This window comes from Bacillus sp. DB-2 (assembly GCF_003315125.1).
Lineage (GTDB): Bacteria > Bacillota > Bacilli > Bacillales > Bacillaceae_G > Bacillus_A > Bacillus_A mycoides.
In genome coordinates this window covers 1-57,671 of sequence record NZ_QNRN01000018.1, presented here as the reverse complement: position 1 = coordinate 57,671, position 57,671 = coordinate 1, and the positions used below count along the sequence as shown (strand labels likewise).

Here is a 57,671-nt window from a genome sequence, read left to right as displayed (position 1 = left end):
GAATGTAATAATAAATACCACCAATACGTTTATCTGTTCCTTCTATTTGCATCTTTTCCATTTGCAAATCAGAGCCTGCCATATTTTTCGTAATAGCAAGCATATCATCAAACGTTAAGTTTGTTTTCATATTTTTATCAACTGCATCAAGTAAAGAGCCCATTTTACTAATAGATTGAACAGACATTGCTTTTTTCGCAATTGCTTCAATTACAAGTTGTTGTCTTTGACCACGCATTGTATCACTGTCAATTTTACGCGTTCTCGCAAGTGCAAGTGCTTGTTCACCATTTAAATGTTGGTAACCTTTTTCTAAATGAATCATACCTGCTTGGTCTTTACTATCTTGTTCAGTGAAAGTAACAGGTACATCAATATCAATACCACCAATTGAATCTACAATTTGTACAAATGACTCAAAGTTAAACTTCACATAATAATCAACTGGTACATTTAAAAATCTTTCCACTGTATCTCGTGTACTTTCAACACCACCAAATACGTGTGCGTGTGTAATTTTATCTAATTTTTTTCTAGATGGAATATAAACGCGTGAATCACGCGGAATACTTACTAATTTAACTGACTTATCATCTTTATTAATTGTCGCTAATAAAAGTGCATCTGTTCGAACCGCTTCACCATATTGGCTTTTTCTCATTTCGCTTCCATCGACACCCATGATTAAAATCGAGATATTATCCTTTAAAGGTTCCACTTCTTTGTCCCTTTTTGATGACTTATCAATTTTTGCATATGCATCACTTACAACAGCTTTTGCTTTGTTATATATAAACGATCCATATCCTACTCCTCCAAAAATAAGTAGGAAAAATGGAATTAAAATGAACCATTTTATTGATTTTCTTTTAGAACGTTTTTTACTGCTTCTCGTATCTTGTTCTAATTCAGAGCTCATGTTCATTCTCCTCTCTTTCTCTTTTCCTAGTATAATGTATGTCTAGTAATCTTCATATTGAATTTCCTTTCAATCACCTTACATTTTTGTAAGGTTACATCATGAATCCAATATGTATTCCATTTCACATTATACTCTCGTGCTTATTTTTGGCAAGTCACTATTTATCAACTTCAAAAATTTAACACTTCAAAACGTTCGAATTTACAGATTTATCATTCTGTTATTTGCAGGTAGTAAGACTTTCACCTCATAATTTAGCAGGAATAAAAGAGTCAAGTTTGTGCCGTGAAATTTTGATTGGTGATGACTAATAATCAGTGAGGGATAAATCCCCCACTGATTAAAATTCCACTTTATTATTTCTCATTTGGTGTGTATATCATTTGCTTTCCATTATTATAAATTAAAGCTGATTTTGCTTTTATTTTCGTTTTTTCTATTTCCACATCATCATTAGAGAAATTCACAATAATTTTAATCTCTTTTCCATAAGAAGCAGATTGTACTAACTTATCTTCTGACAAATATGCAAAGTTCGTCATTTCTTCTTTTACTGCCTTTTCATGAACATCATTCCAAACTTTCAGATGCTCTGTAATTTCTTTTTTATGCTTATTCCACTCTACTTCATCTAAATGGTACAACGGAGGAACATTATACAATAACTCATATAACATACGATTTCCAACCTCGTCCTTTACCTTCAAACTTCCCCATTCCCAGTGGTGCGTTGTAATAACCGAATCATTGTATACTAGTTTATATAATGGCACCGAATATACTGAATTTAAATATACTTGCTTATATTCTTCTTTTAACGGTACTTGTTTTGCATATTTTTCTGGAACATTTTGATTTGGTGACCAATATCCACCGACATAATACGGGCTTGTTTTATTTTTTCTCATATCTTCATCGTCCCACTTAATAACTGGTGTTTCAATTCCATGAGCAAATGCAATCGTACTACTTGCAAAATCATTTCCGCCCTCAGAGCCAACTACCATACCTTTTTCTTGTGCAATATAATCCATTCGTTTTAATCGTGCTTGTAAATCTTGTTCTTGTGTCGTTACATGTTTTGCCGAATAGTCATCATAAATTTCGCCCGTCGCGTCACAATCAATAAACCATGAATTATATTTAGGGCCATTTTGTAATATATCGTTCATTCGTTCTTTTACACTAGGAAGTGATAATGTCGGATTTAATTTTCGGCCTCTCCCTAAAAACCCTTGCACTTTCTCACCATTTTTCTTCGTTACAGTGGCTTCTTCATATAACGATGGGTCATTAAAGGAAGCTGTGTTCCAATTTTTATCACCTTTTTCATGAATAGAATGGTAAGAATCATACGGACCAACTAAATATCCCATTTCCTTAGCTTCTGTAACGAAATTAGGCTGCATAAATCCTTGTTCCCAGTTCGGTAGACCAATCCACGCTTTGTCTATCCCTACTTTTTTCATTTCCTTTATTATATCCGTTCCATCTGCTTTACCCCATTTACTTACTTCTTCAACTGCATCACCGAGTACTGACTTTAATAAATGTTTATTTAAGCTATACAGCTCTGTCTTCGATAAGTGATCTACACCTTTCTTTAATAACACACTAGCTTCCTGATTAACTTTCGGGAAAACATCCTCTTTATACAATTCCTTCATAGATAATACTTCGTTTGTATAGCGTAAAATAACATTTTTTTGGTACTTATCGATAAAGTCTTGTTTACTCACCTGCTCAAATACATTCAATTCCCCAGGCTCTGAACTATTCTTTTGAATAAGCTCTTTTATATGGCTAAACACCGGGCTATTTATTTGCTCTCTTAGCTTCGGCCAATTCACGTTACTTTCTGATAAACCATTTTGATTCCAAAAGTAAAAATGAGCTGCCCCGTAAAGTTTTTCGATTTCTTTATTTTTTCTTGCCTTTTCTTGTAATGTTTTAAATTCACCTTTTCGAGCAATATTATCCTTATACAGTTTAGCAATACTTACTGCATCATTATTTGTCACATATAATTGAAATCCGTACGTTTTATTTTTATTTATACTCGGGAATTCATGTGTAAAATCAAACCCTATTTTCGGATCTGAATGAAATTTCAATTCATTATTAAACATATTGTTCGCAATATATACGATTGAATATTTAGAACCATTTAATGCAAAAAACTTCATAGAAAATGATTCAGCAAATGAATATGCATCATCCTTTAAAAACTTCTTCCAATTCTCATCATTACTCGGAATTTGCTTACCTTCCCATAACGGAAGTGTATAATTTTCAGCTTGCACTTTTGGCCATGTGAAACTTTCTGCACCAGTCGATTCCACTTCAATATTTAAGTGGTCTTTTTTCTTTTCTAAATTCACTTTTACTTTTTGATCCGGATATTCCCATGATGTATGATCCTTTTCTTTTTTCAAATTCGACACCTTCATTTTTGGTAACGGTTGTGATGCCTGTTCTTTTACACCATCATGTTCTACAGTTAACGTAAAAGTCTCAGGATTTACATCGTAAGTAAAATCTTTATACGTCGCTTTCTTTATTTTAGACTCTTGTAAAGCATCATTACCTTTTACATCACACCCGACTAAAGTCGAAAATGACAATGTTGTAAGAAGACATATCGCTATCATTTTTTTCATCTTCTGCACCTCCACCAATGAATATACAGGAGGTTTGTTACAGGAATATGGCAAAAAATAATAGAGCTAGCATTATGCTAGCTCTATTATGAGCAAAAAAAATTTACGTATAACTATAATCTGTTTAAAGAAAATATGTAATACAGTGGGACTTTAATCCTTATTTTTTTATTCTCACTAATAATTAGATCAAGCAAATCTAAATTCCATCAAGCTTTCCTTAACTGAAAAAGTAAGTGTATATAATATATCCTACAACTAGCACTAAAATTAATATCCCTGTACCTTTCCAATTCATACCACCTGTCATATCAGCAGGGCTACCTGATTCCGCCCTGTTGAGTCCATCATTCAAAGAACCGGTAGGATTATGTTTCAATTCACTTTGTCTCATGCGTTCTCTTTTTTCTTCTGGTGACTCTTTTGAACTCATATAATCACCTCTAAAATTAATGTTCATTCCGAAAAATCCCCTTTAAAATAGATTCTCCATAACGTAAAGAAAGCTAGCGATGCTAGCTTTCTTTATAATCCAATATGTTCTTCCTTATTTACAGTAGTCCCTTTATGATCAATTTCAAGCTCACATACTTTCATAGCTGCAAATACTCTCGCTAATTGGTCAGCTATTTCTTTACGCTTCTCGTACGGAGTTAAAATAAAAATGGATGGTCCCGCACCACTAAGCGCTGTGCCATATGCTCCAAATTCCTTTGCACATTTACGAATTGATGGTAATAACGGTACAAGTTCTAAACGATATGGCTCGTGGAAATGATCTCGTTCCATCATTTCACCTACAACTTCCCACTTCTTTTGACATAACGCAGCTACTAATACGTTGCTTATCGCACTAGCTTTAACTGCTTCATGAAACGGAAACATCTCTGGTAATACAGATCGGCTTTCATCTGTATTTAGCTCTTCATTTGGAATAAGAGAAATTACGCCTAATTCCTTACTTTCAATCCTTACAACCGAAACATTCTTTCCATCCAGCGCTCCGATTACAGTTCCACCTAAAATAGAAGCAGCAACATTATCTGGATGTCCCTCAAAATTTGTAGCAATTTGAACCTTTTGATCAGTTGTTAAATATAAATTTCCAAGTTGATTCGCAAGCTCTATTCCTGCTACAATCGCTGATGCGCTACTTCCTAGCCCTCTTGTCAGCGGAATATTACTAGTAACTTCTATTATATGGGGTGATAAAGAAGGACATACTTTACATGCCGTGCTAACAATTAAATTTTTATCGTCTTTTGGAATTGAATCGTCAAAAGAATGTATCACTTGCCACTTATCAGCTTCTCCCTTTACACTCACTTCTAAATATAATGACAAAGCTATTCCAACAGAATCAAATCCAGGCCCGACATTCGCTGTACTAGCAGGGACACGTACTCTCAATGGTATCACGACATAATCACCCCTTTAATATGATCTTTAATTTGCTCTATATCATTTGAAACACTTGTAATATCTAATTTATTAGAAGAAATAGCAATATCAGGATCTTTCAAACCGTTTCCAGTTAATACTGCAACAACTGTTTCTCCCTTTTTGATTTTTCCAGATTGAACATGTTTAATTACGCCCGCTAATGAAGCATTTGATCCTGGCTCAGCGAAAACCCCTTCCGTTTTTGCTAATAATCTATACGCATGTAATATTTCCTCATCTGACACCATATCTATTTCACCATGAGACTGTTCGGCTGCCTCTACTGCATACGACCAACTTGCTGGATTACCGATGCGAATCGCTGTTGCAATTGTTTCAGGTTCTTCAATTACATGTCCTTTTACAATTGCCGCCGCTCCTTCCGCTTCAAAGCCGTGAATTCTTGGTTTCTTATAACCTTTTTCTTTCTCGTATTCACAGAAGCCCTTCCAATATGCTGTAATATTCCCTGCATTCCCAACAGGGATAGCTAGAACATCTGGTGCACTTTGCAACTGGTCACAAATTTCAAATGCTGCTGTTTTTTGCCCTTCAATTCGGTACGGATTCACTGAGTTTACTAATGTAATCGGCTCTTCTGCAGCAATATGTCTTACAGCTTTAAGTGCATCATCAAAATTCCCTTCTATTGAAATGATTTCAGCTCCATAGGCGACCGCTTGCGCTAATTTCCCATGCGCAATCTTTCCTTCTGGGATTACGATAATACATTTCATTCCGAGGCGTGCCGCATATGCGGCAGCTGATGCTGATGTATTACCTGTTGATGCACAAATGATTGCCTCCGCCCCTTCTTCCTTCGCCTTTGCAACTGCCATTACCATACCACGGTCTTTAAAAGAACCTGTTGGATTCGCTCCTTCATATTTACCGTATAACTGAATCCCTAATTGTTTTGATATATTTAATAATGGAATAAGAGGTGTGTTCCCTTCCATTAAGCTAACATCAGGTGTGTTTTCATTCACTGGTAAATAAGAAGCATACTGGTTTAATAATCCTTTATACATATTGTTTTTCCTCCTCAATAATGTAGTGGCTGTTTATTTCACTTGCGACAGCTTCTATCGCTCCTAAAACTCGTTCGAATTGATATTTTGAAGTGTGATGTGTCACAACAACGACTTCTGCAAGTTCACGATTCAAAGGTAATTGGATAACTTCTTTTAAACTTACAGAATAACTAACGAAACATTCTGTTATTTTTCGCAACATCCCAGGCTCATCTCGTAATGAAATACGTAAGAAATATTTCGAAACTACTTCTTCATCTCCTTGTAATTCGTACGGTTCTGGTTCTTTTAACACACTTTTATTTTTCGGAACTTGATTCATATTTTTAACGATTGAAATAATATCACTTACTACAGCAGAACCAGTCGGCAACTTCCCAGCTCCAGGTCCGTAAAACATCACTTCTCCTACTGCTTGACCGTGAACATACACCGCATTAAATTCATTATTAACATTTGATAACGGATGATGGTTTGGTAATAAAGTCGGTTCTACACTTAAGTGAATGGATGATCCTTGTTTCTCTGCTTTACCAATTAACTTCATAGTAAATCCTAACTTTTCAGCCATTTGTAAATCTTCTTTTTCGACCTTTCGAATCCCTCTTACTTGCACATCATCTAATGCAACATTCATCGAAAATCCTAAATTTGCAAGAATTGCTACCTTTCTCGCCGCATCTAGCCCATCTACATCCGCTGTCGGATCTGATTCTGCGAAACCCAATTTTTGTGCTTCCTGTAAAGCCTCTTCATACGACCATCCATTTTGACTCATCTTTGTTAACATGTAATTTGTTGTTCCATTTACGATTCCCATTATTTTTTCAATTTGATCTGACGCTAGCCCGTCTGATAATCCTCGTAATATCGGAATCCCACCAGCTACACTCGCTTCGTAACATAAGTCACATTCATTTTTATTTGCTAATTGCAAAAGCTCCGCACCGTATACGGCCATTAAATCTTTATTTGCTGTTACGACATGTTTCTTACTTTGTAAAGCCTTCACAATATGTTCTTTCGCTTCTTCAATTCCGCCCATTACCTCTACTACAATATCAATATTTGAATCATTTAGAACTTCATCAACATTACTTGTTACTACGATTCCATCAATGCAAACATCACGTTCTTTTTCCAAATCACGTACAACGACTGTCTTTACCTTTACTTTACATCCTGTATCAAGAGTAATTTTTTGATAATGTTCTTTCAAAATATGGACAACACCACTTCCGACAGTACCTAATCCTAATAGCCCAACATTAATAACATTATTCATCTTCTAATCTCCTCCTAAAATTTTATTTTTTATCTCTATCAATCACCTTGCTCTGCCATTTTTTCATGCAGGTGGTGGTTATTTCCGTACGTACTAATCGTTTCATGTTACCGCACCTCCTTTCAAAGTAATAAAGTGAAACTTTAATCAGTGGGGATTTTGTCCATTCCTCACTGAGTATTAGTTGAACCAATCGGGCTTTTACGGACAGTTGATCTCCCATCTTACTACCTCGTATCCGCCAAATTTTGAGATGGGAGTCTTACTGACCGTTAATGCGGGATAAAAAAACACACTCATCCCTAGGAAAGGGACGAATGTGTTTTCGTGGTTCCACCCTTGTTCCAACCCAGATTTATTTCCTTCTAGGTTGCTCAAGTTCAGATAACGGCTGATACCGTCAATAATTACTAGATTACTCGTTCACTATTGAAGTTCAAAGGTGGTAAGATCATTTCTCGTGTTAGGAAGCTCACAGCCTTTGGCTTCCCTCTCTGTAAACCGTAAAAATGTTCTCATGTCCTTATCGTTACTTTTTCGTTCATGTTTATTTGTTAACTCATTATACTCGCATAAAAAACAAAATCAATACTATTTTTAAATTATTTTTAATTTTCAATCTAATAACTATAAAAAAACACACTCATCCCTAGGAAAGGGACGAATGTGTTTTCGTGGTTCCACCCTTGTTCCAACCTAGACTTACTTTCTTCTAGATTGCTCAAGTTCAGATAACGGCTGATACCGTCAATAATTACTAGATTACTCGTTCACTATTGAAGTTCAAAGGTGGTAAAATCATTTTTCGTGTTAGGAAACTCACAGCCTTGGCTTCCCTCTCTGTAAACCGTAAAAATCATCTCATGTCCTTATCGTTACTTTTTCGTTCATGTCTATTTGTTAACTTATTATAGTTATGAAAATTTTAAAAAGCAAGCCTATTTTCACTCACTATTTTAAAGATACTTTTTTATTATATTTCACAATAACATTTTACAAAGACTTCTCTTATTACCTATATTTTAAATTTCTAACTTATAAATCAGCAGTTCATATATAAATAATTCATTCTAAAACGAGAAGCCTCCCACTTCCTAAAACTATATTTATAAAATATTTTTAATACAATCTTTTCGTATAACTTTCTTCTAAAGAACGCGCAACATCCTCTTCTGAAGCATTCACTTTCGCATGCTCCATTAACATTTTCGGTGCTGAAGGTAGCTCTGTTTTATTTAACCATGACTCTGGATCCCACACTTTTGAACGAATAAAAGCTTTTGCACAATGAATATAGCATTCTTCTATTTCAACAACAATTCCAAGTAACGGATTACGTCCATTCGCCTGCATTTCTTTCAAAATTTCTTCATCGTTCGTAATATATGCTTTACCGTTTATTCGGAGTGTTTCCCCAAGACCCGGAATAAAAAAGATTAACCCTACGTGCGAATTTGAAATTATATTTAAAATAGAGTCTATACGACGATTACCCGGTCTTTCTGGGATGATAATTTTATTTTCATTTAATACATATACAAATCCAGGTGCGTCTCCCCTCGGCGAAGCATCACACTCTCCGAATTTATTTGCAGTAGATAATACTAGAAAAGGCGATTTAGACAGGAAATCTACACAATGGTGATCAAGTGATGAAATAACTTTTTTCAAAGCCCGTTCACTTGGTTGCCCCAATATTTGTCGTAATTCTTCCTCAGTTGAAATTATTGATTTTATTTCCTTATTCTCTATCTTCACTAATAATCACTCCTTTTTCTTTATTTTCCCAAAATTCAATACAAATATTGTATAATAAAATTTGCAGAAAGGGGAATTAAAATGACAGAGTGGTTAACAATATTTGATCCTGAAAGAAATACACTTGGAAAGAAATTACGTGATGACGTGCATCGTGACGGTGATTGGCACGAAACATTTCATTGCTGGTTTGTAGAAAAAGATGCTGAGGATATGTTCTTATATTTCCAATTACGCTCTAATAATAAAAAAGAAGCTCCGGGTATATGGGATATTACATCCGCCGGACATATTATGCATGATGAAGATGTACTAATTGGCGGTCTACGTGAAATTGAGGAAGAACTGGGTCTTTCCTTCCAAACGAATGATTTAACATACAAAGGAATCTATAAAATAGATTATGAAATTTCAAGCCTTACTGATCGTGAGTTTTGTCATATGTATTTCCACAATGTAATAAAACCACTTCCATTTGCACCAGGTGAAGAAGTAGACGATGTGATGAAAGTACATGCGACTTCTTTTCTACAACTATTAAGAAGAGAGATTTCATCTTTAACGACTAATTCTGTTTTAAACAATAATCCGATAACGATAACATTTGAAGATATTTATCCTTATGATCTTGAATACTATGAATTTGTTATAGTGCAAGGACAAGAATCGCTAAACAAAAATAGTTTATAAAAAAATAGGACTCCCAGCTTACTTTATTCGGGAGTCTTATTTTTTTATTGCTCAAGTATCTTTAATTTTTTCTCTACTCGTATAAATAATCGTATAATTAACAACAGCATAACAATCATAATCGCTATCATTGTATGGGGATATCTAAACAATATACTAATAACACTTCCAATTAACATCATAATAAATCCATTTTGATTCATCACTTCTGCACTATACTTGTTACCCGCATCCCATAATTCCTTATTTTTCATTGATCGTTTCGTACGGTAACCGTATGCTGCGTTAATATCCGTTGGTGGATTTTTTTGAAGAATAAGTGCGGCAAGTATAAATATAATACCAATCAATATGCTTATTCCTATGTTTACTAGTGCATACATCAATCATATCCACCTCCTAACTTACACTTTCATTATACTATACAACTTTACATGTTCCAATTATTAACATTTTCACTTTCTCTCTTTAGATGTCTGGAACATACTTGGAAGTGTTACAAAACGCGCTCCTTTCGTTTTTAACTGTGGAATGATTTTGTCTAGCGCCTCTACTGATCCTTGTAAATGTCCACCTGGAGTTGAATGTTGAAGTATAACACTACCTGGAAATGAATTCCCTAATACATTATTTGTAATTGTATCAGCACTTACACCTTTCCAATCAACCGTATCAACACTCCACTGTACAATCATAAAATTTTGTTCTGTCGCCCACTTCAATTGATTTTCAAGTATTTCACCGTACGGCGGACGTATAAACTTCGGTGCATAACCAGCTAAACGATTTAATATTTCTTCCGTTTTTATAATTTGATTATGGTACTCAGCCTCATTTACTTTCGCTAAATTCGGATGACTATACGTATGATTACCAATTACATGCCCTTCATTAGCGATACGCTTTACTACATTTGGATACCTTTCTGCATTTTCACCAAGCAGGAAAAAAGTAGCTTTTACATTATGTTGTTTTAACTTATCTAAAATTTTTGGCGTAAATACTAAATCTGGTCCATCATCAAATGTAAGAGCCACTTCTGCTTTATTGTATGGTCCTGAAAATGCATACGCATATTTTTCGGCCCACGAAAATGGTGTCCATGACCCTCGATCCTCTTCTTTCATTTCGGCTTCATAATTTTGAGGAACATGTAATGCGTATGGCATCGCATTTACATAGTCTCCATAATAAAATGAATGATATGGCATATAAGCATACGAAATATTGCGTTCTAGCCCCAAAGGAAATGGAACGAACATTTCTGGTGAATAAAAATAATACATGATAAAAACCTCCCTAAAATTTCATATGTGATTCAGCTGCACTTTGTTAGAGAAATTCTTATTCATGAACAAAAATAAGACTGTCCGTAATTAGGACAGTCTTATTGATTTATATACTTAATAAATTACTTTACTATCTTTCGGTAATTTTCTTACATGCTTTAAATAACTCGACACTTTGTCATCGGCATCTTGCGGATATTGATATTCATAAGTGTTAGCAATTTCGTTCGCAACTTTCCTAAATAAATCACCCATTACGAAAAATGAATCCCAAATGTTTTCATATTCTGCATTTGAAAATGTCCTTTTAAACTGCTCCCAGACATCTTTTTCAACATATTGTTCGAAATGCTTTCCAAACTTCCCAGCATTAACTGTAAACTCTGTTTTCATACCGATATGCCACTCTAGCATTACAACCAACATATCTCGTACAGGGCCTTCAAGCATCCCTTTCGCATAAGAAAGTTCCTCGCGCCACAATCCTTTTCCTACATTTGTACTGCACCACCAAAATTCATTACAGCAATCCAAAAACTCTTTTTCTGTAGGCTTTTTTATCGTGTAATCATTATCGTTTGCTGGTGCAAACTCGCCAATACAATTATCTTTATCAAGTAGCAATTTACTTAAACTATCCTGTCCAATAAATTTATTTATTAAATCCCCTGGAACTAGCATTAAATCAATCCGGTTTCCATCCATAAACTGCATTAAATACGGAAATTTCCCGTCTTCATCCGCTGGAACTAACGACATTTCTTCCGGCATTTGCACAATCATTATTTCTCCAAATCTATTAATCCAACTATGATTACACGTAAAAGATTGTATATCTTTTACAACATAAATAATATCATAGTCTTGAAAACAATCTTTTTTCACATTTGGATTCACACGTGACCCATTCATGATGACAGCTCGAATTCTTTCATCCTCTTTTGCTGTATTTATAATTAAGTCTAGCATTTCTTTTTCCGTTCTCATCTACTCACAACCTCCAATTTTTTAATATAACATATAGCGTTATGTATATCGGAGGGCCTCGAGCTAACTGCGTTGTACACGATACACGTTATAATTGTTCAAACATCTTTTTCATTCCACTTATCTCCTTACATCATTCTTTAACGACTGCCATTACAAATCCATCGTATCCTTTACTTCCGACAGTTTGAAGCGCTGTAGCACTTACACGTGGCTCAGCAGCTATTAGCTCATAGAAATGGCGTATCCCTTGTACACGAGGATCGCTACTAGTATTATCAATAACTTCACCTTCACGTACTACGTTATCCCCAATAATTACAGTACCAGGGCGTGATAGTTTCAGTGCCCATTCAAAATAAGCAGGGTTATTTTGTTTATCCGCATCTATGAAAATAAAATCAAATGGTTCATACTTCTCATTTTCTATTTGTTTTAAAGAATCTAACGCTAATCCTAATCGTATTTCAATTCTATCATTCAAATTGGCACGCTCAATATTGCTCCGTGCAATTTCAGCATGCTTTTCACTTGCTTCTAATGTAACAATTCGCCCTCCAGATGGCAATGCTCTTGCAAGCCATATTGTACTATATCCGCCTAGAGTGCCAATTTCTAAAATGTTACGAGCTCCTTGAATTTGTACTAATAGTTGTAAAAACTTCCCTTGAGTTGGCGATACATCATGTGCCGGCAAATTAGCTGAAGCATTTGCTTGAAGAACTTCTTCTAATATAGAATCTTTCGGTATTAATACATCACTCATATATTGATCAACAGCGGTCCATTTCTCAATCGTACTCATGGAAATACCATCCCCTTCAAGTTTTTCATGCTTTTCTACCATTCACTTCTCATTATACCGACAATTCTGCTTTACATACAAAAAAATAAAAAAGGACACCCACTCCATTACAGAATAGATATCCCTTCTTTTGTTTATAAATTTATCCCTTACGGATTAGTAGACCAAAGTCCTGCTGATTTAATAAATGTACGTTTATTTAATTTCAGCTGCGCTACGATAAACTCTGCAATATCTTCCGCTTGCATTACTTTATCAGGGTTTCCATCAGTTAATCCTAAGTCTACAGCCATGTCAGTTGCTACTGTACTTGGAGTTAAAGCTGTTACACGGATATTATGTTTACGAACTTCCATTGCTAACGATTCTGTTAAACCAAGAACACCAAATTTAGAAGCACTATATGCACTTGTTACAGGTGCACCTTTTTGTCCTGCTGTAGATGAAATATTAATAATATCACCAGATTGTTGTTCAATCATACTTGGTAAAGCTGCACGAGTTGCATAGTATACACCCATTAAGTTTACTTGAATGATTTTTTCCCAATCAGCAACGTCTAATTCTAAAAACTTACCGAATTTAGAAATACCAGCGTTATTAATTAAAATATCGATAGATCCTAAACCGTTTTTTAATGTTTCAATTGCAGTAGTTACCTCTTCATATGAAGATACGTCAGCAGTCGCAATAACAGCTTTTACGCCTTCTGCTTCTACTTCTTTCGCAACTGCTTTTAAGTTTTCTTCTGAACGAGCTAAAAGACCAACATTTACGCCTTCTTTCGCTAATGCGATCGCTACAGCGCGACCAATCCCTCTACCTGCTCCTGTAATTAAAGCATTTTTCCCTTGTAATAATTCTGCCAAGTGTAACACTCCTTAATCTTCTCAGTTGTTTATTATATTAAAAGTGTATCTATGTTTATGTAAAAAGGCAATGATGCACTTTTATGTGCGTAGGTTACTTATAGGTAACTATAGTAATGGTAAATGCATTTTTAAAGAAAAATAGTGTTAGAAGGCCTCCTTCTAACACTATTTTTCTTCATGATTTGGAATACGCACAATAAATTCTGTACCATTTCCTTCTACACTCTCAACTTTTATTTTTCCTTGATGAAGGTCGAGTACTTTTTTTACAATTGCTAGACCTAATCCACTTCCTCCATAAGCACGGTTTCGTGAAGAATCCGCTTTATAAAAACGTTCAAAAATATGTTGTTTCTGTTCTTCGGATATACCAATTCCCGTATCATGAATACTTACTTCCAAGAATTCCTTATGTTCTTTTAAATGAATTGTAATCGTGCCACCATTTGGTGTGAATTTAATACTGTTATGAATTAAATTAATCCATACTTGGCTCATACTTTCTTTGTCTGCAGTAACACACACTTTATCCATATCGAGATCTAACTCAAGTCCTTTTTCATCCCAAAGAGGCTCACTATTTAACACAATTTGTTTCAACTGTTGATCTAATCGATAAGTGGCTCTTTCTGGTGAATACTCCTCTGACTCTAAAAGTGTTAGCTTCAATAAATTTTGACTCAATTTAGATAATCGCGTTGTTTCAGTTTCAATAATAGTAAGATAATGTTTTCTTTTTTCAACTGGTAGATTATCATCTTGTAGCGCTCGAGCAAATCCCTTAATAGATGTTAATGGCGACTGTATTTCATGAGAAACATTCGATACAAATTCTTGTCTCATTTTCTCCATTGCATTAAGTTCATCCGTCATATCGTTAATACTTTTTACAAGCACACCAATTTCGCCATCATACTTTTCTTCATTCCGTATTTTTACAGAGAAGTCCCCTTTTGCAATTTTTTGTATCGGTTCAATGATCGTCCAAATCATCGCCTCTCGCTTCGGTCTCATTAAAATCCCGATTAATGTCCAAATAAGAACGATAAAAACAAAGCCGACCATATCACTAATTAGAAAACTAATAAAAGGCGATACGTTTATTTCAAAAGCTTTCATTAGACTAGACGATACAAAAAAGGCTATCGACCAAATTATAGTAAGAAAAGCAAAGAGCGCTACTATCGCCCCTATTACTTTTAACATCTTCATCTTACTCATTCTTTCTCTTTTTCTCATTTACTTACCTCTAAGCGATACCCTAAGCCCCTTATCGTCCTTATACTAAACTTCGATAGCTCTTCTTGAAACTTTTCACGCAACCGATTAATATGAACGTCTAGCGTGCGTTCATTCCCTTCAAAATCATATCCCCATACGTCTTCTATTAATTGCTCTCTTGAACAAGTTCTTCCCGCTTTAGATCCTAATGTAAAGAGCAACTCAAATTCTTTTAGCGGCAGCGTCACCGTTTGTTCTCCGGCGTTAACTTCAAATGTTTTACGATTTAACAGTACATTCCCAACTTGAATAGATTGCGATACTGTAATTTGGTAACGCTTCAATAATGCCTTCACTCTCACAACTAATTCTAAAGGATCAAATGGTTTTACAAGATAATCATCTGTTCCGAGGTGAAATCCTTTTACTTTTTGAGATGTTTCACCTTTAGCAGTCAGCATAAGAATTGGGATATCATAGTATTTTCTTAATTCATAACATAAATCAAACCCATCCATATTTGGCATCATAATATCAAGAATCGCCATATCGACTTTCACTTCTTCTATTTTTCGAAGAGCATCTAATCCATCAACGGCCTCATATGTTTGAAAACCTTCTCGTTCCAAAAATACAGAGACAAGTTCTCTAATGTGCGGATCATCATCTACAATTAAAATTTTGGGTATCAAGGAATCATATCCTTTCTGCTTAACATACTTTTTGGCACTCTAAAATCAACAATCAGTGAAGTGCCCCTTCACTGATTGTTTTCATTCTATAATGCTCCTTCTTTAATTTTCAATTGTTGCATTGCAAATTCACGGTACATGTCATGTGTCCGTAATAACTCATCATGTGAGCCACTTCCTGTAAGATTCCCTTTTTCAATAAAGATAATTTTATCTGCATCTACAACAGTAGAAAGTCTATGCGCAATAACTAAAGTTGTTCTACCTTTCATTAAGTTATTTAACGCCTTCTGAACAACCGATTCCGATTTACTATCAAGACTTGAAGTCGCTTCATCTAACATAAGGATTTGCGGATTTCGTAGTAACGCTCGAGCAATCGCAATTCGTTGTCTTTGCCCTCCAGAAAGCTTCACACCACGCTCTCCAACTTCTGTTGCGTATCCACTTGGTAAATCATGAATAAACGCATCAACATACGCCATCGCTGCTACTTTTTCAATTTCTTCATCCGTCACTTCACCCTCAACACCGTAACAAATATTATCACGAATCGTTCCATCAATTAACGGACTATCTTGTGAAACGTAACCAATTTGACGTCGCCATGATTGTAATGAATATGCTGTAATTGGTTCTTTCCCTAATTTTATGAAACCACTAGTTGGCTCATAAAAACGTTCTAACAGCGAGAATAAAGTTGTTTTTCCGCTACCACTTGGTCCTACAATCGCCGTTACTTTTCCAGATTCAATCGTGAAATCGATATTTTCCAACACTTTCTCTTCTTCGTTATACTCAAAATGTACATTTTCAATAACGATCGACTGCTTCGCATTTGTAACATTCATACCTGTTTCATGATCTTCTACTTCATATTCTAAAATCGTATTAATTCTTTCGGTTGCACCAATTGCTTTTTGGAACTGAGTAAAGAACATAGATAACTGACTCATCGGCATAATAATTTGAACTAAATACAAAATAAATGCTACAAGTTCACCTGTTGTTAATGCACCACTAGAAACTCGCATTCCACCATACCCTACGATAATAACAAGCAATGCCATTAAAACAAACGACATAACAGGTGAAATTAATGCTTGCACTTTTCCTTCTTTCAAACCAAATTGCAATAATTTTTGGATACCTGTATTACCTGTTTCATATTCTTTTTTTTCCGTATTTGAAGATTTTACTAAACGAATTTCTGATAGTACTTGTGTTAATACACTAGTAAAAGAAGCCGTTTCATCTTGAAGTGCTTTTGAAATCTTATACATTTTCCGTCCAAGTGGAACTAAAATTAATACCGATAATGGAATAACCGTTAAAAGTAAAATTGTCATTTTCCAGTCTAAAACAAATAATACAATTAATGACCCAATAATTGAGATACCGCCTGTTAATAAGTTTGACAAATGCTCAGAAATTAATGTTTTAACAACACCTGTATCATTTGTCATACGACTAATTGTATCTCCCGTTCTGTTTTGATCATAATAAGACACTGGTAAAATAAGTACCTTTTTCCACAATCGTTCTCTAAGTCCAGCTACAATTTTTTGTCCAATATAATTCAGTAAATAAATTGACAATCCTGCAGCAATTGTTTGAATAATAAAGAATGCAATTAATCCAACAATTTGTCCCGTACTAATTGAAGAAAGTGAAAAATTATCAACTAAACCTTTTGTCAGCATTGGAATAAACAAACTCGCTCCAGTAGAAAGTAAGCTCATTATTAATGCAAAAATAAGAATGCCTTTCGGTGGATTTGTATCTTGAATGAGACGTAAAAACTGCCTCCAATTCCCTTTTTTCTTTTCTGTATTCCTAACTTCCATTGTCGTTCATCTCCTCGTTATAAACAAAACTATTCTTTCTAAAACTAGAATACGATATAAATGTAAACTGAATGTAAACACACTTTTTTCTAATTTTACAAAATATACATATAAACTCATCTTTACAACAAGTATAAATATCTGATATTATTACCTGGTACTTATTATTATTCTATGTAAATTATAGACTACGCATAGAAAATATATAACTAATTTTATCAATTAGCTAATTTAAAACACTATATAAATCTCCAGCATTGAAAGGAGTATCCTTTTTGCAAACAAATAAACATTCCGAAAAGGAAACAATCATTTTTATTCATGGATTAGTTGGAAATCGCCGCGCCTTCAAAAAAGAGCATAAACGATTTTCTGCCTCCTACAACATTATAACTTATGATTTATTAGGTCACGGCGACGATAAAGGAGAAGCTATCGACTTTTCAATACAGCGCCTCGTAGATCAATTATTGAACTTGTATGAAAAAGAGGGAATTAAAAAGGCTCATATTTGTGCTCTAAGCTATGGCTGTTATATCTCTACGACATTTGCACAAATGCATCCAGAAAAAGTATTGAGTATTTGTCATATTGGTGGACATTATAATAACCCTTCCCGTTTATATAATGTTTTTCAGAATTTTTGGGAAAAACGTGGTGATGAATATTCATCTTGGCTTTCTCAGTATGCTAGTACTATTTTTCCAAGTGGAATACTAAGGGCAAATCCATTCGCTGTTATTTCACGAAATATTTATTACCGTTTCGGATTACAATTACACTCGTCCATTATTGCTGAGTCATTACGACACCGCTTAGAATTCGACTTAAAATCTAAATTAAAAGCACTTCCCCATCCTATATTATGGGTGATGGGAGAACATGATCATCTCTATAAATCTTGTCTCTTTGATTTGAAGTCCATTCTTCCGAACGTTTTATATAAAGAAATTCCATTAGCAGGTCATGCAGCAAACTTATTCCGTCCAAACTATTTTCATGATTTATATGCTAAGTTTTTGCATGGAAAATTGACATAAAGTGAAAATTTAATCAGCGGGGATTTGTCCATCCCCCGCTGATTATTATCCCGCAAATAGCAGGATAAATACTACTATACTGTTAGTTTATCCAACTATGAAAAAGGCTTCCCAAGTTTCCCTGGAAAGCCTTTTCTCTATACGAAAAGTATATAAAATACTTTTTCTTAGTATGCTTTTGTGTAACCTAATAGGTGCTTACTCCAGTAAGAGTTGCTTACAGAGCTAATGCGTACGCCAGTTGCGTCAGTTTCTGCACTGATGAACTGTCCATTACCTAAGTAAACGCCCATGTGAGAAGGACCTGATTTATAAGTATTTTGGAAGTATACTAAATCACCTGGTTGTGGACTGTTAGTCTTTGTTTTAGAGCTCCAGTATCCAGCAACTGTTTGACGAGCGCCTTTATGACCAGTTTGATTTAATACGTAGTGAATGAATCCACTGCAGTCAAAACCAGCAGGTGTTGTACCAGCAGTTCTGTATGGTGAACCATTTAAAGATCTAGCGAATCCAGCGATTGAAGATGTATCTCCACCTGTTGGTGCTGTTGGTTTTTGTACTTGGTTCGTACCTTGGTTCGTACCTTGGTTACCACCAGTAACTACATTGTTCACTCCGCCTTTTACAAACTTAACAAAGTCTGCACTTACGTAACCAGTGCGGCCATTATGGTTAATTTTATACCAACCATTTTCAGCGCCAGTAACGTTTAATACTGTACCGTTTGTTACCCCACCAATTACAGGGTTATATGTAGCTGGACCTGTACGTACTTTTAAAGCACCTGTGTTAACAACATATGATCCACCAGTTTGAACTGTAGTAGTATTGTTGTTGTTGTTTGTAGTTGGTTGCTGAGTTTCGTTAGACACAGCTGAACCACCTTTTGTTACGAAGTCTTTACTTACGTATCCAGTTCCACCATTGAAGTTAATTTTAAACCAATCTTGAACTTCACCTACAACTTGAACTGTTTTTCCTTTATTTACAGAACCTAAAACAGTATGAGATGCACTTGGGCCTGTACGTACGTTTAATGAAGAAACGTTTACTGTGTAAGTGCCTGTTCCTTGCTGAACAGTAGTAGTAGTTCCTTTATTGCCACCAGTTGTTACGAAGTCCCCACTTACATAACCTGTTTGACCGTTTACACTAACTTTGAACCAACCGTTTTCTTGTCCAATTACTTGAAGTACTTGACCTGATTTCACTTTAGAAATAACGTCATGTCCTGTACCAGCACCTGAACGTACATTTAATACATCAGCTGTTACTGTGTATTTTAATTCAGAAGTTGTTTCTACCGTTTTTGTTTCAGTTACAGTCGTTTGAGTTTGAGTTTGTCCATTAATTTCTTTTAGCGCATCATTTGAAACTTGTGCATGAGCAGAATCCATTCCAGGAACTGCTACACCTACTACAGATGCTGCTGCTAAACCTGCGATTACTTTTTTCATAAGTTGTCTTTACTTCCTTTCCCTACTATCCTCTTGAGAAAACTATAAACTTAGTACTTTACAATATTATCAAAGTAAAATATTCATCCAGTTCCATTTTTTAGCAAGAGTTTTATTTTTCACACATCATTTATTTTAAACGATTGAAGTGAATTTAGTGTGAACTTCATGTGAACTTTATCATTAAACAGTGTGTTTTTGCAATGCTTTTTTCAAATTTCTTATGTATTTCATTGAAAATTCGACATTCCATTCATTATCTTAATATATATTTTCCTTTTGCTATCCACTTTAAAAAACTCTATTAATCTAATACAATGCAAAGAATGTATTTTCTAGTAAAGTCCCTTCCATGAAGCATACTCTTATCATGACAAAAAATGCTTTTTTATCAATAGTATAATATTTTCAAAAAACTTTTTTTGATATATCCATCGTTTTTAAAAGATTTGACGATTTGTAAGATTTAACCCCAAAAATTCTGTTCTAATTTGACGAAAATACACATTCCACTATCTATTTTTCACTATCCATGGAATTTTCAGGATATTTATATTATCATATATAAAGTAGGATTTTAATCCATACAAATTTTATTCACCCCACACTGAAACCAATCGAACTTTTACAGGTCGGTATTCTATACGTATCATTGAATTTTGATATGGAAGCCTTACTGCCCGCAAATAGTGAGATAAAAAAAGGAGATATATTTATGAAAAACATAATAGATGATCCTATAAATAAAAATATAGAACTGTACTATGCTTTTTTTCAATTCGTTTCAATTATAACATTACAAAAAGTATCAACTATTGAAACACGTAAAAACAAATTAAAAAATCAGATGAAAAATTCCTACAAAAAAAATCCTTACTACTTATAAAAGGTGAACAGATTATATCTCTGTTCACCTTTTATTTTTTATTTTATTTGTAAATTTTCACACGAGTTTCTAATGGCTGATATTCTTTATCTCCTGCCGAAACTACCGGTTTACCAAATGGCATTTGCGCAGTTAACTTCCAGTTTTCAGGTACATCCCATTCTTTCCTTACTTCTTCATCAATCAACGGATTATAATGCTGCAATGTAGCACCAAAACCTTCAATCTCTAATGCTGTCCAAATCGCAAATTGCAACATTCCAGAAGATTGCTGAGACCATGTAGGAAAATTATCTTTATATAGTGCAAAGTTCTCTTGCAAACTTTCTACTACTTTACTATCTTCGAAATACAAAACTGTTCCATAGCCACTTTTAAATGCATTCATTTTCTCTTCAGTAGGTGCAAAATTATTTTCAGGTACAATTTTTCGTAACGTTTCTTTCGTAACATTCCATAATTTGTCGTGTTGTTCACCTAGTAATACAACAACTCTTGCACTTTGAGAATTAAAAGCCGAAGGTGTATGTTTCACAGCATGATAAATCACTTCTTGAATTCTTTCATCAGAAACTACTTGCTCTTTACTAATCGCGTAAATAGATCTTCTGTCTTCAATTGCTGAGTAAAAATCTTTTGCCATTACAATTCCCTCCAATTTTTCATTTGAGGCAGTATCATATGTACGAAGCATATAATGCCCCTTGAACTTATTATTAAGTTAAGAACTTATTATTAATAAGTTCTTAACTTAATAATATCAACAAACAAAAACAAACTCAAATGATATCACTTAAGTTTTTACTTCCTATACGTCAAAGAAAAAAACAGTTTATCGTCACCAAAATCAAGGTTCAATAAACTGTCTGTCTTATTTTTATAACAATCTCATTTACTTCTTTCTTCACCTAATTAAGTAATTGAAATGCATAGGACATTAATTTATTTGTTTCTGTAAAACGTTTTGTTTTACTTTTTGTCCCCATAACAACTGTAATAATACGATTATCGCCTTGTTTTGCAGTACCTGTAAAACAATACCCTGCGCTATCTGTAAATCCTGTTTTTAATCCGTCTATTCCTTCTATATATAAAGCTTTATTATTTTTGTTTAACATCTCATTTGTGTTTGTAACATTAATATTATTAAATGCTAACTGACTTTGACGTAAGTGAGTCACTTCTAATATCTCTGGATAGTCTTTTATAAGATGATACGCTAATTTCGCTACGTCAGCTGCTGTCATTTTTGTTTCACTTCCGTCGGGCTCCTGCAATCCGGAAGCATTCGCGAATTTAGCTTTATCTGACATTTCTAACTGCTGGGCTTTTTCATTCATAAGTTGAACAAAGTTTTTTTCTGTCTTAGCTACATGTTCTGCTAAAGCGACAGCCGAATTATTAGCCGATTCAATCATTAACGCATGATACAAGTCCTTAACAGTTAATGTATCATTTGCTTGCATCGGGATTTTTGCACCCTCTGTTTGTGCCGACTTTTCACTTATTTTCACTGGATCTTCCCAGTGGACTTTCCCATTATGTATACTCTCTAAAACGAGATATGCTGTCATCATTTTTGACATACTAGCAGGGGCAACAGCTTCATTTTCATTATTTTGATAAATAACTTCTCCATTACTCGCATCGATAATAATAGCTGCTTTTGCATCAATTTCTGGTGGTATATATTTTGGTGGAACTACTTTTTCAGATAGCCCTGTTTTAGGTAGCTCTGCCACTTGTAAAGGCTGAGTATCTACTTTTGTTTCACTCTTTTGAACCCCTTGGAAAAAGAACCAACATATACCCAGAATTACTACTAATAGGATTGTTAATCTTCCCCATTTTAACCGCTTCATTCTAAAACTCCTTTAGCAACCTTTTATACACTCATGTTTAACCATAACAACAATTACTTTATATCGTCAAGGTAAAAAGTATATTTATTCATCTACAGCAATTATAATTTCAACCTCGTTCTCTTTTTCATATGTGTTACACTAAAAACAACAAAATATAAGAATATTCAATAACATCGAACCACAAAAACACTATATAATAGAAAGGATTTATACAAATGATACTTCCAAAAGCATTGAAATATGGCGATACAATTGGCATCTACTCTCCCTCTTCACCAGTAACCTATACTTCTCCAAAGAGATTTGAGCGAGCAAAATTATACTTAGAACAGAAAGGTTTTCATATATTAGAAGGTTCACTAACAGGTCAATATGATTATTATCGCTCCGGGAGCATTAAAGAACGTGCTGATGAATTAAATGACTTGATTAGAAACCCTAACGTCTCTTGTATCATGTCGACAATTGGGGGACTGAATTCAAATTCATTACTACCTTACATTGATTATGAGACTTTTCAAAAGAATCCTAAATTAATGATTGGCTATTCAGACACAACAGCATTATTACTAGGAATTTATGCAAAAACAGGAATTCCTACATTTTATGGTCCAGCACTTGTTCCTTCTTTTGGTGAATTTGAGCCTTTCGTAGATTGCACGTACAAATATTTTGCGGATACTTTATTAACTGATCAACACCTTCCTTACAACATAAGCCAGCCATTATTTTGGTCAGATGAATTTATTAATTGGGAAGAAAAAACGAAAGAAAAAGCTCTTCGACCGAACAATTGGATTTCAGTAATTGGTGGGAAAGCTACTGGACGTATTATTGGTGGGAATTTAAATACTATACAAGGTATTTGGGGTAGCCCCTATATGCCACTTATTCAAGATGGTGACATTCTCTTTATTGAAGATAGCTCAAAAGATGCAGCTACTATCGAAAGAAGTTTTTCATTACTTAAAATTAATGGCGTTTTTGATAAAGTTTCAGGTATCATCCTTGGAAAACATGAGCAATTTGATGATTGTGGTACAAATAGAAAACCTTACGAAATATTATTAGAAGTATTACAAAATCAAAAACTTCCTTTTCTAGCCGATTTTGACTGTTGTCATACTCATCCAATGATTACTTTGCCAATAGGTATTCAAATAGAGATGGATGCAACAAATAAAACGATACAAATTATAGAACAGTGGAAAATCTAACTCTACTAGCTCTATTATTTTCAGCTCTAAAGCTACGCATTGCCTCCTATTGTTTTACATTAGAAGACATGATACTATATATTTTGGAATGTGAAGGAATAAACAAAAATCATTTCAATATGCCTTCTATATAATAAGAATCTATTGATTATATACAGCGAGTTTACACGCGTGTATATAAATGTAAAAGAGAGTGAATATATGAAACCAACTATTAAAAACTATGTATTTTTACATGTGGCCTTCTTGATATATTCTATCATTATGGTTTACATGAAATGGGCATCTCAATTCCCTATTGCATCAATTTCATTTTTTATTGCTTACTTCGGACTTGTTGTACTTTTATTCGGATATGCAATTCTATGGCAACAAGTCATTAAGAACTTTGAAATTTCTAGAGCATATTCACACCGTGGAATTATAATACTGTGGTCAATGCTTTGGTCAGTATTCCTATTTGGAGATACGATACAGTGGAATCACATACTTGGCGCAGCTATTATTATCGTCGGAATTGTGGTGGTGACAAAAGATGAATAGTTATATGTTATTATTGATATTTGGGATAATTTTAGCCAATTACTCACAAATATTATTAAAAAAGGCTACTTTACAACAATACGATTCTAGAATAAAAGAATATGTGAATCCTTATGTTATCATCGGCTACTTTTTATTTGTAATTAATGCCGGATTAAATGTGATCGCCTTAAAGGGCTTGGCATTAAAGCAAGCATCTGCATTAGAATCATTAAGTTATATCATCATTTTAATTTTCAGTTGGTACTTCCTAGGGGAGAAAATCACGAAACGAAAAATCATTGGCAACATTATTATTGTCATTGGTGTAATCATCTATTGTATTCAATAACAAAAAGATCCGTTTATGATAAACGGATCTTTTTGTTATTGCCCTAAATTTTGAACCTTATCTTTCAAATCACCAACTTGTTCTATCGTCTGCATAAGCTCAGAGTTTTTAAACTGCTCTACATTCATTTTTCCTTCCTCTATCTTTGTCATAGATGTATCAATTAATGTATTTAACTTTTCATTATAACCGACGATTTGCTGGTGAAGATCCTTCGCTACATCTGGTGGTGTTAATTCATTAAAAGCTGGTATATCTTGTTTGATTTCAGTAAGTTTCGTTTCTAGTTCTTTCCGGGCTTCCCCATCCTTAACAGCCTTTTCAGCTAATGCTGGCGCTTCATTTGCAAATGCACTTATTTCATTTACATAGTCTGTCGCTTTTTGAGCGTAATCTATGGAGTTCTTCCCTTCCTCTACTAGCGAACATCCCATCAAACCAATTGAAACTACAATTGAAAGTAACATTGTTTTTGTAAACTTCATTTTTACCTCCTAAATAATTTCCATACTTTTATTCATTTATAAACACTTTATTTTCTTCTTATACACTTTATCACATCATATCTTATTTTTTAATCTTCCTCTTATACATTCTAGAAAAATCATTATTATCCTGTTCAACATGTACCTCGAAACTATCTTCATTTAAATATAAAAACAGACATACTTATTTTTCAGTACGTCTGTTTTCCAGGTACGTATAACTCTCACTAATTAAAGTTTCTCTTTATCCTCTCACATGCCCTATTACTGTTATAATATCTATGTCTATATGTACACTAATAATATCTTCTATAATGTCTGTATATCCTTGGCCTAAAGGTGTTCCGTAATGTAATAAAATTTCTTTTTTTTCATAAACTGACTTCGGTACTGTAAAAATAAATTTCCTCAGATTCCGCTCATCAGCAGGCTCCAAAATTAAAACAATGCCATCCTCTTCAAACATATAATCACGCCTTCCAACAATCCATTCACTATGGCTCAAGTATTGCCTTGAAAGGATAGATTTTAAACACCCTTTCTAACAATATATAACCATTTCATGATCAAATAGCTTATACGGCTTATATGATTTCACCACAAATACAAAAAAACACGAACCTTGAACTACCAAGAATTTGTGTTTTTTTGCATTTCATTCCTATATGCCTTTATCAAGCTCATATAACCTACGATATTTCTCATTTTCTTTCAGTAGCTGTTCGTGACTACCTTGCATAGCGATTTGGCCACTATCAAGGAAAATAACTTCATCTACATGTTCAATTCCTACAAGATGATGTGTAATCCAAATAACAGTCTTTTCTTCTGTTGCAGAAAACATTGTTTCTATTAAGGCTAATTCCGTTTTAGGGTCTAAACCGATAGTCGGTTCATCAAGTACAATGATTGGTGTTTCTTGCATAAGAGTTCTTGCAAATGCTACCCTTTGCCTTTCTCCGCCAGAAAACCTCTTTCCCATTTCATGCATTTTTGTTTGTAATCCATCAGGAAGAGAAGCAATGTGTGGTGCTAGCTGTGCTTTCTCTAAAGCTTTCCATATCTCTTCATCATTAGCCTCTGGTTTACCGATCCGCACATTATTTCCAATTGTCGTATCGAATAAATGTGGTTTTTGGTTTAATACAGAAATATATTTTGACAAAAAATCCGTACGAGCTTGTTCACCATTCAATATAACTTGGCCATTCACCGGACGTAGTGCCCCAGTTAACAATTTTAGTAAAGTAGATTTCCCTGTTCCACTTCTACCTAAAATAGCAATTTTCTTTCCTGCCTTTATTTGCAATGATACATCTTTTAATACAGGTTCATTACTATCCGGATAATTATACGACACATTACTCAGTTCGATATCTACATGTTTTGATACAACGTATTCTTTATTTACAGGTAACTCCTTACCCTCATCCAAAGCGCTCTCACTTTCTACGCCATTAAGCCGATGAGCAGATTCTACATAAGATGGAATTCGATCGATAGCATCTGATATAGGGATAAGCGCATTTGTCACAGATAATGTCATTAATACGAAAGCTGCGATAACTGTAGGTGCAATCTGTTCACTTGCCGCTGCATTTCCAGTCCATATAATCATTGAAATGACTACAATACCTACTGTTAAGTGAATGAGACTGTCTCGAATATGGTACCAGCGTTTCACGCTCTTTTCTGTCTTTAACAACTGGACATTTTGCGCTACATACTCATTAATAAATTCATCTTTTCTACCACTCGCCTGCCAATCAGATAACCCAAATACAGCATCTGTCAATTGTTGATACAAACGATTTCTTCCTCGCTTCAAAGCAACATGATGTCGTTTCATCAAAAGTAGTGATACGAATGGGAGAAGAAAAACAATAACAGCTAACATACAAGCTGCGATAAGTGCAAATACTAAGTCAAATGCACCGATAACAATTACGAAAATGCTATATACAACTAACGCTAATATACTAGGGAATATTGTACGTAAATATAGATTCTGTAAATGTTCAATATCCTCAGACAATACACCTAGTACATCACCAGTTTGAAAGCGTGAGCGGAAAAATAACGCCTGTGGTTCTACAATTCTATATAGTTTCGTTCTCATTTTTTCTAATATACGTAATACAACATCATGCCCAACTAAACGCTCTAAATAATGAAAGACCGCTTGTCCTATACTAAATGCACGCGTTGCGACAATAGGAACATATACAGCCATTACATTTTCCGGTCTGAGAGCAGATTTAGAAATTAAATAACCTGAAATGAAAAGTAACATCGCACCCGAACTAACTCCAAGAAGCCCAAGGAAAATAGTCAAAGTCATTCTACCTTTATTTTGCTGTATATAAGGCTTAATCCAGTTACTCATCGCGCTCCCCTCTCTTCGCTATGAAAATGTAATGTCTCATTCGTTAAAAGTTCTTCATATGTTCCGTTTTCTATAATTTTCCCTTTATTAAAAATAAGAATATGATCCATTTGCTTCATCCAATGTAGACGATGTGTTGCAAGAAATACTAACTTACCTTCAAACAGACGTAACATCGATTGCTTTATTTCAAATTCAGTTTCAATATCAAGATGTGCTGTAGGTTCATCTAATAAAATGATTGGCTTTTTACTTAAAAGGGCACGTGCCATAGCGACACGTTGTTCTTGTCCGCCACTAAGCATACGTCCACCTTCTCCAATTCTTTCGTACATCCCATGTGGTAATGATTCAACGAGCGAACGAAGACCAACTTCATTAATAACTCTCTCAACTTCTTCATCAATTGTATTCGTTTCATAGAAACAAATATTATCTTTTAATGAAAGCGGAAAAATATAAGGTTGCTGCGGAATATAAGCAATATTTTTTTGCCAATCTTCTCGAGTAGATTCACCAATTTCCACACCATTTACTAACATCTTCCCACCCGAAGGAGGTAGAAATCCTGCTAACACATCGATTAACGTTGATTTCCCTGCCCCACTTTCACCAATAATGCCTATAGCACCGTTACCTTGCCAAGTAAAATCAATTCCCTCTAATATAGCCTTTTCAGATTCATCATTATTTACTTTTACATCTTGTAATTTCAAACTACTAGAAGAATTCCATACTATATCTACATTTGAATCTTTCTTTTCTATTTCTTTTTGTTTCTGTAGAATTTCTTCTATTTGCTCCATTGCAAGTTGTCCATCTAATGTAGCATGATAATTCGCTCCAACTTGCTTAATCGGCAGAAAATATTCCGGCGCTAAAATTAAAATCGTAAGAGCTGGCAACAGTATAATTGTCCCATCTATTAACCGTATCCCTAATCCAACTGCTACAAATGCAATTGATAAACTCGTAAAGAAATCTAATGCAAAAGAAGAAAGAAAAGCAACTCGCAAAGTACGCATCGTTGCTTTTCTATATCGTTTACTTACTTTTTCAATCTTTCCTTCGTGCTGTTTACTTTTCCCTAAATACTTTAATGTTTCTAATCCTTTTAACGTATCTACAAAATGATTAGAAAGTACACGATATGTCTCATATTGGCTATCCGCCATTTTCTGCGCTGCTAATCCTAGAAGGATCATAAATATGATCACAATTGGAATCGTTACAACTAAAATGATTCCCGACTCAATGTCCAGTGTAAAAACATATAGAACAATTAGCCCTGGAACGATACTACTTCTAATCATTTTAGGAATTGTCAATTCAATATATGTTTTAAATTTCTCAATACCTTCTATCGATAAAGTAACCAGATGACCAGTCCCATTCGTTTGGACAAATCTCGGCCCTAACGTAAAATATGCTTCTATTAACTGTTTACGTAATGCAAATCCTGTTTTTTCAGCGAAACGCTCAACCAATATTTGCGATGTTCGCACCAACATTTGGCGTGCTGCAAACGTGATCCCAAAATAAACAGTTTCACTTAGCACAGCTTGCACTGTTTCTCCATGAAATAAAAATGTGATTGCTCGTGCTAAAAACACTGTCTGCGCAATGATACTACACGCCTCTAGAATGCTAATAAGACTTAAAGTTACATATAAAACTCGGCTACCAGGATACGACGGAAGTCCTCTTTTTCTTTTCATTAGTACTCCAAATCTTTGTCTGACTTAACAGGTTGTCTAAATACATAGAAACTCCATATTTGACTACCGATAACAAACGGTAAAATCGCAAGAGAAAAATAGCTCATCAGTTTTAATGCATAAGGTCCTGATGCCGCATTATAAATTGTCAAATCATTTACCGCTCCTAATGAGCTAATCATGACACGCGGGAACATACCGATGAACACACTTGCACTTAACAAAATGATTGTTAAACTCGTCATAAAGAAAGCCCAACCATCTCTTCTTCTTTTATTTAATAAAGTAGAAACAAATAGCGCTACAAAAGCTCCAATTGGAACCATTAGCCACTCTGAACCATGTGCGGTGAAAATATCTGTTTTCCATAACCCTACAGCTGCAAAAACAAGAAGTGTTATTAATGCAAAAGGTGCAATCTTTGTCGCGGCAATACGTGCGCGTTCTCGTAATTTTCCTGTTGTACGTATAGTAAGGAATTGCAAACCATGAACAATACATAGAAGAAGAAACATAACTCCCCCAAGTAACGCAAATGGGTGAAGTAATTTCATAAATCCGCCTACCATATTTTTACTTCCATCAATTGGTACACCTGTCATAAAGTTTGCGATTGCAACTCCCCAAAGTATAGGAGGTAGCAAACTTCCAATAAACATGCCCCAATCCCAGAAACTCTTCCATTTATGATTTTCTATTTTCGCACGGAATTTAAAGGAAACACCTCTTATAATTAATGCAAGAAGCATAAACACAAATGGAATATAAAACCCACTAAATAAAGTTGCATACCAGTGCGGGAATGCCGCAAACATAGCGCCACCAGCACAAACAAGCCATACTTCATTTGCGTGCCAAAACGGCCCAATTGTATTTAAATATATACGTTTTTCCAAATCGTTTTTCCCTAAAAACCTTGAAACGATTCCTACACCAAAATCGAAACCTTCAAGTACAAAGAAGCCAACGAATAAGGTTGAGATAATTAGAAACCACAACTCATTAAGAGATAACATACTCTTCCTCCTTATCAAATGGATCATGGCTTTGATAATCCTTTTTCGTTTTCTTATTCGCATGTCCTTTAATGATACGAACGAATAAGTAAACAGTAATTCCTCCAACAATTAAATATAGTGATGTGAATGAAACAAGAGAGAATAATACTTCTCCAAATGAAACGTTTGGAGATACAGCATCTTCTGTTTTCATAACACCGAAGACAACCCAAGGCTGACGTCCCATTTCAGTCATGATCCATCCTACTGTATTACCGATAAACGGTAGTGCAATTGCATATACCATTATTTTTAAATACCAAGGGTTTTCAGTTAAGCGATCTTTTCTTGATAAGAACCAGCCGTACATTCCTAAAAGAAGCATGAATGTTCCACTCATTACCATCGCTCTAAAACTCCAGAACATAGTATGTACTGGCGGAATATAATCTCCAGGTCCATATTTTTCTTCATATTGTTTTTGAATTTGATTCATCCCTTCAACTTGACCGCTAAATTTATCGTATGACAATAGACTTAGCATATAAGGGATTTGAATTTCAAACGAATTTTCTTTCTTCTCTGTATCAATTTTCGCAAATACTGTAAATGGCGCTGGATCCTCACTCGTATTCCATAATGCTTCAGCTGCTGCCATTTTCATCGGATGTGTCTTAATTAAATTTTGTGCTTGTGCATGACCGAAAAATAATACCAATGCAGTTGTAATTGTTCCAACAACGATAGAAACTCGGAACGATTTTTTAAACACCGCAGTTTCTTGACCTTTTGATATTTTCCATGCACTTACACCTGCAATAAAGAATGCACCAGTTGCAATTGCCGCTGTGATTGTATGTGGGAATTGCACCCATAATTGTGGATTTTGAATAATCGCCCAAAAATCATTCATTTGCGCACGTCCATCTGCTGCCATTTCATATCCTACTGGGGCATGCATAAATGCACTTGCAGTTAAAATCCAAAATGCTGATAACATTGTTCCTATTGAGAGGAGCCAAATACATAAAAGGTGAACTCGCTTCGGAAGTTTATCCTCACCGAATACCCATAAACCTAGGAATGTAGACTCAATGAAAAATGCTAATAAACCTTCAATTGCAAGTGATGGTCCGAAAACATCACCAACAAAACGTGAATACGTTGACCAGTTCATACCAAACTGAAATTCTTGTAAAATACCTGTTACTACACCTACTGCGAAGTTAACAAGGAATATTTGTGTCCAAAACTTTGTCATCTTCTTATAAATTTCTTGTCCCTTTACCACATACAACGTTTGCATTAACGCAATGATAAAAGCTAAGCCTATAGACAGCGGAACGAAAAAGTAATGAAAAATCGTTGTTGATGCAAATTGTATTCGTGCCAATTCGAGCGTTTCCATGCTAAAGTCACTTCCTTCATATTTTTTTATATCGTAATATCGATTGAATTGTATGAATTCACTTCATAACGAACAATTCAATCATTTGGAAATACAAAAAGATAAATTCGTTTATGTACTTTCTGAAAATATAGATTGTCAGTTTTTTAGATAATTACAAAAGAACTTTCTTCATACGATTTACCTTTTCACTATTTCAGTAGTGTTTTATTCGTTAATCGAATTGTATAATATACTTACATAATAAATTCAGGTGATTTTTGACGTATTATTGACAGGATTTTGTCTGAAATATGTCTTTTGTAATTTTTTTGAATTAGATTTTTCACATTTTAAAAACGTACTTTTCAAACATACAACACACTCTTATATCAATTATTATTATGTTTTTCTCTTCATACGCTTGACTTTCACCTTAAAAAATGTCCTGGAATCAAACCTGAAAACACGTTAGATTTTTGTCAAGAGAAAAATGTATTTCCAAAATTCAAATCAACAATATTGTTATTCACAAATAGAAAAAAACTCCCCTTTCTCTAGACATAAAATTCGTTTTTTTGTCATTTTTCAAACTGACTAAATAAAAAAGTACCGAGAATAGATTATATTCCCGGTACTTTTTTCATTATTTCGTTGTATATTTTCTAACAGCCGGCATAATTTCAGTAGCAATTAATTCAATGTTTTTCTCAATCTTATCAAATGGTACACCGCCAAAATCAATCTGTGCCATAAAACGTTGCTGTCCAAATAATTCATATTGATAAAGCATTTTTTCAATAATTTGTTGCGGGCTACCAATCATTAACGCATCACGGTGATCTACTGCGTTAGTAAATTGTTGTTTTGGATACCCACCACCGCGTAGCGCAAGCATACCAGCATTAATATGAGGATAATATTCACTAAGTGCATCTTGTGAATTTTCTGCTGTATAAAATAAACTTGTTGTCGCAATTGGTAATGTTGCTGGATCAAAACCACTTTGCTCAGCTGCTTCACGATATGCATCAACCGAAACTTTAAAATTAACAGCTGGGCCACCAAGTGTCGTAAGCATCATTGGTACACCTGCGCGTCCTGCCTTAATTGCACTAGCAGGTGGCCCTCCAACAGCACGCCAAATTGGCATATTGTTATTTTTAGCTCTCGGTATAATTGCCGCATGTTCAAGTGGCGTTCTAAACTGCCCTTTCCATGTTACACTTTCTTCTTTATTTATTTTTAATAAAAGATCCATCTTCTCTTCAAATAGTTCTTCATAATAATTTACATCGTAACCAAGTAAACTATATCCCCCAATACGAGATCCACGACCAGCAACGATTTCAGCACGACCACTAGAAATTAAATCAATTGTGGCAAAATCCTCATATACACGAACCGGATCTGACGTGCTTAATACTGTTGCGGAACTCGCGATTTTAATGTTTTTCGTAGCTTGTGCAATAGCTCCTAAAATAACTGTATGAGCTTGCGTTGTAAAATGCGCTTGATGACTTTCACCGACAGCAAACACATCAATTCCAGCTTCATCTGCTAACTTAGCTGTTTCAATTAGTTCATGAATTCTTTTTTCTGCACTTATTTTCGAACCATTATGCGGATTTAAAATATGATCTCCAATTGAATATAATCCAAATTCAATTCCCTTACTTGTATCAATACGGTATTTTTCCATAGTTGCTCTCTCCCTTTTAATAAAGCGGTATTAATTTCTCTTCAATCTCTTTTCTTCTCTCTTCTAAAAATGGTGGTAAATCCAGCTCTTTTCCTAATTCTTCAACTGCTGAATCTACTGTAAATCCTGGTCCATCCGTCGCAATCTCAAATAAAATGCCATTTGACTCACGGAAATATAAACTTTTAAAATAAAAGCGATCGATAATCCCTGTTGATTGGAACCCTTTATCTTTCACCGCTTCATTCCAATAACTCAGTTCTTCATCATTTTTCACACGAATAGCTAAATGATGAATACTTCCTTTTCCTGGTCTTTCACTCTCCCCATCTTGCTGTTTCACCAAAATTTCTCCAAAAGATTGACCATCAATAGATTGATAAATCCCCTCATCGTCTGAACGAGATACTTCTTTATAACTAAACAAACCTGTTAATGTTTTTGATAATTTATTTAAACTGCGCACTGTCATTTCAACTGTTCCCATGCCTAAAATACGATGATTCTGCTCTACAGAAGATTCATCCCATGCAGTCCAATATTCAGGCACCTCTTCATCTTTATTATTTAACAGCACTAACCATAGACCATCTGGATCTTCAAAGTGCAGTGCGTCTCTTCCGGCGTAAGTTGTAATTTCCCCATGCGCCACCTGGAGTGACTCAAAACGTCTCTTCCAAAATGTAAGACTTTCTATTGAAGGTACGAGCAAGCCTATTTGTGTTATTGCATTTGTACCACGGATTGTTCTACCTACATTCGGCATTTCAAAAAATGATAATTCAGTTCCGGCACTCCCTGTTAAATCACCATAAAACAAATGATACATAAATGGATTATCTTGATTGACTGTCTTTTTCACCCGGCGTAATCCTAAAACATCTCGATAAAAATTATTATTCGTTTTCGCATTTTTAGTCACCATAGAAATGTGGTGATGTCCTGGAATTGTATACATAAAACTTCCTCCTCTTTATCACTTGATTAGTCAATTGATTAAGTAAAAAAAATTACTCATTCGGTAATTCTTTTTTTTCACTATGCTTATGAACTTTTGACATCAACTCGTATAGTATTTTCTGCTCTTCTTCATTTAATACATCATCAAAAAATGATGATTGAAATGCAAGTTGCTCTGGCAATGCTCTTTCTAAAGCCGCTTCCCCTTGCCCTGTAAGACTAATTGTTTTCGTTTTCCAATCTTGTTTTCGTATAATATATCCTTCTTTTTCAAGACGTGTTAACATTCGAGAAATGCCGCCTTGTGTAACGGTAACCTTTTCTGCTAACTCCATTTGTGTTAATGGCTGATAAGTCCGTATTTGCAAAAGCACATCAAATTGGGCTGTTGTTAAATCAAAACGTTTTAAAAACTCATTTGACATTTGATTACTTTGGTTCGTAAATCGTATTAAACGTAGCCATATTAACGATCCTATCGTATTTTCACGCATGTTTCATCACTTCCTAGCGTTGATCTTACTATCACTTTACCACTCAAGTGATAGTAATGCAAGTAGAAATATGTTAAAAATACCTCCCAAAATCATTATTCTTAACTTTCCATTTCATTCATTGCTATATTTAAAGCTGCCACAGCTTTTGGCCAACCAACGTAAAAAGCCATATGTGTTATTAATGCAACTAATTCATTCTCCATTATCCCATTTTGTTTAGCTAGCTTCAGATGAAATGATAATTGTTCTGTATTACCAAGACTGATTAGTGCCGACAATGTACATAAGCTTCTTTCTCTTAATGTTAAAGCGGCATCCCGCCACACTTCCTCAAATAATATCTCTTCACTATAATGAGAAAATACAGGTGCTATTTCTCTCATTTTCTTTGGAATATAAAATTCAATTGGTTCATTCATCATTTTGCTCCCTTCATTTTTACCAATTGTGCCATCCCTTGACCAAATGACCAGTTTTCAGCATCTGTCTCATGTAATGTAATAAAAATGTCAGTAACTTTTACGTTGGAACATTCCGAAACTTCAAAGGATATAGATTGATACAAACCTTTTTTCTGTTGTACTGTTCTTCCAGGTCCACATGTAATAGAAACATGAATCATATTCTCAGTTCTCATTTCTCCTCTTTCCAACAAATAATATGGATTATACAAAAATTGATTTCGTTGATAAGGTAAAAATATTTGAAAATAATCATTTTCAGGGATGTTAAAATGTTCAATTAATGAAAGATGGATACATTCACCTATCTTTTTCAACTCTTCTTTATTTACTATATCTTCATGATAATAAACGTTCACAAAAGGCATACATTTTCATTCCTTTTTCTTAATTTAGCATTCAACAACATATCCTCATGAAATATGTAAAATCTCATAAATAGTAACATCGTCCATTACATCTATTTCAGGCTTTTCCTTATAAAAACTGAATTGACTATATCCCCACTTATCCGGATTATAAACTATTACATTTCCTAAACATTTTTCTATGTTTTGCACATTTTCATTTACTTTATTTAATTGCGTCCCAATCAGCGATTTACTTTGAGAAATACTCCCTGCATATTCAACAGCATATCTACTTTTTCTAAAATCATTACTTAAATTAACAACTAATGGAACACCTATATTTATTTGTTGCCACCCAAACGATTGCAAAATATTATCGTAATACCCTTCGAATATAAATTTGTTCATCCCTTCATGACCATTCCACATATATAAAGGTGCATAACAGTTATAGAAATTCCCATCCTTACCTGTCTCAGTAATTAAATAAGCCTTAAAATTTAGTTCTTGAAAACCATCAGTTTTAAACCCATTATCCTTTACCCTTTTTTTAATAATCTCCATGTCATAATCCTTTGGTAAAATGACCTTATATTGCATACCAATCATGTTTATCACTCACTTTCGATCTTATATACATAATGATAAACCGATGATCGGCTGACGTAAAATAGGTATAAATTATGTTTGATATCATTTATAATGATACCGTATAAGGGGCTGAAATGAATGGAAATAAATGATCTTATTATATTCAAAACTGTAGCTAACGAAGGATCTATTAGTAAAGCTGCTAAAGAGCTAGGCTATGTACAACCAAATGTAACTGAGCGAATCAAAAAATTAGAACAAGAATTGGAAACACCTTTACTACATAGAGATAACAAAGGTGTCTCCCTGTTACCTTCTGGTGACATTTTATTAGACTACACGAATAAAATATTAGCTCTTTTAGAAGAAGCGAAAGATGAAATTAAAACAAGTGCTTCTTCTTATGTAATAGCGACGTCACAATCTATTTTGACTAATTATTTAAGTATGCGTATTAAAGAAAATTTCAGGAATTATCAAATATATATAGAAAGTAGTAGCCATTTACAAAAACTACTACAGCAACAAAAAGTTGATATGGTCATAACTTATGAGGATTATCCCGACGCAGCGTTTAAAAAAGTATTCACCACTTCAATTTCTGTAGGCTTATTAAAAGCGAAAGAACAGTGTAACATTGACTTTTCAAAAGAACTTTTCTTTGTTAGTAACGATAAAAAGTGCCCTTTTAGAAATATGACAATACAATTTCTAAAAGAAAACAATCTATCTCAGCATCAACTTCAACAGTTAGATTCTTATTCGCTTATTGAAGAGTTTATTGTTGAGGGAAATGGGATAGCTTTTTTACCGATTAGAAATGATAAATTAGTTTCAGTTGAAAATGTCGCGGTTGAAAAACTACCTATTAACTTCTTTACAACTCGAGACTTAAATAAAGTGATTCCAGGTGAACTATTTAATTAATAAAGAGGCTACACTTGTCGTATTTTACGGGTAAATAGATATCCCTTTTCGAATCGCTAATATAACTTCATATAATATCGTACGGCCTAATAAAATAAAAAGGGATGTTACCTAGTTAATATGTCTAACTACTAGGACATCCCTTTTCATCTTGAAAACTTATTTTACACGTTCTGCTCCACCCCTGTGCTCTTCTCCTTCTTACCCCTTTTAAAATTCTTCAACTTCTTAACTGTTCCAACTAACCCTTTCGGAAAAACTAGTAGCACGATAATGTACAATAAACCAAGAATAATCGTCCATCGTTCAAAAATCGGATACTCTGTAGCTAGTTCTGATAAATAATATTTTAGTGATTCAATAATTCCTGCTCCAGCAATAGCTCCGATTAACGTTCCAACTCCCCCAATCATTGTCATCAATAATGCATTTAACGTCATTTCAATTGAAAATACCGTCGTATTTACAAAGCGTAATGTGATGACAAATAAACCACCGCTAATCGCTGCAACTACTCCTGCAACAACACTAGCAATAATTTTATAATGAAGAACTTTATAGCCAAGTGCTTCAACTCGTTGTTCATTTTGTGAAATCGCCTTTAATACTTTCCCAATTGAAGACTTTGTGAAAAGACGTAACAAGATGAAAATGACGATTAGACATATAAATGTTATATAATAAAATGTAAAACGATCACGGAATATATCTGGTACACGAAATGTAAATCCATCTCCTCCGTGAGTCAGTGAACGCCATTTTTCAGCAAGTACAAAAAACAGCTGGGAAATAGCGAGCGTTAACATTGCATAAAAATGACTTTTCAGCCGTAAAGAAAGCAAACCGATTATATAACTAACGATGGCTGATACAATAATTGCGGCTGCTATTCCTATAAAAAAGTTCGTTATAGACACCCCTTGCCGATCAAATAAGAGTGCCACACCATACGCCCCTATTCCAAAGAACATACAATGGCCGAATGATACAATTCCTGTATATCCAAGTAATACATCAAAACTCATTGCAAAAATAGCAAAGATGAAGATTTGAGTGAACAAAATTAACAAGCTCCGTGAATCATTTACGAATGGAAATACACTTAAACAAATGAGCATAAATACTCCGAAGTATACTTTAATTCGATTTGATGTGCTGTTCACCGTTTCACCCCTTTTCACCAACAAGGCCCGTTGGCTTCACTATTAAGAAAAATAGTAACATTAACATATTAATTGCAAGTGATAAATCCGGTATAAAATATGCTGTAAAAGCACCAGCTAATCCAACAATTAAAGAAGCGATTGCTGAACCTTGTACGCTTCCTAATCCTCCAATTATCACTACTATAAAAGCTAAAATCGCATACTGCATACCCATCTCGGCGAAAATAACACCTGAATACGGTGCTAATAAGAAACCTCCCAAAGCCGCCATCCCTGCTCCTAATAAAAAGACGAAAGAAAATATCGCTTTTACATTAATACCGAGCGCTTGAACCATCTCTTTATCCATTACACCTGCGCGAATCATAAGACCTATCTTTGTTTTTTTGAGCAATAATAGTAAGGCAATGTAAATGATGATCCCAATTAAAATAACGAATAGACGATATTTAATTAATATAACGCCTTCAAATGTATAACTACCTTGTAACCATAACGGTAATTTTGCAGCAATTGGATTAGGACCCCAAAATATTTTGATGCACTCGCTAAGAACGAGCATTCCTCCGAGTGTCACGAGAAGCTGCCGCACATGGTTTCCATACACTGGTCTAATAAGAAATCTTTCTAAAATGAAACCGAGAAACATACCCATAGCGACTGCCCCAATTAGCGCTAATAAATAACTATCTGTCATATTAAATAACCAAACACCTGTAAATGCTCCCCATGCAAATAAACCGCCATGCGCAAAATTTAGTACGCTCATTAAACCGAAAATAAGTGATAGACCAGACGCTAATAAAAAAATAAGCATCCCTGTCGAAACGCCATTTACAAATAAGTTAATTAGCACATCCACGTTCTATCCCCCCGTATCAATGTTAAGAAATACCTAAATATTTATGACATGTTTCCTTATCCTCTCGCAGTTCCTCCATGAAACCGTTATGCACAATGCGCCCATTATCCATAATGTAAAAATAATCACCGATTTGACTAGCCATCATAAAATTTTGTTCAACAAGTAAAACAGTCGTTTTTTCCTTCATTTTCAAAATTGCTACCATTAATTTTTCTATCATAATTGGAGACAGCCCTTTACTCGGCTCATCAATAAGTAATAAACCATCACTATTAATAAATGCTCTTGAAATTGCTAGCATTTGCTTTTGCCCTCCGCTTAAGAGTCCGCTTTTTTTGTGCCAAAATTGCTTTAAATCTGGAAATAATTCAAGCATCCAGTCTATTTTTTCTTCCGCTTCTTCTCCCTTCCCCCTAGCAAGAGCGAATGTTTCTTCTACTGTCAGGTCGTGAAAAATACCTTGATTTTCTGGTACATACCCTATTCCTTTCCTTGAAATTAAATGTGTAGATAATCCATTTACTTGTGTACTATCATAATAAACTTCTCCATTTGCTATCCGGTGAAACCCCATAACCGAGCGTAATGTTGTTGTTTTTCCAGCTCCATTTCTTCCAAACAATACTGTAATCGTTCCCTTCTCAACCGAAAGGGACACCCCTTGTAAAATATGAAACTGATCTAAATACGTCTCTATATTATTCACTTGTAGTAGTGCCACTATATAATCCCCCTAAATAAGCACTTTGTACTCGCTCGTCTTTCATCATTTCTTCCGGCAATCCTTCAGCCAATAACTCTCCATGAAATAAAACGATAAGATGATCTGATAAATCTAGCACCATATCCATTTTGTGTTCGATAAGTACGATTGTGCTCTCTGGATTCTTTTTAATATTTTCGATTACTTGTAATATAGCCGGAACTTCCTCAACAGAAATACCTGCTGTCGGCTCATCTAGTAGTAATACATCCGTTTTTAATGCTAATAACATAGCAAGCTCTAACTTTCTTTTTTCTCCGTGAGCTAAATCCTTAGCTAATACGTCCCCTTTCTCGTGAAGGAGTACTGTCTTCAAAAGACGTCTCGCTTCTCCAGTTTGCTGCTTTAACTTGGCTGCATTCGGAAAGAAACTGTAATAATCCTGAACAAACGATTGAACACTTAGACGTACATTTTCAAGCACTGTTAGCTCTGGAAAAATATTTGTCAGCTGAAAAGAACGACCAATCCCCAAGCGCGTTCGATCTGAAATTGATAATTTTGTAATATCCTGTCCTTTAAAATAAACTTCACCTTTCGTCGGAGAAATTTGCCCACTTAATAAATTGAATAGTGTTGTCTTTCCAGCACCATTCGGTCCAATTATTGAAATGAGCTTTCCTTTTTGTACCGTTAAATTAACATCCTTAATAACATGATGATCCCCAAAAGATACACAAAGATTTTTCGTCTCTAACAAATGTGTCATAAAATCCCTCCCACTGAAAGCCATGTTTATGAAAGAAACAAGTATAAAGAGGGTATTCCCTCTTTATACAAAAACAACAGAAAATTCAGTCTATTTATTCTGAATTGATGGTTCTGTCTCTTTCATCGTTAATTCTCTCTCTAACACTGGTACTGGATAATCAACACCATCTTGCTTTTTCAGCGTTATAGAATATAGAGTTTGTAATGCTTGATGATCCTTCTCTCTAAATTTCATCTTTCCTTTCGGTGTCTCAAATTCCATCCCTTCCATTTTCTTAATAAGTGTATCTACATCTGTATCGCCCTTCGTTTTCTTTAAAGATTCGACGATAGAAATTGCCGCTGACATTCCTCCTGCTGTAAACAGATCTGGAACAGCACCATTAAAACGTTTTTTATGTTCTTCTACTAGCCAATCGTTCACCTTATTCTTTGGAAGTGAGTGATAATAAACAGAAAACCCTTGCATCCCTATTAGTGCATCCATCGTTTTTAATGCTGGTATATCAGGTGCACCAGTAGAAATTTTAATACCTTGCGCTTCCACATTCATATCTTTCAACTGTTTCCATGGTGAATTCGCACCTGCCCAAACGATAAATAAATAATCTGGTTTTGAGCTAATAATATTTTGAATATTTGCAGTGAAATCAGTTGAATTCGTATCCGCGTATTGCTCGTTTACAATATTCGCACCTAATTTCTTTGCTCCCGCTTTAAATGCTGCAATCCCTTCACGACCGAAAGCATTATCTGGAGCAAACGTCGCAATCTTTACATCTTTTTTAGCAATTGAGGCAGCCCCAGCAATCGCATCTTGCGAAGAGTTTCTACCTGTTCTAAAAATATATTTATTCCAGTTCTTCCCGGTAATACTATCAGCAACTGCTGGTTCTACAACCATAATCTTTTTATACTCTTCAGCTAGTGGTAAAACTGCTAATGTATCACTTGAACTAGATGATCCGACTAAAAAATCAACTTTCTCTTCTTCTAATAATTTCGTAGCTTTCTTAACCGCTACATCGGCTTTCGTTTCCGTATCTTCTACAACAAACTTAATCTTCTTCCCTTCCACTTTCCCAGTTCCACCAGTTGCATAATCTAACCCTAATTCAAACCCGTTCACTGTTTGTTTTCCATACGATTCTAATGGACCTGTTAACGAAGCAAGAACCCCTACCTTAATCGTTTTTTCATCTTCTGTACTTGTCTTCTTTCCCGAACAAGCTACTGTTACTAATAATGACCCTAAAACACAACCAGTAACCACCGTTCTTAGCCATTTACGTTTTTTCATCGACATTGTGATCCTCCCCATACTTTACTTTCTGATAGAATCAAACACGCCAAATTCCCCTGTCCGTAATCATGACTTTAAAATTGGTAATGGAAAACTCTTGTAGTAACCTCTACATTCGGCACAAATCTATAATCACCTTCCTATTAAATGGAAACGGACATACAATCAATATATATTCCGTTGTTCAAATGAAATTACTGTTTCACTACAGTAATCATCACGCAAAAAGCTGCAAATAATTAACTTAATTCATTAAGTCAATTATTTGCAGCTTACCTAAAAAAAAATGATTAATTATTTTCGACTTTCTCTAACCCCTCAACCAATTGCTTCTTATCTAATCCTTCCCCTATTACTACCAAATTTGTCGGGAAACCGAAGTCTTGTTCCAGTAAAGTTGGTACGCCAAATGAATATTGGAATAAGTGAGGGTATTTATCTCCATGGAATTTCACAAATCCTTTTACGCGATAAATACTATCTGGTAAATTCGAAAGCCATTCGTATAATTTATCTTGATCAATCGATTTCGTAAATTGATACGTCATCGTTTGTATATGTAAATGCTGTTTGACATGTAGTGTCTCATGTTCCCCATCATTCGTAAATTCAGCTTCTTCTATGTCTTCTAAAGATATATTACAATATTTTGTTTCAAACAATTTCGCATGATTATTTATTGCTTTTACGTCTTCAAGTACTTTGTGCTTATCCGAATCTGTTAATAAATCTGATTTATTAATAAGAATATGACTTCCATATTTCATTTGCTCATGTAATAGCTGTTGTACATTTGCACTTAATATACTTCGGTTTAACCATCTTACTGCATCTAATACGACTACTATAGATTTCACTTCAAGGAAAGGAGCTAAAATTGGTGATACACATGCATCTAACACTTCAATTGGATGTGCGACACCTGTTGTTTCTATATAAATTACATCTGGTCTTTCTTGTTGATATAAAGAATGTAATTGAATTTCAAGCTCTTCTTTTAACGTACAACAAATACATCCTTTCAGAAGTTCCCTTAACACATTCTCTTTTCCAATAATATCTGTATCTACCGAGTATTCACCGATTTCATTCATTAAAACTGCAACTTTTCGATTTTTCTTCTTTTCTGCTAATAATAAATTTTGCAGCAATGTTGATTTTCCGCTACCTAAAAAACCACCTAATATATGAATTTCTACTTTACTCATTCGACCGACCATCCATTTCTCTACTTCAAATTTATTCAAAGCGTAATTATTACGATTTATATTTATCATTTTATTAAAAGAATACCTATTTGTAAACAAAACTGCTAGATTATCGTTTCATTTTCCATTCACTTCATGAGCAACTCTAATTCCAGACTCGATTGCTCCTTGCATCCATCCATGTGTTAATGTCGTATGTTCTCCTGCAAAGTGCACTCTACCCGCTGGCGGCGTAATATATGGAAACAATTCAAGCTCTTGCCCTGGTTCAAAAGCTGTAAATGCTCCGCAAGAATACGGATTTTGACTCCAGCTAAAAGATTCTCCCGCAACATACTCACTATAAACCACATTTCCATATATTTGCGCTAAATTTTTCAACGCATAACGAATACGTTCTCTATTCGAGAGACTATCCCACGTTAACGCCTCATCTGCCCACGTATAACTCACTAAAACGATAGCCGCCCCTGGTGTATGAATTCCATAGCTCGGATAATATGTAAAGCGGATAGGTAAATCTGTAATTGACTTACCACCATATTGTCCTGCTCTTTCCCAAAATCTACTTTTAAACTCTATCGCAATTTTAGTTGAAGCAATATAATTTAATTCACGAATTGCCCGCCTTTTATAATAAGAGAATAAATGATATGGCTGAACTTCTACAAATCGCAAAGCTGAAAATGGAATTGTGACAATAGCGATGTCACCAGTTACTATAAATGAATTTAACGTTTGTTCATGTGTTACTTGCATCATTACTTTATTATCTTCCTGTATAATTTTTTCTACTTTATACGACATAAAAATATTATCCTTTAGCTCTGGTAAAAATGAATTTGGTAATTTATCCATTCCGCCCGTTATCTCATAATATTTCGTCGTTGAAGTGAAAAAGATTATTTCGCGTAATACTTCAATTAAAGACATTCCCATGTATGCTTCCATATCAAGAAGTACTCCGATCATATCTATTGCCCCATCTGAATAATACTCGGTTAAAAATGAACCGAGCGAATATGTTTTATACTTTTTTTCAACAATAATCCAGTTTTTATTAGGATCTTTCTTAATATAATTAAGTATCGGTTCCAATACCTCTAACATTAATCCTTCTGCCGTTTTCCCCTTTTCTTTATCTAAAACTGGATATCCAAGTACACTTGGGTCCTTTTCAAACACATCCAATCTCGTTCTTTTGTTATTCGTATAAATTATATCTGAAGAAGTTTTATTAATAAAAAGGTTTAACGGTAGTTTAAATTTACGAATGTAGGCTAAAGTTAAATCATGAGTATCCGGAATACGCATAGGACCTGCGTTAAAATATAATCCTGCACTAAATGGTTCCCGAATCGTATACACCCTGCCACCTATTCTGTTATTTGCTTCTATAATCGTTACCTCGTGCCCAGCCTCTTTTAATAAAGATGCTGCAACTAATCCAGACATCCCTGCACCGGCAATTGTAATCCGTTTGGGGTTATTCGTTTTGGCAAGCCCTTCATGAATAATTTGAAGCATTTGTTCCATCGATAATGGATTCCCCATGCCCATTCCCCTTTTATGAAGGATTTTACTGAATTATATTCGTTTAACAGGATTCCTATGTTTCATTCAAGCAATTGAGTGGATACATTTTCAATCACTTGAATATCTTTTATAAAATGTAATAAAATAGATATGAAACTATAGAAGTAAGACGTATTATCTTACATAATAAAATTTATGAAATAGCGAGGAATTTTGAAATGAAAAAAGGTATTAACCGTGTTGTATTAGTAGGAACAGGAGCAGTTGGATGTAGTTATGCTTACTGTATGATTAACCAAGCTGTAGCTGAAGAATTTGTTTTAGTTGATGTAAATGAAGCAAAAGCTGAAGGAGAAGCAATGGACTTAAGCCATGCCGTACCTTTCGCACCAGCTCCAACAAAGGTTTGGAAAGGTAGTTATGAAGATTGTAAAGACGCAGATCTTGTTGTAATTACAGCTGGATTGCCACAAAAACCAGGTGAAACACGTTTAGATTTAGTTGAGAAAAACGCTAAAATTTTCAAACAAATTGTTCGTAGCATTATGAATAGCGGCTTTGATGGCATCTTCTTAATCGCAACAAACCCTGTAGATATTTTAACTTACGTAACTTGGAAAGAATCTGGATTACCGAAAGAACGCGTAATCGGTTCTGGTACAACTCTTGACTCAGCTCGTTTCCGCTATATGTTAGGTGAGTACTTCGATATTGGACCTCATAACATTCACGCTTATATTATCGGAGAGCACGGTGATACAGAACTTCCGGTGTGGAGTCACGTATCAATTGGTATTCAAAAACTACAAACGCTTCTTGAAAAAGACAACACATATAACCAAAAAGATTTAGATGATATTTTCGTAAACGTTCGTGATGCAGCTTATCACATTATTGAACGAAAAGGTGCTACATACTACGGCATCGGCATGTCACTTTTACGTGTTACGAAAGCAATCTTAAGCAATGAAAACAGCGTATTAACTGTATCAGCATATCTTGAAGGTCAATACGGCCAACAAGATGTTTATATCGGCGTACCTGCTGTTTTAAACCGCGGCGGTGTTCGTGAAATTTTAGAAGTTGAACTAAGTGAAGAGGAAGAATTAAAATTCGATCACTCTGTTCAAGTATTGAAAGAAACAATGGCTCCTGTTCTTTAATCATATTTTCCAATCAAAAAAGCAATCCGATTTATATTGGATTGCTTTTTTATATTTTTATAGTTCCCCCTCAATTTAAACAGTAATATTATCTATAAAAAGGGGTGATTTCATGAATGATTCTTTGACGATTGCAATCCTCTTGCTAGCTGTAGCATCCTTAATACTTTTCCTCTTCTTAATCATCAGAACGCTATTTCCAACTAAAAAATATGATAAGAATCTCGGATTGATTCTAATTATTTTAAGCTTGTTAGCAATACCGATAAGTATCTTCCTTGTAGGAGGATGGGCAGGTATGGAAGTTAGTGTAATCGCAGTCTTTATTTTTGCTGCTGTTATTATAGCTTTAATCGCAAATACCTTCATTAAACTACCTCCTCCAAAGAAAAAATAATAAATGACCGATGTTTTCATCAAGAGAAAACATCGATCATTTTCTATCACTTATTATCTTTAATCGGTTCATCATTATTTACATCAAGTACATCTAATAAAAAGATAAAGATTGGAATCCCAATAATAAGCCCCCATATTCCGAGGAAATGCTCTGAAAAGATAAGAATCATAAATGTATAAAAAACAGGTAAATTCGTTTTTGCAGACATAAATTTTGGATTTAATAAATAACTTTCCAGAGCGTGGATTACTGTAATGAACACTAGTATGTAAACAACATACACAACCCCGCCGACGTTATAGGCAATGATACAAAGTGGAAACAAGGAAATGATAACACCAGCAACTGGAATCAAACCGAGTAGAAAGACCATGACAGCCAATACAAGAAGCTGTGGAAATCCTAAAATGACAAGCGCAATTACAGTGAGCACACAATTTACAACCGCAATTAAAAACTGTGCTTCAATCACTTTTCCGAACGACCTTGCAAACCTTTCACCGAAATATGCAATCTCCTCATAAAAAATTTTCAGCTTACTATCTTTAAATTTCGAAGTAAATGCTATAATGCGTTCTTTTTCTAATAAGAAAAATAAACTTAAAATAAGAGAAAGTAGTATTTGTAAACTGACTTTTCCTATGTTTGCTATCGATTGATAAATGACATCTACACCTTGTTCGATATATTTCGATACTTCCATTCCATTAATTGTCGAAAGTGCATATTTAATTATCTCGTTATCAGGTGGGTTTTGAAAAAACAATTTAAATTGATAAATCAATTGTGAAATTTGTATCGTTAGTACAGGCAAATATTTATATAGTGTAGTTACAATAAACGTCACTAATACAATATATAAACCAGCAATAACCACTTTCCTATTTACTTTTAATTTTTTTGAAATAAACTTTTGAAATCGATCCATCAAAAACGTGAGAATAAACGTAATTAATATTAAATTAATCATACTTTTTAATCCATACAATACAAGCACTAATATTATTAAAACGAGAAACCGTTGAAACCCTCTACTTCGAAAGAAATTTTTCACTTCATTCATTAAAAATTAACCTCCCCCTTCAATGGATGGAAATTGGATATATTACATTTTATGAACTTCTATAGACAATCTTTCTTACTAATTAGGAAGAATCCTTTTTTTCTTTTTTAATGTCTGATTTTTCATCTAATACTTTTCTAAAAACTATTTTTCAACTCTATATTTTAGGAGAACGTCTATTTTTAGATTGCTGTTCATACGCATATCCAATATTAAAAAGTTCTTTTTCACCAAACTGTTTCCCAACAAACACTACACCTACCGGCTGACCATCAGAATCATATCCTGCCGGCACTGCTAATTCTGGATAACCAGCCACAGCTGATAGAAGAACTTCATCGTTATTAATCATCACAAGAGCATCCAAACCTTTTTCTACTAAATACCTATCTAGCTCTTTTCTTGCATTTTCTTGACTCGTTTGAACTATTTTTTCAAACTCATCTTTCGTTATAGCAGATTTCTCAGAACCCTCAATTAATGTTTGTCCATACTTTATTCGTCGTTTACTATCCTTTTTATTAAACGCTATAATCTCTTCTAACGATTTTACTGGCACATTTTTTTGCCGTGAAAGATAATCGTTAACATTATGCTTGAACTCATATTCTAATGTTTGCAGATTATCTACACCCTCGCTGTTTAACTGAACATCATCAGTCAATATTGCACCTGCATCTTCAAGGTCCTTTCTAATCTTTTTCGCTACTGCTTTTCTAATTTCATCTTGTTGTTCTATAGAAAAAAGAATCCCTATCTTTTTCCCCTTTAATCCATCTATCGATAACTCCTTCGTATAATCCATTCTATCTCTATCTTTCATTTTTTCTATCATAGCATCTTTTCCATCATAACCTACCATTGAATTAAATAGCGTTGCTGCATCTTTGACCGTTCTTGCCATTGGCCCTGCTGTATCAAGTGTTTCAGCTAACGGGATAATTCCTGTTCTGCTAACCATACCTAAAGACGGACGTAACCCAACTACTGATTGTTGCGTTGCCGGTGCTACTATGGATCCCATCGTTTCCGTCCCGATTGCAAGCGGTGCAAAATCAGCTGCAACCACTGTAGCAGATCCTGAACTCGATCCTGATGTATCAAATGTAATCGGGCCATATGGATTTAAATTTTGTCCTTTCTTCCCACTATATCCACTTGGCATTGTAAAAGATAAATAATTCGCCCACTCAGACATATTTGCTTTTCCTAAAACAAACGCCCCTTCTTCTTTCAACTTCTTCACAATCATCGCATCTTCATCTGCAATCCAATCTTTTAATACATAAGTTCCAGCACTTGTCGGCATAACATTCGCTGTTTGTACATTATCTTTTACGATGACAGGAATGCCGTATAAGTTCGATTTCTTATTTAAAAATCTCTCTTTATCTAACTGTCGTGCTTCCTCCATTGCATTAGGATTAATCTCTGTAACAGCATTTAATGATATTCCATTTTGATCATGTTCTTGTATTCTAAAAAGATAAATACTCGTTAATTCTTCATATGATAATTTCCCATCATCAACCATTTTTTGAAGCTCATCCACAGTCGTATTTACAACTTCTTTTTCTTTTATCTTTATATTATCTATGTCGATCCCTTTAAGCTGATTATGTATCGGTTTTAACACTCTGTCTTTATCATATACAATACGCTCAGGTTCCTTTGGAAAATAATTTTTATACACGTAATATCCTCCGGCACACACCAATAGAACAATACCTCCAGCGATAGACAACGTTATCTTTACCCATTTTTTCATGTTGCTTCCTCCACTCTAAAAGTTGCTCATTTATATAAAAAAGAGAGTTACCTTTTACTTAACTCTCTCCAATCAAAATGCTAAATGAAAAAATGAAAGATTTCAATCTAATTACTTTTTTTTTGCATTTGCTTTGCTAACAATTCCTTCACCTGATTATATGTTAACCCTGAATTTTTATTTAAACGTTTCACTTCATCAACATCAGTACCGACAACTGTATATTTTTTCTCATCATTCATGTTCCCACTTCCTTTCTCACCAGATTATTTCTTATATTTCTTCCCTAAATGCACATAAATTAACACCAATACGAATAGGGAAGCTGGACTAAATTAAATAGACGAGACAGATGATATAGTATTCAATAACTAAAAGGAGTTCTGTTGCGTAAGAGGAATAGATAAAAATATCTCGAATTTATATACTTATTGAATTTAAGGACATGGAGGATGCATTTTGAAAACATATGAGTTTAAACATAACATTCCAACATTGGAAGAGTACAAATATTTGTGTGATTCTGTTGGATGGACTAATTATATGAATTTTGAAGTAGCGGATACTTCACTGAAGCATTCTATTCACTGCATCACGGTCAAAGATAATGAAAAAATTGTGGGCATGGGGAGAATTGTTGGTGATGGATCTATCTATTTCTATATTCAAGATATAGTGGTTCATCCGGATTATCAGAAACATGGTATTGGGAAAGAAATAATGCATCTTTTGGTTGCATACTTAAATGAGAATGCCCCTGATAAGGCGTTTGTCGGTTTATTTGCATCACAAGGTAAAGAATCGTTCTATGAAAAATTTGATTTTAAAAATTACTCACCAAACATGACGGGGATGTTTACTGTCATTTCAAAAACATGATAGATTTTTAATTGTAGGGAAAACTTCGATTCATATGAAAGAAATTATTCTTGCAGTAACCTTTTCCACAATCGCATTTAAACATTACATACGAAAGGAGAGTACATATATAGCTATATATGTACTCTCCTTTCATTTATTTAACTCTGTATATATTAAATTTCTTAATAAAATTTCACTACATCTTCAGTAGGTAAGAATGTTCTTTCCCCTGGTTGTTCATTTGGCTCACCAAATGGCATTTGTCCTACTAAACTCCACTCCGCTGGAATATTCCATGTTTCTTTCACTTCAGCATCTACGATTGGATTGTAATGTTGTAATGATGCGCCAATTCCTTCAGCTGATAATAACATCCATACAGTATGTTGTAACATTGCATTACCTTGATGAGACCAGAATGGGAATTGATCTTTATATAACGGTGCATTTTCTTGCATTTTTTCTACAGTTGCTTGATCTTCAAAGAATAAAACGGTACCTACACCTGCATGGAAACCTTTTAGTCTTTCTACAGTCGCTTCAAAGTTTTCTGCTGGTACGCGTGATCTAAGCGTTTCTTTTACGATATCCCAAAACTTTTCATGCTCTCCATCCATTAATACAACCATACGGCCACTTTGCATATTGAAAGAAGTTGGTGCATGTAAAGCTGTTTTTAATACTTCTTCAATTCTTTCCTTTGTAATTGTAGCGTTTTTTGTTACTTTACGAATTGAACGACGGTTCACGATTGCTTCTTTTAAGTTTGTTGTAGTTGCTGACATTTTAATTCCTCCAAATATATGTTTTATTATTTTTATTTAAACAAATCAATTTGAGTCTTTCATGCAAGACGAATTAGCAATATCCATCCGCCTTACATTGCATACCTTCAAATGAATTTGTTTTATCCTTTTCGATTTCTTTATCAATTACTCTTTCTAGCATTTCTTTACTAGCAAGTCCTTGAATGACTTCATCTCCAATCATTACAGTTGGTACCGCCATAATATTCGATTCATCATATGCATGTTGAATCGCTTCTTGATGTTTTTCTTTATATTTACGAGTTACTAAAGCATCTTTAAATTCTGCTTCAGGAAGCCCTACTTCTACCGCTAATTTCGTTAATACATCAATATCTTCAATGTTTTGCTCTTCTTGGAAAAACGCAGTAAATACTCGGTGATGATACTCATTTCCAAGTCCACGCTCTTTCGCAAATTGGCACCCTTCAAAAGCTAAATGTGTATATGGATGCGGAGAAACACGTGGCAGACGCATTTCAATCCCTAATTTTTTTGCAGTAGGAAGAATGAAAGAATCCCATGAACCTAACTTATCTGGCTCGTTCCAAGGATCTATTTTAGAATATGGACTTGGACGCAATTCAAATGGCATCCATTCGATTTCTACATCTTTCTCTTTCGCTACTTCATCTAATGGACCTTTTGCTAAAAAGCAAAACGGGCATATAAAATCTGAGTATACTTTCATTTTCACAGTCATATTATTTGCACCTTACCTTCTTTTTATTTTTTAAATGTAACCAAAACGGTTACAATTTCGAGAAAAAAATATGCATTCCCTTTTAGAGACTTGCAATTATCATATTATGCATTCATTTTTTGTTGTAAAGATTCAAATAACTGCCCCATCGTAATATTTCTCAACACTTCTTCCATCGCAGATTGCGCCTGAACTAAAATAACCTCTAAAACAGCTTGAATATTCGCCCCAATTGGACAGTCTGGATTCGGTTTTTCATGAATGTGAAATAGTTTGTCTTCTTCCACTACATTCACTGCATGATACACATCTAATAATGTGATTTCATGTAAATCCTTTAATAATCCCGCGCCACCCGGACCGCGTTTGACGTATACAAACTCAGCTTGTTTCAAGTAAGACGTTATTTTTCGAATTACTACCGGATTTGTATTTACACTTTCGGCCATATAGTCCGAAGTACAAACTGAAGATGGATTGTTTTTCAAAATAGATAAAATATGAACAGCTATAGAAAAGCGGCTACTAATTTTCATTGTGATTACCACCTCGATGTAATCATTATAGTTACAACTAGAGTATAAGTCAATCCTTTTTACAAATTTTTTAAAGCAAATAAAAAGTGCCCCATTACAATATATGAGACACCTCTTCTTATTCTGCAAACAAGTCTTGAAATTCTTCAATAAATAGCTGCACAGCGATTGAAGAATCCTTTAATGAAGGAACAGCTAAAGCAATTTCTCTCCATACTTGTGGTTCCAATTCTCTCGTTTGTATATTCTTTGGTAAACTCGTTAAAGATAACTCAGCCAAAATTGCGATTCCTAATCCTTCTTGAATCATATTTAAAGCTGTTGTAACTGTGGAAATTATATATTCAGCCCGAAGTGGTACGTTCGCTTGTTTAAACATATCGATAATGGGTGGTTCGTACCCACCCTTACATAATATGATCGGTTCATTCTCTAAATCACCTATTGTAATAGAATCGTTCTTACAAAGAGGATGATCCTCTCTTAAGACAACAACCATTTTCCCCTTCGTTAAGGGCACGATCTCCATATCTTTATTAGGCAAGATAACAATTCCTATATCAACAACCCTCGATACTAACCAATCTTCAACTTCTTTAATCGTGCCTTCACAAAGAACGACTTCTAAGTTCGGATACTTCTCCTTAAAAAGATTTATCATTTTGGGTAAGAAATGTGCAGAAGCACTCGGAAAACTCCCAATTCGAATCGTCCCAACTTCGTGCCCTTTCTCCATCGCTACTTCTTGTTCAATCTTCTCAACGCCGTTTAAGATTTCTCTAATATGTACAAGAATTCTATTTCCAACATCCGTAACGATTAGCCCTTTTCGTTTATCGCGTATAAGAATGGTAACGCCTAACTCTGACTCAATGCTTGAAATCGCATGACTTACAGCTGGCTGTGTCATATTTAACATCCCGGCAGCCTTCGTAAAACTCCCTAATTCAACCGTTTTAATTAAAACTTGAAGTTGTGTAATGGTCATAACTAATCACTTATACTCCTTATAAAAAAGATTCATTTTATTTATCATAGTCGATATCATATCATAGTGAAATGGAATACAACAAGGAGGGATTACAGTGACACAGCTTTCTCGAACTAAGACGGCCATAATCCTTACATTTCTCGTTATTATGTGGGGAATTAATTGGCCGTTATCAAAATTCGCTCTGCATTACACACCACCCGTACTCTTTGCAGGGATTAGAACATTAATAGGAGGATTTATCTTACTTACTTTCGCATTACCGAGATACAAACAATTAAATTTAAAGGAAACTTGGCATTTATACTTTATTTCATCTTTACTCAATATTATTTTGTTTTACGGACTACAAACTGTCGGACTTCAGTATATGCCCGCCGGACTCTTCTCCGCAATCGTATTTCTCCAACCTGTCTTACTCGGCATTTTCTCATGGATTTGGCTTGAAGAATCTATGTACGGCTTGAAAATTTTCGGACTTATTCTTGGATTTATTGGTGTTGGGGTTATTAGCTCTAGTAGTTTAACTGGACATATTTCTATTATCGGTGTACTACTTGCTTTAGGGTGCGCTATCGGCTGGGCACTCGGCACAGTATTTATTAAGAAAACTGGACACCGCGTTAATGCTATTTGGATGGTAACACTTCAGCTTATTATTGGCGGACTTTGCTTAATCGGATTTGGTTCAGAATTTGAAAGCTGGTCTAGCATCGCTTGGAGTATACCATTTGTAAGTGTACTACTATTCATCTCGTTCTTTGTTATTGCAATGGGATGGCTCGCTTACTTTACACTTGTAGGAGCTGGTGAGGCAAGTAAAGTTGGGGCTTATACGTTCCTTATCCCACTGATCGCTATTATTGTAAGCTCTATTTTCTTACATGAGGCCATTACAATTAGCTTATTCATCGGACTTTTATTTATTATCGTAAGCATTTGTTTTGTAAATATAAAGCCGAAAGCACTTGCTGTAAGGCAGCAAGTTGAAGTGAAATAAATAGATATGAGAAAGGAGTCTACCACTTGTAGGCTCTTTCTTTTTTACCATTTTATCAGTACAGTCACTTAACATCTTAGCAAAAGGGAAATTTTTCTTTTTTATTGTATGATGATAATTAAGTAGAAAATATTATCTCTAATACATATGTATGGACTAACAATTCTAATCATAAGGGGGAATTATATGGTTTTACAGTATAAAGAATTTGGAGATTTAAGCTCTCCACTTATGGTTTTTATTCATGGTGGCGGAGTCAGTGGATGGATGTGGGACAATCAAGTTAAACATTTTACTAACTTTCACTGTCTTGTTCCTGATTTACCCGAGCAAGGGGAAAATAGTAGTAAGGATCATTTTTCAATACACTTTAGTGCTGAAAAAATCATTGAATTAGTTGAAGAAAAAGGACAAGGTAAAACTGTTATAGTAATCGGGTTTTCGTTAGGTGCTCAAGTATTAATTGCACAGGTATTATCATTCCTAAAATCGGTCATGGAATCCCTTTAGCAAATCCCAAACTATTTAATACTTTAATTGAAAACTGGCTTAAGCACGATAACCTACCAGAAGAAGTAATGACAGTCAATTGAGCTCCTTAGCTTAATAAACCATGTTGTATTTGTAGCTCTAATCCCCTCGAAGCTGCTTAATCTCAAAATTTTATTAACAAAGGTCTCATTACTTTCAATGAGACCTTTCAATGTTCCCTACTTTTTACGACGTACTACAAAAACACACGTACCTACGGAAGATACAATCGCTAAAACTGATAAGACAATTGCTATTGTTTGCATATTACTTGTACCTTCATTTTTTTCCACACTAGATACTTCACCATGTTCTCCTGTTAATGATGTACCTTTTGCAATCGTAGTAAGTGAGTGGGGCTTTTCAGCTTTCTCATCGCCTGTCCATTCAACAATTTCTCCATCTTTATACTGTTGATATGCATTCCAAGCTATTTGTTGCTCTTTATCTGGATTTTTAGCAACGAAAGTAAATCGTTGGAACTGACCAGGTAAAATCCCTTCTCCTGTTGCTTCCCATATTACAGTTTTAACTTTTCCAGCTGCATCTTTTTGTTCTTCCACTTTCCACCCTGGCACTGGCTCGTACTGTTGAAACTCGACTCCAGACGGTATTTTCAGTGTGACTTTTGTTGTTGCCATATTCTTTTCAACAGGTACCTTTATTGTATAAGTCTCCCAAGAGCTAACGTCAGAAGTTGCTGGTTTCACAGTTACGTGAGCACTAACAGGTAACGAAAAAATCCCCATTGCAATTATTGTTGCGATCATTGTTGTTCCTAATTTTTTTATACGTTTCATTTTCTATAAACTCCTTTTCATTTATAACGTCTTTTTTATCTGCCACCTACAATAAATTTATAATCCGTATCGAAACTATCAAGAGATTTTGTTAATCCGTGAACTTGTATATTCCAGTTTCCTGTCATGTTAATATACATACCGTCCGCTTCATATTCTCCCGGTGACACTGCCGAAACTTTAAATGAACCTTTGCCCATATTCATATCTAAAGATTGAGTCGTCAATACAATTTGTTCCATATCAGTAACAGGCTGTCCATTCTCATCCTTCAAAGTAATATGAAATGTATTCTGTCCTACCTTATTAGGACTTACATGTAAAGTAAGTTCATATCCATTATCTAATTGTTTACTCTCTGTAAAAGGTCCCGTAGGAGGCATCGGCGGCGTTTGTACGTTTGTCATAAAAGCTACGATTACGAAAACGATAATTCCAATGATAAACTCTACTTTCACCGTAGCTCCTAACCTTTGCTGCGCTCGTATTCTCCCTTTCACATAATGAAAAATTCCCAATATCCCCATACACACGAATAAAAGTATCTTTGCTAATAAGGCCAATCCATACTTCGTATCAAATAGGGAATGGATCGTGGGAATAAAAAATGTACTGTTAAAGAGACCCGTTAATAAAATCACAATGACAGCACCTGTTGCCCATGGCGAAAAACGCTTAATCGCATCCCAATACATAGTCCACTTGTCATCCTCTTTACGTAACAGAAGAACAATCGATGATAGCCCCCCCATCCATAACGAAGCTGCGAATAAATGCAGAAAGTCCATAACGACAGCAATTTCTTTAAACCTTATACCATATGCGTGACTATTAAAGGCTTTCATAACAAGTAACCCAATAAATAATACAATTGGAATGCTCCATACTTTAAACGACGAAAGCTTCTCACGCTTCACTGCAAAATATGTAACAATCATCAGCATACTAATAAGAGCCATTTGAGTGATCCATACATAACGAAAAACAGATAGTTGTAATGTTTCTTTTAATAATATAGGATTGAATGCTTCTAACCACGAAACATCAGCATTTATTTTCGCCTGCAATGGTAGATTGAATAGTAAACTAATAAATATCCCAAATAATGATATCCATATTATTTTCTTACTCCTCGACTGAACTTGACTTGCACTTCCTTTATAAAGGATAAGGTTAAATAATAGAACACCGATAAATAGAGAAAAACTTGTATATAAAATTCCGCGTTCCATAATCATATCGATTTGGGGAACATAGCCCATCTCTTCTACTTTTATATCATCTGTTCCCGCTTCTGCTAGTCCAATACGGAATGGAATAACTCCTTGAATTGGATGTCCATCAGCTGAAATAGCTTTCCACTGAATAGAGTAAAGACCATTTTTGAGATTCTCTTTTAAACCAGCTTCTAATAATTTTTTGTTTTTCGTATCAATATGAGCATCTTTTAAATCTACTCTTTGACCTGAGGTATCTCTTACGAACAATATATTAAAACTTGAAACTTGTATGTCCTCATCGAATTCAATTTTCACAACAGATGGTGCTTTCTTTAACGTTTCATTTTCAGCAGGATTTGATTTCACAACGTACGCATGAGCGGATGCGCTTTTTGGTATCAATATGATCAACACGCACGCAATTAATAGCCATGCCCCTAGCCTTCGTATTACTTTCACAATCATTTCACTTCTTTCTTTTTCGTCACTACACTTTCATTACTTTTTACTTCCCAAGTTTTATTTCTTGATAAAATATTAACCTGATTAAGTATAAGGATTTATTTAGTATCACTCTCTATTTATTCCTCACCTCTATACTTCTAATATAATAGTAGCTACCTTCATAGATATTACTAATATTTTTAAAGTTGATTATCATTATAGCATAAAATATATTTATGTAAGTTCCCTAAGAAGAAAAGTTATCGTGAATCATTTGTGAAGAAAATGTGAAATACATAAAGTGAAACTTTAATCAGTGGGACTTTTACGGGCATTCGATCTCCCACCTAACTCCCTCGCATTCTCCGACTTTTGAAGCGGGAATCTTATTGCCAACAAATAGCGGGATAAATAAAAAAGGTATTACGTTATAATCTGTACCCTTTGTAAAGGACATTTTGAAAAAAGTTAGGCAACATCAAGAAGATGATTTCTGTATCCAACAGGAGTCATCTTTTTTAAAT

Annotated in this window: 58 protein-coding genes, 1 pseudogene and 2 other annotated features (1 of these 61 running past the window's edge); of the genes and pseudogenes, 12 read left to right on the top strand and 47 right to left on the bottom strand. The window is 34.5% G+C overall.

Annotated elements, in window-relative coordinates:
• The 8 genes from DET63_RS25665 to DET63_RS25630 form a co-directional block, all read right to left on the bottom strand.
• A protein-coding gene (locus tag DET63_RS25665; RefSeq protein ID WP_113938245.1) for an LCP family protein crosses the window boundary here: on the bottom strand, positions 1-919 show its 5' portion. The gene continues 83 nt to the left of window position 1, outside the view; 919 of the gene's 1,002 nt are visible here — the first part of the coding sequence; it begins with the start codon at positions 917-919; the stop codon falls past the left edge of the window.
• A 359-nt stretch (positions 920-1,278) separates the two neighbouring features.
• Positions 1,279-3,582: a glycoside hydrolase gene (locus tag DET63_RS25660; RefSeq protein WP_113938244.1), complete on the bottom strand. Its 2,304-nt coding sequence runs from the start codon at positions 3,580-3,582 to the stop codon at positions 1,279-1,281.
• Positions 3,583-3,802: 220 nt separating this feature from the next.
• Positions 3,803-4,015 (bottom strand): DUF6366 family protein, encoded by a 213-nt coding sequence (locus DET63_RS25655; protein ID WP_002135770.1) that lies wholly within the window; start codon positions 4,013-4,015, stop codon positions 3,803-3,805.
• A 92-nt stretch (positions 4,016-4,107) separates the two neighbouring features.
• On the bottom strand, positions 4,108-5,001 hold the full coding sequence (gene thrB, locus DET63_RS25650) for a homoserine kinase (protein ID WP_113938243.1): 894 nt from the start codon (positions 4,999-5,001) through the stop codon (positions 4,108-4,110).
• Positions 4,998-6,056, bottom strand: coding sequence for a threonine synthase (thrC, locus tag DET63_RS25645; RefSeq protein ID WP_113938242.1), 1,059 nt, complete (start codon positions 6,054-6,056; stop codon positions 4,998-5,000). The genes thrB and thrC overlap by 4 nt, the downstream gene beginning before the upstream one ends.
• Positions 6,049-7,344 carry a homoserine dehydrogenase gene (locus tag DET63_RS25640; RefSeq protein WP_113938241.1) on the bottom strand — a complete coding sequence of 432 codons (1,296 nt, stop codon included), beginning with the start codon at positions 7,342-7,344 and terminating at the stop codon, positions 6,049-6,051. Before DET63_RS25640 ends, thrC begins: the two co-directional genes overlap by 8 nt.
• 22 nt (positions 7,345-7,366) lie before the next feature.
• Entirely contained in the window at positions 7,367-7,567 is a 201-nt protein-coding gene (locus tag DET63_RS25635; RefSeq protein WP_113938240.1) for a hypothetical protein, read from the bottom strand.
• Between the two features lie 83 nt (positions 7,568-7,650).
• Positions 7,651-7,883 (bottom strand) — a binding site (T-box leader).
• Positions 7,884-7,997: 114 nt separating this feature from the next.
• Positions 7,998-8,229 (bottom strand) — a binding site (T-box leader).
• A gap of 234 nt (positions 8,230-8,463) precedes the next feature.
• On the bottom strand, positions 8,464-9,102 hold the full coding sequence (locus DET63_RS25630; RefSeq protein ID WP_113938239.1) for a pyridoxamine 5'-phosphate oxidase family protein: 639 nt from the start codon (positions 9,100-9,102) through the stop codon (positions 8,464-8,466).
• A gap of 81 nt (positions 9,103-9,183) precedes the next feature.
• Here DET63_RS25630 and DET63_RS25625 point away from each other — a divergent pair, with 81 nt between their 5' ends.
• Positions 9,184-9,792 (top strand): NUDIX hydrolase, encoded by a 609-nt coding sequence (locus DET63_RS25625; RefSeq protein WP_002086146.1) that lies wholly within the window; start codon positions 9,184-9,186, stop codon positions 9,790-9,792.
• A 44-nt stretch (positions 9,793-9,836) separates the two neighbouring features.
• On the opposite strand, the gene DET63_RS25620 is transcribed toward DET63_RS25625, so the two are convergent.
• From DET63_RS25620 to DET63_RS25585, 8 genes are all read right to left on the bottom strand, one after another.
• A complete protein-coding gene (locus DET63_RS25620) occupies positions 9,837-10,175 on the bottom strand; it encodes an SdpI family protein (protein ID WP_113938238.1) in 339 nt (112 codons plus the stop codon).
• Between the two features lie 72 nt (positions 10,176-10,247).
• Positions 10,248-11,078, bottom strand: coding sequence for a peptidoglycan-N-acetylglucosamine deacetylase (locus DET63_RS25615; RefSeq protein ID WP_016094238.1), 831 nt, complete (start codon positions 11,076-11,078; stop codon positions 10,248-10,250).
• A gap of 117 nt (positions 11,079-11,195) precedes the next feature.
• Positions 11,196-12,068 carry an aminoglycoside 6-adenylyltransferase gene (locus DET63_RS25610; RefSeq protein WP_113938237.1) on the bottom strand — a complete coding sequence of 291 codons (873 nt, stop codon included), beginning with the start codon at positions 12,066-12,068 and terminating at the stop codon, positions 11,196-11,198.
• A 133-nt stretch (positions 12,069-12,201) separates the two neighbouring features.
• The gene (locus DET63_RS25605; RefSeq protein ID WP_113938304.1) at positions 12,202-12,873 is read right to left on the bottom strand and encodes an O-methyltransferase; all 672 of its coding nucleotides are present in this window, start codon (positions 12,871-12,873) and stop codon (positions 12,202-12,204) included.
• A gap of 149 nt (positions 12,874-13,022) precedes the next feature.
• A complete protein-coding gene (locus DET63_RS25600) occupies positions 13,023-13,742 on the bottom strand; it encodes a 3-ketoacyl-ACP reductase (RefSeq protein WP_000818985.1) in 720 nt (239 codons plus the stop codon).
• Positions 13,743-13,910: 168 nt separating this feature from the next.
• On the bottom strand, positions 13,911-14,984 hold the full coding sequence (gene hitS / locus DET63_RS25595) for an envelope stress sensor histidine kinase HitS (protein ID WP_002135757.1): 1,074 nt from the start codon (positions 14,982-14,984) through the stop codon (positions 13,911-13,913).
• On the bottom strand, positions 14,981-15,658 hold the full coding sequence (gene hitR / locus DET63_RS25590; protein WP_085310518.1) for an envelope stress response regulator transcription factor HitR: 678 nt from the start codon (positions 15,656-15,658) through the stop codon (positions 14,981-14,983). The genes hitS and hitR overlap by 4 nt, the downstream gene beginning before the upstream one ends.
• 86 nt (positions 15,659-15,744) lie before the next feature.
• Positions 15,745-17,505: an ABC transporter ATP-binding protein gene (locus DET63_RS25585; RefSeq protein ID WP_113938236.1), complete on the bottom strand. Its 1,761-nt coding sequence runs from the start codon at positions 17,503-17,505 to the stop codon at positions 15,745-15,747.
• A gap of 275 nt (positions 17,506-17,780) precedes the next feature.
• Here DET63_RS25585 and DET63_RS25580 point away from each other — a divergent pair, with 275 nt between their 5' ends.
• Positions 17,781-18,545 (top strand): alpha/beta fold hydrolase, encoded by a 765-nt coding sequence (locus DET63_RS25580; protein WP_002135756.1) that lies wholly within the window; start codon positions 17,781-17,783, stop codon positions 18,543-18,545.
• Between the two features lie 167 nt (positions 18,546-18,712).
• Here the strand turns inward: DET63_RS25580 and entFM are convergent, their stop codons facing one another.
• Positions 18,713-20,005 (bottom strand): enterotoxin EntFM, encoded by a 1,293-nt coding sequence (entFM, locus tag DET63_RS25575; RefSeq protein ID WP_113938235.1) that lies wholly within the window; start codon positions 20,003-20,005, stop codon positions 18,713-18,715.
• Positions 20,006-20,720: 715 nt separating this feature from the next.
• Here entFM and DET63_RS25570 point away from each other — a divergent pair.
• The gene (locus tag DET63_RS25570; RefSeq protein WP_002086168.1) at positions 20,721-20,891 is read left to right on the top strand and encodes a hypothetical protein; all 171 of its coding nucleotides are present in this window, start codon (positions 20,721-20,723) and stop codon (positions 20,889-20,891) included.
• 43 nt (positions 20,892-20,934) lie between these two features.
• Here DET63_RS25570 and DET63_RS25565 read toward each other — a convergent pair whose 3' ends face one another.
• Both DET63_RS25565 and DET63_RS25560 read right to left on the bottom strand, forming a co-directional pair.
• On the bottom strand, positions 20,935-21,534 hold the full coding sequence (locus tag DET63_RS25565; protein WP_113938303.1) for a nitroreductase family protein: 600 nt from the start codon (positions 21,532-21,534) through the stop codon (positions 20,935-20,937).
• A gap of 265 nt (positions 21,535-21,799) precedes the next feature.
• Positions 21,800-22,753, bottom strand: a complete 954-nt coding sequence (locus DET63_RS25560; protein WP_113938234.1) for a D-alanyl-D-alanine carboxypeptidase family protein — start codon at positions 22,751-22,753, stop codon at positions 21,800-21,802.
• 218 nt (positions 22,754-22,971) lie between these two features.
• On the opposite strand from DET63_RS25560, the gene DET63_RS25555 reads away from it, so the two are divergent.
• The 3 genes from DET63_RS25555 (at position 22,972) to DET63_RS25545 (ending at position 24,847) form a co-directional block, all read left to right on the top strand.
• On the top strand, positions 22,972-23,973 hold the full coding sequence (locus DET63_RS25555; RefSeq protein ID WP_113938233.1) for a S66 family peptidase: 1,002 nt from the start codon (positions 22,972-22,974) through the stop codon (positions 23,971-23,973).
• Positions 23,974-24,174: 201 nt separating this feature from the next.
• Positions 24,175-24,516, top strand: coding sequence for an EamA family transporter (locus DET63_RS25550; RefSeq protein ID WP_002086172.1), 342 nt, complete (start codon positions 24,175-24,177; stop codon positions 24,514-24,516).
• Positions 24,509-24,847, top strand: a complete 339-nt coding sequence (locus tag DET63_RS25545) for an EamA family transporter (RefSeq protein WP_002165951.1) — start codon at positions 24,509-24,511, stop codon at positions 24,845-24,847. The genes DET63_RS25550 and DET63_RS25545 overlap by 8 nt, the downstream gene beginning before the upstream one ends.
• Positions 24,848-24,882: 35 nt before the next feature.
• Here DET63_RS25545 and DET63_RS25540 read toward each other — a convergent pair whose 3' ends face one another.
• From DET63_RS25540 to DET63_RS25485, 12 genes are all read right to left on the bottom strand, one after another.
• Positions 24,883-25,332 (bottom strand): DUF6376 family protein, encoded by a 450-nt coding sequence (locus tag DET63_RS25540; RefSeq protein ID WP_113938232.1) that lies wholly within the window; start codon positions 25,330-25,332, stop codon positions 24,883-24,885.
• A gap of 244 nt (positions 25,333-25,576) precedes the next feature.
• Positions 25,577-25,798, bottom strand: a complete 222-nt coding sequence (locus DET63_RS25535) for a hypothetical protein (protein WP_063217781.1) — start codon at positions 25,796-25,798, stop codon at positions 25,577-25,579.
• Between the two features lie 195 nt (positions 25,799-25,993).
• Positions 25,994-27,718, bottom strand: coding sequence for a thiol reductant ABC exporter subunit CydC (gene cydC / locus DET63_RS25530; RefSeq protein ID WP_113938231.1), 1,725 nt, complete (start codon positions 27,716-27,718; stop codon positions 25,994-25,996).
• On the bottom strand, positions 27,715-29,436 hold the full coding sequence (gene cydD / locus DET63_RS25525) for a thiol reductant ABC exporter subunit CydD (protein ID WP_113938230.1): 1,722 nt from the start codon (positions 29,434-29,436) through the stop codon (positions 27,715-27,717). The genes cydC and cydD overlap by 4 nt, the downstream gene beginning before the upstream one ends.
• Positions 29,436-30,452 (bottom strand): cytochrome d ubiquinol oxidase subunit II, encoded by a 1,017-nt coding sequence (gene cydB / locus DET63_RS25520; RefSeq protein WP_002141342.1) that lies wholly within the window; start codon positions 30,450-30,452, stop codon positions 29,436-29,438. The genes cydD and cydB overlap by 1 nt, the downstream gene beginning before the upstream one ends.
• Positions 30,439-31,842 carry a cytochrome ubiquinol oxidase subunit I gene (cydA, locus tag DET63_RS25515; protein WP_002012335.1) on the bottom strand — a complete coding sequence of 468 codons (1,404 nt, stop codon included), beginning with the start codon at positions 31,840-31,842 and terminating at the stop codon, positions 30,439-30,441. Before cydA ends, cydB begins: the two co-directional genes overlap by 14 nt.
• A 625-nt stretch (positions 31,843-32,467) precedes the next feature.
• Positions 32,468-33,523 (bottom strand): LLM class flavin-dependent oxidoreductase, encoded by a 1,056-nt coding sequence (locus DET63_RS25510; protein ID WP_113938229.1) that lies wholly within the window; start codon positions 33,521-33,523, stop codon positions 32,468-32,470.
• A gap of 16 nt (positions 33,524-33,539) precedes the next feature.
• The gene (locus DET63_RS25505; protein WP_113938228.1) at positions 33,540-34,481 is read right to left on the bottom strand and encodes a ring-cleaving dioxygenase; all 942 of its coding nucleotides are present in this window, start codon (positions 34,479-34,481) and stop codon (positions 33,540-33,542) included.
• 52 nt (positions 34,482-34,533) lie between these two features.
• The gene (locus DET63_RS25500) at positions 34,534-34,977 is read right to left on the bottom strand and encodes a MarR family winged helix-turn-helix transcriptional regulator (RefSeq protein WP_113938227.1); all 444 of its coding nucleotides are present in this window, start codon (positions 34,975-34,977) and stop codon (positions 34,534-34,536) included.
• A 101-nt stretch (positions 34,978-35,078) separates the two neighbouring features.
• Positions 35,079-35,402: a carboxymuconolactone decarboxylase family protein gene (locus DET63_RS25495; RefSeq protein WP_235661805.1), complete on the bottom strand. Its 324-nt coding sequence runs from the start codon at positions 35,400-35,402 to the stop codon at positions 35,079-35,081.
• A complete protein-coding gene (locus tag DET63_RS25490) occupies positions 35,399-35,809 on the bottom strand; it encodes a tautomerase family protein (protein ID WP_113938225.1) in 411 nt (136 codons plus the stop codon). The genes DET63_RS25495 and DET63_RS25490 overlap by 4 nt, the downstream gene beginning before the upstream one ends.
• Before the next feature lie 45 nt (positions 35,810-35,854).
• A complete protein-coding gene (locus DET63_RS25485) occupies positions 35,855-36,400 on the bottom strand; it encodes a DUF4865 family protein (RefSeq protein ID WP_113734663.1) in 546 nt (181 codons plus the stop codon).
• 120 nt (positions 36,401-36,520) lie between these two features.
• On the opposite strand from DET63_RS25485, the gene DET63_RS25480 reads away from it, so the two are divergent.
• Complete coding sequence (locus DET63_RS25480; RefSeq protein ID WP_113938224.1) at positions 36,521-37,309, top strand: LysR family transcriptional regulator; 789 nt, start codon at positions 36,521-36,523, stop codon at positions 37,307-37,309.
• Between the two features lie 164 nt (positions 37,310-37,473).
• Here DET63_RS25480 and DET63_RS25475 read toward each other — a convergent pair whose 3' ends face one another.
• The 7 genes from DET63_RS25475 to DET63_RS25445 form a co-directional block, all read right to left on the bottom strand.
• Positions 37,474-38,427 (bottom strand): branched-chain amino acid ABC transporter permease, encoded by a 954-nt coding sequence (locus tag DET63_RS25475; protein WP_113938302.1) that lies wholly within the window; start codon positions 38,425-38,427, stop codon positions 37,474-37,476.
• A gap of 49 nt (positions 38,428-38,476) precedes the next feature.
• A complete protein-coding gene (locus DET63_RS25470; protein WP_002135738.1) occupies positions 38,477-39,337 on the bottom strand; it encodes a branched-chain amino acid ABC transporter permease in 861 nt (286 codons plus the stop codon).
• Between the two features lie 22 nt (positions 39,338-39,359).
• Positions 39,360-40,061: a branched-chain amino acid ABC transporter ATP-binding protein gene (locus DET63_RS25465; RefSeq protein WP_113938223.1), complete on the bottom strand. Its 702-nt coding sequence runs from the start codon at positions 40,059-40,061 to the stop codon at positions 39,360-39,362.
• Entirely contained in the window at positions 40,039-40,812 is a 774-nt protein-coding gene (locus tag DET63_RS25460; RefSeq protein ID WP_002135736.1) for an ABC transporter ATP-binding protein, read from the bottom strand. The genes DET63_RS25465 and DET63_RS25460 overlap by 23 nt, the downstream gene beginning before the upstream one ends.
• Before the next feature lie 90 nt (positions 40,813-40,902).
• On the bottom strand, positions 40,903-42,120 hold the full coding sequence (locus DET63_RS25455; protein ID WP_044444543.1) for a substrate-binding domain-containing protein: 1,218 nt from the start codon (positions 42,118-42,120) through the stop codon (positions 40,903-40,905).
• Between the two features lie 287 nt (positions 42,121-42,407).
• Positions 42,408-43,325 (bottom strand): CobW family GTP-binding protein, encoded by a 918-nt coding sequence (locus DET63_RS25450; protein WP_181777958.1) that lies wholly within the window; start codon positions 43,323-43,325, stop codon positions 42,408-42,410.
• A gap of 117 nt (positions 43,326-43,442) precedes the next feature.
• Complete coding sequence (locus DET63_RS25445; RefSeq protein ID WP_113938221.1) at positions 43,443-44,879, bottom strand: flavin monoamine oxidase family protein; 1,437 nt, start codon at positions 44,877-44,879, stop codon at positions 43,443-43,445.
• Between the two features lie 200 nt (positions 44,880-45,079).
• Between DET63_RS25445 and DET63_RS25440 the strand changes: the two genes are divergently transcribed.
• A complete protein-coding gene (locus DET63_RS25440) occupies positions 45,080-46,024 on the top strand; it encodes an L-lactate dehydrogenase (RefSeq protein ID WP_113938220.1) in 945 nt (314 codons plus the stop codon).
• 112 nt (positions 46,025-46,136) lie between these two features.
• The gene (locus DET63_RS25435) at positions 46,137-46,421 is read left to right on the top strand and encodes a YesK family protein (protein ID WP_113938219.1); all 285 of its coding nucleotides are present in this window, start codon (positions 46,137-46,139) and stop codon (positions 46,419-46,421) included.
• Between the two features lie 46 nt (positions 46,422-46,467).
• Here the strand turns inward: DET63_RS25435 and DET63_RS25430 are convergent, their stop codons facing one another.
• From DET63_RS25430 to DET63_RS30840, 3 genes are all read right to left on the bottom strand, one after another.
• A complete protein-coding gene (locus DET63_RS25430; RefSeq protein ID WP_002031308.1) occupies positions 46,468-47,487 on the bottom strand; it encodes an AI-2E family transporter in 1,020 nt (339 codons plus the stop codon).
• A gap of 157 nt (positions 47,488-47,644) precedes the next feature.
• The gene (locus tag DET63_RS25425) at positions 47,645-49,255 is read right to left on the bottom strand and encodes an amidase family protein (RefSeq protein ID WP_113938218.1); all 1,611 of its coding nucleotides are present in this window, start codon (positions 49,253-49,255) and stop codon (positions 47,645-47,647) included.
• 107 nt (positions 49,256-49,362) lie between these two features.
• Positions 49,363-49,497, bottom strand: a complete 135-nt coding sequence (locus tag DET63_RS30840; protein WP_002012306.1) for a hypothetical protein — start codon at positions 49,495-49,497, stop codon at positions 49,363-49,365.
• Between the two features lie 217 nt (positions 49,498-49,714).
• Here DET63_RS30840 and DET63_RS25420 point away from each other — a divergent pair, with 217 nt between their 5' ends.
• Positions 49,715-50,134, top strand: a complete 420-nt coding sequence (locus tag DET63_RS25420; protein WP_002031303.1) for a GNAT family N-acetyltransferase — start codon at positions 49,715-49,717, stop codon at positions 50,132-50,134.
• 164 nt (positions 50,135-50,298) lie between these two features.
• Here the strand turns inward: DET63_RS25420 and DET63_RS25415 are convergent, their stop codons facing one another.
• The 4 genes from DET63_RS25415 to DET63_RS25400 form a co-directional block, all read right to left on the bottom strand.
• The gene (locus DET63_RS25415) at positions 50,299-50,901 is read right to left on the bottom strand and encodes a nitroreductase family protein (RefSeq protein ID WP_002012304.1); all 603 of its coding nucleotides are present in this window, start codon (positions 50,899-50,901) and stop codon (positions 50,299-50,301) included.
• A 73-nt stretch (positions 50,902-50,974) separates the two neighbouring features.
• Positions 50,975-51,625, bottom strand: coding sequence for a DsbA family oxidoreductase (locus tag DET63_RS25410; RefSeq protein ID WP_113938217.1), 651 nt, complete (start codon positions 51,623-51,625; stop codon positions 50,975-50,977).
• A 104-nt stretch (positions 51,626-51,729) separates the two neighbouring features.
• Entirely contained in the window at positions 51,730-52,161 is a 432-nt protein-coding gene (locus DET63_RS25405) for an Rrf2 family transcriptional regulator (RefSeq protein ID WP_002012300.1), read from the bottom strand.
• Positions 52,162-52,279: 118 nt separating this feature from the next.
• Complete coding sequence (locus DET63_RS25400; RefSeq protein WP_002012297.1) at positions 52,280-53,149, bottom strand: LysR family transcriptional regulator; 870 nt, start codon at positions 53,147-53,149, stop codon at positions 52,280-52,282.
• Positions 53,150-53,246: 97 nt separating this feature from the next.
• Between DET63_RS25400 and DET63_RS25395 the strand changes: the two genes are divergently transcribed.
• Positions 53,247-54,152, top strand: coding sequence for a DMT family transporter (locus DET63_RS25395; RefSeq protein ID WP_113938216.1), 906 nt, complete (start codon positions 53,247-53,249; stop codon positions 54,150-54,152).
• A gap of 186 nt (positions 54,153-54,338) precedes the next feature.
• Positions 54,339-54,745 (top strand): annotated as a pseudogene (locus DET63_RS25390) (alpha/beta fold hydrolase).
• A 117-nt stretch (positions 54,746-54,862) separates the two neighbouring features.
• Here DET63_RS25390 and DET63_RS25385 read toward each other — a convergent pair.
• On the bottom strand, positions 54,863-55,483 hold the full coding sequence (locus DET63_RS25385) for a YcnI family copper-binding membrane protein (RefSeq protein ID WP_002126863.1): 621 nt from the start codon (positions 55,481-55,483) through the stop codon (positions 54,863-54,865).
• 35 nt (positions 55,484-55,518) lie between these two features.
• On the bottom strand, positions 55,519-57,168 hold the full coding sequence (locus DET63_RS25380) for a copper resistance CopC/CopD family protein (RefSeq protein WP_113938215.1): 1,650 nt from the start codon (positions 57,166-57,168) through the stop codon (positions 55,519-55,521).
• Positions 57,169-57,671 lie beyond the last annotated feature (503 nt).

What these genes read in the sequence shown, in the direction of transcription:
- DET63_RS25660 (WP_113938244.1), bottom strand. Translation starts at nt 3,582, where the DNA reads ATGAAAAAAATGATAGCGATATGTCTTCTTACAACATTGTCATTTTCG.
- DET63_RS25655 (WP_002135770.1), bottom strand. Translation starts at nt 4,015, where the DNA reads ATGAGTTCAAAAGAGTCACCAGAAGAAAAAAGAGAACGCATGAGACAA.
- thrC (WP_113938242.1), bottom strand. Translation starts at nt 6,056, where the DNA reads ATGTATAAAGGATTATTAAACCAGTATGCTTCTTATTTACCAGTGAAT.
- DET63_RS25640 (WP_113938241.1), bottom strand. Translation starts at nt 7,344, where the DNA reads ATGAATAATGTTATTAATGTTGGGCTATTAGGATTAGGTACTGTCGGA.
- DET63_RS25635 (WP_113938240.1), bottom strand. Translation starts at nt 7,567, where the DNA reads ATGGGAGATCAACTGTCCGTAAAAGCCCGATTGGTTCAACTAATACTC.
- DET63_RS25625 (WP_002086146.1), top strand. Translation starts at nt 9,184, where the DNA reads ATGACAGAGTGGTTAACAATATTTGATCCTGAAAGAAATACACTTGGA.
- DET63_RS25620 (WP_113938238.1), bottom strand. Translation starts at nt 10,175, where the DNA reads ATGTATGCACTAGTAAACATAGGAATAAGCATATTGATTGGTATTATA.
- DET63_RS25615 (WP_016094238.1), bottom strand. Translation starts at nt 11,078, where the DNA reads ATGTATTATTTTTATTCACCAGAAATGTTCGTTCCATTTCCTTTGGGG.
- DET63_RS25610 (WP_113938237.1), bottom strand. Translation starts at nt 12,068, where the DNA reads ATGAGAACGGAAAAAGAAATGCTAGACTTAATTATAAATACAGCAAAA.
- DET63_RS25605 (WP_113938304.1), bottom strand. Translation starts at nt 12,873, where the DNA reads ATGAGTACGATTGAGAAATGGACCGCTGTTGATCAATATATGAGTGAT.
- hitS (WP_002135757.1), bottom strand. Translation starts at nt 14,984, where the DNA reads ATGAGAAAAAGAGAAAGAATGAGTAAGATGAAGATGTTAAAAGTAATA.
- DET63_RS25585 (WP_113938236.1), bottom strand. Translation starts at nt 17,505, where the DNA reads ATGGAAGTTAGGAATACAGAAAAGAAAAAAGGGAATTGGAGGCAGTTT.
- entFM (WP_113938235.1), bottom strand. Translation starts at nt 20,005, where the DNA reads ATGAAAAAAGTAATCGCAGGTTTAGCAGCAGCATCTGTAGTAGGTGTA.
- DET63_RS25570 (WP_002086168.1), top strand. Translation starts at nt 20,721, where the DNA reads ATGAAAAACATAATAGATGATCCTATAAATAAAAATATAGAACTGTAC.
- DET63_RS25565 (WP_113938303.1), bottom strand. Translation starts at nt 21,534, where the DNA reads ATGGCAAAAGATTTTTACTCAGCAATTGAAGACAGAAGATCTATTTAC.
- DET63_RS25560 (WP_113938234.1), bottom strand. Translation starts at nt 22,753, where the DNA reads ATGAAGCGGTTAAAATGGGGAAGATTAACAATCCTATTAGTAGTAATT.
- DET63_RS25555 (WP_113938233.1), top strand. Translation starts at nt 22,972, where the DNA reads ATGATACTTCCAAAAGCATTGAAATATGGCGATACAATTGGCATCTAC.
- DET63_RS25550 (WP_002086172.1), top strand. Translation starts at nt 24,175, where the DNA reads ATGAAACCAACTATTAAAAACTATGTATTTTTACATGTGGCCTTCTTG.
- DET63_RS25545 (WP_002165951.1), top strand. Translation starts at nt 24,509, where the DNA reads ATGAATAGTTATATGTTATTATTGATATTTGGGATAATTTTAGCCAAT.
- DET63_RS25540 (WP_113938232.1), bottom strand. Translation starts at nt 25,332, where the DNA reads ATGAAGTTTACAAAAACAATGTTACTTTCAATTGTAGTTTCAATTGGT.
- DET63_RS25535 (WP_063217781.1), bottom strand. Translation starts at nt 25,798, where the DNA reads ATGTTTGAAGAGGATGGCATTGTTTTAATTTTGGAGCCTGCTGATGAG.
- cydC (WP_113938231.1), bottom strand. Translation starts at nt 27,718, where the DNA reads ATGAGTAACTGGATTAAGCCTTATATACAGCAAAATAAAGGTAGAATG.
- cydD (WP_113938230.1), bottom strand. Translation starts at nt 29,436, where the DNA reads ATGAAAAGAAAAAGAGGACTTCCGTCGTATCCTGGTAGCCGAGTTTTA.
- cydB (WP_002141342.1), bottom strand. Translation starts at nt 30,452, where the DNA reads ATGTTATCTCTTAATGAGTTGTGGTTTCTAATTATCTCAACCTTATTC.
- cydA (WP_002012335.1), bottom strand. Translation starts at nt 31,842, where the DNA reads ATGGAAACGCTCGAATTGGCACGAATACAATTTGCATCAACAACGATT.
- DET63_RS25510 (WP_113938229.1), bottom strand. Translation starts at nt 33,523, where the DNA reads ATGGAAAAATACCGTATTGATACAAGTAAGGGAATTGAATTTGGATTA.
- DET63_RS25505 (WP_113938228.1), bottom strand. Translation starts at nt 34,481, where the DNA reads ATGTATACAATTCCAGGACATCACCACATTTCTATGGTGACTAAAAAT.
- DET63_RS25500 (WP_113938227.1), bottom strand. Translation starts at nt 34,977, where the DNA reads ATGCGTGAAAATACGATAGGATCGTTAATATGGCTACGTTTAATACGA.
- DET63_RS25495 (WP_235661805.1), bottom strand. Translation starts at nt 35,402, where the DNA reads ATGATGAATGAACCAATTGAATTTTATATTCCAAAGAAAATGAGAGAA.
- DET63_RS25490 (WP_113938225.1), bottom strand. Translation starts at nt 35,809, where the DNA reads ATGCCTTTTGTGAACGTTTATTATCATGAAGATATAGTAAATAAAGAA.
- DET63_RS25485 (WP_113734663.1), bottom strand. Translation starts at nt 36,400, where the DNA reads ATGATTGGTATGCAATATAAGGTCATTTTACCAAAGGATTATGACATG.
- DET63_RS25480 (WP_113938224.1), top strand. Translation starts at nt 36,521, where the DNA reads ATGGAAATAAATGATCTTATTATATTCAAAACTGTAGCTAACGAAGGA.
- DET63_RS25475 (WP_113938302.1), bottom strand. Translation starts at nt 38,427, where the DNA reads ATGCTCATTTGTTTAAGTGTATTTCCATTCGTAAATGATTCACGGAGC.
- DET63_RS25460 (WP_002135736.1), bottom strand. Translation starts at nt 40,812, where the DNA reads ATGACACATTTGTTAGAGACGAAAAATCTTTGTGTATCTTTTGGGGAT.
- DET63_RS25455 (WP_044444543.1), bottom strand. Translation starts at nt 42,120, where the DNA reads ATGTCGATGAAAAAACGTAAATGGCTAAGAACGGTGGTTACTGGTTGT.
- DET63_RS25450 (WP_181777958.1), bottom strand. Translation starts at nt 43,325, where the DNA reads ATGAGTAAAGTAGAAATTCATATATTAGGTGGTTTTTTAGGTAGCGGA.
- DET63_RS25445 (WP_113938221.1), bottom strand. Translation starts at nt 44,879, where the DNA reads ATGGGGAATCCATTATCGATGGAACAAATGCTTCAAATTATTCATGAA.
- DET63_RS25440 (WP_113938220.1), top strand. Translation starts at nt 45,080, where the DNA reads ATGAAAAAAGGTATTAACCGTGTTGTATTAGTAGGAACAGGAGCAGTT.
- DET63_RS25435 (WP_113938219.1), top strand. Translation starts at nt 46,137, where the DNA reads ATGAATGATTCTTTGACGATTGCAATCCTCTTGCTAGCTGTAGCATCC.
- DET63_RS25430 (WP_002031308.1), bottom strand. Translation starts at nt 47,487, where the DNA reads ATGAATGAAGTGAAAAATTTCTTTCGAAGTAGAGGGTTTCAACGGTTT.
- DET63_RS25425 (WP_113938218.1), bottom strand. Translation starts at nt 49,255, where the DNA reads ATGAAAAAATGGGTAAAGATAACGTTGTCTATCGCTGGAGGTATTGTT.
- DET63_RS30840 (WP_002012306.1), bottom strand. Translation starts at nt 49,497, where the DNA reads ATGAATGATGAGAAAAAATATACAGTTGTCGGTACTGATGTTGATGAA.
- DET63_RS25415 (WP_002012304.1), bottom strand. Translation starts at nt 50,901, where the DNA reads ATGTCAGCAACTACAACAAACTTAAAAGAAGCAATCGTGAACCGTCGT.
- DET63_RS25410 (WP_113938217.1), bottom strand. Translation starts at nt 51,625, where the DNA reads ATGACTGTGAAAATGAAAGTATACTCAGATTTTATATGCCCGTTTTGC.
- DET63_RS25405 (WP_002012300.1), bottom strand. Translation starts at nt 52,161, where the DNA reads ATGAAAATTAGTAGCCGCTTTTCTATAGCTGTTCATATTTTATCTATT.
- DET63_RS25400 (WP_002012297.1), bottom strand. Translation starts at nt 53,149, where the DNA reads ATGACCATTACACAACTTCAAGTTTTAATTAAAACGGTTGAATTAGGG.
- DET63_RS25385 (WP_002126863.1), bottom strand. Translation starts at nt 55,483, where the DNA reads ATGAAACGTATAAAAAAATTAGGAACAACAATGATCGCAACAATAATT.
- DET63_RS25380 (WP_113938215.1), bottom strand. Translation starts at nt 57,168, where the DNA reads ATGATTGTGAAAGTAATACGAAGGCTAGGGGCATGGCTATTAATTGCG.